This is a genomic window from Enterobacter cloacae complex sp. 2024EL-00214, assembly GCF_043945575.1.
GTDB lineage: Bacteria > Pseudomonadota > Gammaproteobacteria > Enterobacterales > Enterobacteriaceae > Enterobacter > Enterobacter cloacae_P.
The window spans coordinates 1-57,247 of record NZ_JBIMRC010000013.1; the positions used below are offsets into that span (position 1 = coordinate 1).

Annotated in this window: 52 protein-coding genes, 2 tRNA genes and 1 pseudogene (1 of these 55 cut by a window edge); 25 read left to right on the forward strand and 30 right to left on the reverse strand. The window is 53.6% G+C overall.

Annotated features, from left to right (window positions below):
- Positions 1-846: 846 nt before the first annotated feature.
- Positions 847-2,247, reverse strand: a complete 1,401-nt coding sequence (asnS, locus tag ACHHZ6_RS15045; RefSeq protein WP_182274402.1) for an asparagine--tRNA ligase — start codon at positions 2,245-2,247, stop codon at positions 847-849.
- 169 nt (positions 2,248-2,416) lie between these two features.
- Positions 2,417-3,619, reverse strand: coding sequence for a nicotinate phosphoribosyltransferase (pncB, locus tag ACHHZ6_RS15050; RefSeq protein ID WP_182919720.1), 1,203 nt, complete (start codon positions 3,617-3,619; stop codon positions 2,417-2,419).
- A 255-nt stretch (positions 3,620-3,874) separates the two neighbouring features.
- Between pncB and pepN the strand changes: the two genes are divergently transcribed.
- Positions 3,875-6,487: an aminopeptidase N gene (pepN, locus tag ACHHZ6_RS15055; protein WP_395122547.1), complete on the forward strand. Its 2,613-nt coding sequence runs from the start codon at positions 3,875-3,877 to the stop codon at positions 6,485-6,487.
- Positions 6,488-6,538: 51 nt separating this feature from the next.
- Here pepN and ssuB read toward each other — a convergent pair whose 3' ends face one another.
- From ssuB to ssuE, 5 genes are read right to left on the reverse strand one after another with little or no spacing between them, the layout of a single operon-like run.
- Complete coding sequence (ssuB, locus tag ACHHZ6_RS15060) at positions 6,539-7,309, reverse strand: aliphatic sulfonates ABC transporter ATP-binding protein (RefSeq protein WP_196391104.1); 771 nt, start codon at positions 7,307-7,309, stop codon at positions 6,539-6,541.
- Positions 7,306-8,097, reverse strand: a complete 792-nt coding sequence (gene ssuC, locus ACHHZ6_RS15065) for an aliphatic sulfonate ABC transporter permease SsuC (protein ID WP_395122549.1) — start codon at positions 8,095-8,097, stop codon at positions 7,306-7,308. Before ssuC ends, ssuB begins: the two co-directional genes overlap by 4 nt.
- A gap of 9 nt (positions 8,098-8,106) precedes the next feature.
- Entirely contained in the window at positions 8,107-9,252 is a 1,146-nt protein-coding gene (ssuD, locus tag ACHHZ6_RS15070) for an FMNH2-dependent alkanesulfonate monooxygenase (protein WP_395122551.1), read from the reverse strand.
- Positions 9,249-10,202 (reverse strand): sulfonate ABC transporter substrate-binding protein, encoded by a 954-nt coding sequence (locus ACHHZ6_RS15075; RefSeq protein WP_182274408.1) that lies wholly within the window; start codon positions 10,200-10,202, stop codon positions 9,249-9,251. The genes ssuD and ACHHZ6_RS15075 overlap by 4 nt, the downstream gene beginning before the upstream one ends.
- A complete protein-coding gene (gene ssuE / locus ACHHZ6_RS15080; protein ID WP_395122553.1) occupies positions 10,195-10,770 on the reverse strand; it encodes an NADPH-dependent FMN reductase in 576 nt (191 codons plus the stop codon). The genes ACHHZ6_RS15075 and ssuE overlap by 8 nt, the downstream gene beginning before the upstream one ends.
- 248 nt (positions 10,771-11,018) lie before the next feature.
- On the opposite strand from ssuE, the gene pyrD reads away from it, so the two are divergent.
- Together pyrD and zapC are read left to right on the forward strand one after the other, a co-directional pair.
- Positions 11,019-12,029 carry a quinone-dependent dihydroorotate dehydrogenase gene (gene pyrD, locus ACHHZ6_RS15085; RefSeq protein ID WP_182274410.1) on the forward strand — a complete coding sequence of 337 codons (1,011 nt, stop codon included), beginning with the start codon at positions 11,019-11,021 and terminating at the stop codon, positions 12,027-12,029.
- Positions 12,030-12,195: 166 nt separating this feature from the next.
- On the forward strand, positions 12,196-12,738 hold the full coding sequence (gene zapC / locus ACHHZ6_RS15090) for a cell division protein ZapC (RefSeq protein WP_182274411.1): 543 nt from the start codon (positions 12,196-12,198) through the stop codon (positions 12,736-12,738).
- Here the strand turns inward: zapC and ACHHZ6_RS15095 are convergent.
- Positions 12,735-13,844 (reverse strand): YcbX family protein, encoded by a 1,110-nt coding sequence (locus tag ACHHZ6_RS15095; protein WP_182274412.1) that lies wholly within the window; start codon positions 13,842-13,844, stop codon positions 12,735-12,737. The two genes, zapC and ACHHZ6_RS15095, sit on opposite strands and share 4 nt — an antisense overlap.
- Before the next feature lie 98 nt (positions 13,845-13,942).
- On the opposite strand from ACHHZ6_RS15095, the gene rlmKL reads away from it, so the two are divergent.
- The 6 genes from rlmKL to rmf all read left to right on the forward strand — a co-directional run bounded on the left by rlmKL (position 13,943) and on the right by rmf (position 21,868).
- Entirely contained in the window at positions 13,943-16,051 is a 2,109-nt protein-coding gene (gene rlmKL / locus ACHHZ6_RS15100; protein ID WP_182274413.1) for a bifunctional 23S rRNA (guanine(2069)-N(7))-methyltransferase RlmK/23S rRNA (guanine(2445)-N(2))-methyltransferase RlmL, read from the forward strand.
- A gap of 12 nt (positions 16,052-16,063) precedes the next feature.
- Entirely contained in the window at positions 16,064-17,971 is a 1,908-nt protein-coding gene (locus ACHHZ6_RS15105) for an ABC transporter ATP-binding protein (RefSeq protein WP_182274414.1), read from the forward strand.
- A gap of 13 nt (positions 17,972-17,984) precedes the next feature.
- Positions 17,985-19,238 carry a membrane integrity-associated transporter subunit PqiA gene (pqiA, locus tag ACHHZ6_RS15110; protein ID WP_196391107.1) on the forward strand — a complete coding sequence of 418 codons (1,254 nt, stop codon included), beginning with the start codon at positions 17,985-17,987 and terminating at the stop codon, positions 19,236-19,238.
- 4 nt (positions 19,239-19,242) lie between these two features.
- A complete protein-coding gene (gene pqiB / locus ACHHZ6_RS15115; protein ID WP_395122556.1) occupies positions 19,243-20,883 on the forward strand; it encodes an intermembrane transport protein PqiB in 1,641 nt (546 codons plus the stop codon).
- Positions 20,880-21,446 (forward strand): membrane integrity-associated transporter subunit PqiC, encoded by a 567-nt coding sequence (gene pqiC, locus ACHHZ6_RS15120; protein WP_182274416.1) that lies wholly within the window; start codon positions 20,880-20,882, stop codon positions 21,444-21,446. Before pqiB ends, pqiC begins: the two co-directional genes overlap by 4 nt.
- A 254-nt stretch (positions 21,447-21,700) precedes the next feature.
- The gene (rmf, locus tag ACHHZ6_RS15125; RefSeq protein ID WP_010429337.1) at positions 21,701-21,868 is read left to right on the forward strand and encodes a ribosome modulation factor; all 168 of its coding nucleotides are present in this window, start codon (positions 21,701-21,703) and stop codon (positions 21,866-21,868) included.
- Between the two features lie 71 nt (positions 21,869-21,939).
- On the opposite strand, the gene fabA is transcribed toward rmf, so the two are convergent.
- Together fabA and ACHHZ6_RS15135 are read right to left on the reverse strand one after the other, a co-directional pair.
- The gene (fabA, locus tag ACHHZ6_RS15130; protein ID WP_310827363.1) at positions 21,940-22,458 is read right to left on the reverse strand and encodes a bifunctional 3-hydroxydecanoyl-ACP dehydratase/trans-2-decenoyl-ACP isomerase; all 519 of its coding nucleotides are present in this window, start codon (positions 22,456-22,458) and stop codon (positions 21,940-21,942) included.
- A 68-nt stretch (positions 22,459-22,526) separates the two neighbouring features.
- A complete protein-coding gene (locus ACHHZ6_RS15135; RefSeq protein ID WP_182274418.1) occupies positions 22,527-24,287 on the reverse strand; it encodes a Lon protease family protein in 1,761 nt (586 codons plus the stop codon).
- Between the two features lie 185 nt (positions 24,288-24,472).
- Between ACHHZ6_RS15135 and matP the strand changes: the two genes are divergently transcribed.
- On the forward strand, positions 24,473-24,925 hold the full coding sequence (matP, locus tag ACHHZ6_RS15140; RefSeq protein WP_182274419.1) for a macrodomain Ter protein MatP: 453 nt from the start codon (positions 24,473-24,475) through the stop codon (positions 24,923-24,925).
- A gap of 64 nt (positions 24,926-24,989) precedes the next feature.
- Here matP and ompA read toward each other — a convergent pair whose 3' ends face one another.
- Entirely contained in the window at positions 24,990-26,045 is a 1,056-nt protein-coding gene (ompA, locus tag ACHHZ6_RS15145) for a porin OmpA (protein ID WP_182919728.1), read from the reverse strand.
- A gap of 355 nt (positions 26,046-26,400) precedes the next feature.
- A complete protein-coding gene (gene sulA / locus ACHHZ6_RS15150) occupies positions 26,401-26,910 on the reverse strand; it encodes an SOS-induced cell division inhibitor SulA (RefSeq protein ID WP_395122637.1) in 510 nt (169 codons plus the stop codon).
- A gap of 217 nt (positions 26,911-27,127) precedes the next feature.
- Between sulA and ACHHZ6_RS15155 the strand changes: the two genes are divergently transcribed.
- Complete coding sequence (locus tag ACHHZ6_RS15155) at positions 27,128-27,754, forward strand: TfoX/Sxy family DNA transformation protein (protein WP_182274421.1); 627 nt, start codon at positions 27,128-27,130, stop codon at positions 27,752-27,754.
- Here the strand turns inward: ACHHZ6_RS15155 and yccS are convergent.
- On the reverse strand, positions 27,711-29,873 hold the full coding sequence (gene yccS, locus ACHHZ6_RS15160) for a YccS family putative transporter (protein WP_395122559.1): 2,163 nt from the start codon (positions 29,871-29,873) through the stop codon (positions 27,711-27,713). The two genes, ACHHZ6_RS15155 and yccS, sit on opposite strands and share 44 nt — an antisense overlap.
- A gap of 19 nt (positions 29,874-29,892) precedes the next feature.
- Positions 29,893-30,339, reverse strand: coding sequence for a YccF domain-containing protein (locus ACHHZ6_RS15165; protein WP_182274423.1), 447 nt, complete (start codon positions 30,337-30,339; stop codon positions 29,893-29,895).
- Between the two features lie 123 nt (positions 30,340-30,462).
- Between ACHHZ6_RS15165 and helD the strand changes: the two genes are divergently transcribed.
- Positions 30,463-32,517, forward strand: a complete 2,055-nt coding sequence (gene helD, locus ACHHZ6_RS15170) for a DNA helicase IV (protein ID WP_196391111.1) — start codon at positions 30,463-30,465, stop codon at positions 32,515-32,517.
- Positions 32,518-32,576: 59 nt separating this feature from the next.
- Here helD and mgsA read toward each other — a convergent pair whose 3' ends face one another.
- A complete protein-coding gene (mgsA, locus tag ACHHZ6_RS15175; protein WP_182274425.1) occupies positions 32,577-33,035 on the reverse strand; it encodes a methylglyoxal synthase in 459 nt (152 codons plus the stop codon).
- A gap of 80 nt (positions 33,036-33,115) precedes the next feature.
- Positions 33,116-33,778: a DUF2057 family protein gene (locus tag ACHHZ6_RS15180; protein ID WP_182274426.1), complete on the reverse strand. Its 663-nt coding sequence runs from the start codon at positions 33,776-33,778 to the stop codon at positions 33,116-33,118.
- Positions 33,779-33,951: 173 nt separating this feature from the next.
- Here ACHHZ6_RS15180 and ACHHZ6_RS15185 point away from each other — a divergent pair, with 173 nt between their 5' ends.
- Complete coding sequence (locus ACHHZ6_RS15185) at positions 33,952-34,365, forward strand: CoA-binding protein (RefSeq protein WP_182274427.1); 414 nt, start codon at positions 33,952-33,954, stop codon at positions 34,363-34,365.
- A 37-nt stretch (positions 34,366-34,402) separates the two neighbouring features.
- Here the strand turns inward: ACHHZ6_RS15185 and hspQ are convergent, their stop codons facing one another.
- Together hspQ and rlmI are read right to left on the reverse strand one after the other, a co-directional pair.
- Positions 34,403-34,720: a heat shock protein HspQ gene (hspQ, locus tag ACHHZ6_RS15190; protein ID WP_006809336.1), complete on the reverse strand. Its 318-nt coding sequence runs from the start codon at positions 34,718-34,720 to the stop codon at positions 34,403-34,405.
- Positions 34,721-34,780: 60 nt separating this feature from the next.
- Positions 34,781-35,971: a 23S rRNA (cytosine(1962)-C(5))-methyltransferase RlmI gene (gene rlmI / locus ACHHZ6_RS15195; RefSeq protein WP_395122561.1), complete on the reverse strand. Its 1,191-nt coding sequence runs from the start codon at positions 35,969-35,971 to the stop codon at positions 34,781-34,783.
- Positions 35,972-36,145: 174 nt separating this feature from the next.
- On the opposite strand from rlmI, the gene ACHHZ6_RS15200 reads away from it, so the two are divergent.
- From ACHHZ6_RS15200 to yccX, 3 genes are all read left to right on the forward strand, one after another.
- Positions 36,146-36,703 (forward strand): kinase inhibitor, encoded by a 558-nt coding sequence (locus tag ACHHZ6_RS15200; RefSeq protein WP_182274429.1) that lies wholly within the window; start codon positions 36,146-36,148, stop codon positions 36,701-36,703.
- Between the two features lie 70 nt (positions 36,704-36,773).
- On the forward strand, positions 36,774-37,502 hold the full coding sequence (locus ACHHZ6_RS15205) for a helix-turn-helix transcriptional regulator (protein WP_395122563.1): 729 nt from the start codon (positions 36,774-36,776) through the stop codon (positions 37,500-37,502).
- 79 nt (positions 37,503-37,581) lie between these two features.
- On the forward strand, positions 37,582-37,872 hold the full coding sequence (yccX, locus tag ACHHZ6_RS15210) for an acylphosphatase (protein ID WP_395122564.1): 291 nt from the start codon (positions 37,582-37,584) through the stop codon (positions 37,870-37,872).
- On the opposite strand, the gene tusE is transcribed toward yccX, so the two are convergent.
- From tusE to ACHHZ6_RS15240, 6 genes are all read right to left on the reverse strand, one after another.
- Positions 37,869-38,198 (reverse strand): sulfurtransferase TusE, encoded by a 330-nt coding sequence (tusE, locus tag ACHHZ6_RS15215; protein ID WP_182274432.1) that lies wholly within the window; start codon positions 38,196-38,198, stop codon positions 37,869-37,871. The two genes, yccX and tusE, sit on opposite strands and share 4 nt — an antisense overlap.
- 68 nt (positions 38,199-38,266) lie before the next feature.
- Positions 38,267-38,818 (reverse strand): LuxR C-terminal-related transcriptional regulator, encoded by a 552-nt coding sequence (locus ACHHZ6_RS15220; RefSeq protein ID WP_182274433.1) that lies wholly within the window; start codon positions 38,816-38,818, stop codon positions 38,267-38,269.
- Positions 38,819-38,828: 10 nt separating this feature from the next.
- A complete protein-coding gene (locus tag ACHHZ6_RS15225) occupies positions 38,829-39,986 on the reverse strand; it encodes a CfaE/CblD family pilus tip adhesin (protein WP_182919731.1) in 1,158 nt (385 codons plus the stop codon).
- 1 nt (position 39,987) lies between these two features.
- Complete coding sequence (locus tag ACHHZ6_RS15230) at positions 39,988-42,705, reverse strand: TcfC E-set like domain-containing protein (protein WP_182274435.1); 2,718 nt, start codon at positions 42,703-42,705, stop codon at positions 39,988-39,990.
- Between the two features lie 73 nt (positions 42,706-42,778).
- Entirely contained in the window at positions 42,779-43,285 is a 507-nt protein-coding gene (locus ACHHZ6_RS15235) for a CS1 type fimbrial major subunit (protein WP_182274436.1), read from the reverse strand.
- A 77-nt stretch (positions 43,286-43,362) separates the two neighbouring features.
- A complete protein-coding gene (locus tag ACHHZ6_RS15240) occupies positions 43,363-44,106 on the reverse strand; it encodes a fimbrial protein (protein ID WP_182274437.1) in 744 nt (247 codons plus the stop codon).
- Positions 44,107-44,413: 307 nt separating this feature from the next.
- Here ACHHZ6_RS15240 and ACHHZ6_RS15245 point away from each other — a divergent pair, with 307 nt between their 5' ends.
- Both ACHHZ6_RS15245 and ACHHZ6_RS15250 read left to right on the forward strand, forming a co-directional pair.
- Positions 44,414-45,175 (forward strand): transcriptional regulator, encoded by a 762-nt coding sequence (locus tag ACHHZ6_RS15245; RefSeq protein ID WP_395122567.1) that lies wholly within the window; start codon positions 44,414-44,416, stop codon positions 45,173-45,175.
- Positions 45,175-45,651 (forward strand): hypothetical protein, encoded by a 477-nt coding sequence (locus ACHHZ6_RS15250; RefSeq protein ID WP_182274439.1) that lies wholly within the window; start codon positions 45,175-45,177, stop codon positions 45,649-45,651. Before ACHHZ6_RS15245 ends, ACHHZ6_RS15250 begins: the two co-directional genes overlap by 1 nt.
- 54 nt (positions 45,652-45,705) lie before the next feature.
- Here ACHHZ6_RS15250 and yccA read toward each other — a convergent pair whose 3' ends face one another.
- Complete coding sequence (yccA, locus tag ACHHZ6_RS15255; RefSeq protein WP_182274440.1) at positions 45,706-46,365, reverse strand: FtsH protease modulator YccA; 660 nt, start codon at positions 46,363-46,365, stop codon at positions 45,706-45,708.
- Between the two features lie 268 nt (positions 46,366-46,633).
- Here yccA and ACHHZ6_RS15260 point away from each other — a divergent pair, with 268 nt between their 5' ends.
- From ACHHZ6_RS15260 to ACHHZ6_RS15270, 3 genes are all read left to right on the forward strand, one after another.
- Positions 46,634-48,262, forward strand: coding sequence for an ABC transporter substrate-binding protein (locus ACHHZ6_RS15260; protein ID WP_182274441.1), 1,629 nt, complete (start codon positions 46,634-46,636; stop codon positions 48,260-48,262).
- Between the two features lie 143 nt (positions 48,263-48,405).
- A tRNA-Ser gene (locus ACHHZ6_RS15265) sits at positions 48,406-48,493 on the forward strand.
- Between the two features lie 132 nt (positions 48,494-48,625).
- A tRNA-Ser gene (locus tag ACHHZ6_RS15270) sits at positions 48,626-48,713 on the forward strand.
- A gap of 44 nt (positions 48,714-48,757) precedes the next feature.
- On the opposite strand, the gene ACHHZ6_RS15275 is transcribed toward ACHHZ6_RS15270, so the two are convergent.
- Genes ACHHZ6_RS15275 through hpxO form a run of 3 tightly spaced genes read right to left on the reverse strand, consistent with a single transcriptional unit; the run spans position 48,758 to position 51,943 of the window.
- Positions 48,758-49,723 (reverse strand): PDR/VanB family oxidoreductase, encoded by a 966-nt coding sequence (locus tag ACHHZ6_RS15275; RefSeq protein ID WP_395122570.1) that lies wholly within the window; start codon positions 49,721-49,723, stop codon positions 48,758-48,760.
- A gap of 13 nt (positions 49,724-49,736) precedes the next feature.
- Positions 49,737-50,771 carry a molybdenum cofactor-independent xanthine hydroxylase subunit HpxD gene (hpxD, locus tag ACHHZ6_RS15280; RefSeq protein WP_182274443.1) on the reverse strand — a complete coding sequence of 345 codons (1,035 nt, stop codon included), beginning with the start codon at positions 50,769-50,771 and terminating at the stop codon, positions 49,737-49,739.
- A 17-nt stretch (positions 50,772-50,788) separates the two neighbouring features.
- The gene (gene hpxO / locus ACHHZ6_RS15285) at positions 50,789-51,943 is read right to left on the reverse strand and encodes an FAD-dependent urate hydroxylase HpxO (protein ID WP_182919737.1); all 1,155 of its coding nucleotides are present in this window, start codon (positions 51,941-51,943) and stop codon (positions 50,789-50,791) included.
- A gap of 240 nt (positions 51,944-52,183) precedes the next feature.
- Between hpxO and uraD the strand changes: the two genes are divergently transcribed.
- The gene (gene uraD / locus ACHHZ6_RS15290; RefSeq protein ID WP_395122572.1) at positions 52,184-52,684 is read left to right on the forward strand and encodes a 2-oxo-4-hydroxy-4-carboxy-5-ureidoimidazoline decarboxylase; all 501 of its coding nucleotides are present in this window, start codon (positions 52,184-52,186) and stop codon (positions 52,682-52,684) included.
- A complete protein-coding gene (uraH, locus tag ACHHZ6_RS15295) occupies positions 52,681-53,004 on the forward strand; it encodes a hydroxyisourate hydrolase (protein WP_182919738.1) in 324 nt (107 codons plus the stop codon). Before uraD ends, uraH begins: the two co-directional genes overlap by 4 nt.
- On the opposite strand, the gene guaD is transcribed toward uraH, so the two are convergent.
- A complete protein-coding gene (guaD, locus tag ACHHZ6_RS15300) occupies positions 52,984-54,300 on the reverse strand; it encodes a guanine deaminase (protein ID WP_196391363.1) in 1,317 nt (438 codons plus the stop codon). The two genes, uraH and guaD, sit on opposite strands and share 21 nt — an antisense overlap.
- A 103-nt stretch (positions 54,301-54,403) precedes the next feature.
- Positions 54,404-55,900: an NCS1 family nucleobase:cation symporter-1 gene (locus ACHHZ6_RS15305; protein WP_182919739.1), complete on the reverse strand. Its 1,497-nt coding sequence runs from the start codon at positions 55,898-55,900 to the stop codon at positions 54,404-54,406.
- A gap of 144 nt (positions 55,901-56,044) precedes the next feature.
- Between ACHHZ6_RS15305 and ACHHZ6_RS15310 the strand changes: the two are divergent.
- Positions 56,045-56,761 (forward strand): annotated as a pseudogene (locus ACHHZ6_RS15310) (GntR family transcriptional regulator).
- A protein-coding gene (gene hpxA / locus ACHHZ6_RS15315) for an allantoin racemase (RefSeq protein ID WP_182274449.1) crosses the window boundary here: on the forward strand, positions 56,761-57,247 show its 5' portion. 257 nt of this gene lie beyond the right edge of the window; only the first 487 of its 744 coding nucleotides appear in the window; it begins with the start codon at positions 56,761-56,763; the stop codon falls past the right edge of the window. Before ACHHZ6_RS15310 ends, hpxA begins: the two are co-directional and overlap by 1 nt.

Genomic DNA, 57,247 nt, shown 5'->3' on the forward strand with positions numbered 1-57,247 from the left:
TTTACGGACTTCTTGTCCTAACAGGATCCCGGTCATCTCAAAATTGGCGTTAGTGTTAGACATATATTCAAGCCTATCTCTTATCTGGAGATACAGCTACTGTCTGGTGTTTCAGGGGGCTACATCAACCGTAGAAGTCCAGTTTGTTCGAGTTTTTGTTATAGATTTCTGCAGCGTTAGCTGCACCGGCTACCAGCAGGGCAGGGATAACCACTGCCAGAATATTGCGCTTCATCATTATTTATTACCCTCATTGGTTTTTTTATGACACTCGCCACTGCCGTCAATAAATTCTGTCAATAAATATTTCCGGAACTATTGATGAGAGTTTGGTGTCTTTATGTATCTGACAGGCATCTTTCCATTCATAGAACCGTTTCGCTAGCCTGAAAATGCTACAATTCTCAAGATTGAGTTACAAAAAGAAATTATGTGTAACCAAGTGTGTATTTTGAGGAACTTTGTGAACCATCTCAAATTTCAGAACTAGTTGGCTAATTAAACGACGTGTTTATTGCTATCTATATGAATTGCTTATATTTAATTTGGCTAAAGGCAATTCCTATAAACAGAGGCTAAACGACTCATTTTTTCTTATGATCTTATTCAGCCTTCTGGATGGCTATGAATTTGGTTGAATTTTGTGCTAAAGAATCAGAGATGGATTAACTGCAATAAGAGTGTGGTTTATTTTTTGTTCACAGATATTTCACGGAAACAAAACGTAACAGGTAGTGGTTATGACGGGGTTGTGGTTTAAAGATGCTGACTTTGAGCTGACGAAAATTGACAATGCAGAATAAAATAATGGCCAGTAGAAACTGGCCATTTTAAATTGCGCGGGGATTAGAAGGTCGCGCTGCGTGGCGTACGTGGGAACGGAATAACGTCACGGACGTTCTGAACACCAGTCACATAGGCAATCAGACGTTCGAAGCCCAGACCGAAACCAGAGTGTGGAACGGTGCCGTAGCGGCGCAGATCGCGGTACCACCAGTAGTCTTCTTTATTAAGACCCATTTCCGCCATACGTGCATCCAGCACATCCAGACGCTCTTCACGCTGTGAACCACCGATGATTTCACCAATGCCCGGAGCCAGTACGTCCATCGCGGCAACGGTTTTACCGTCTTCGTTAAGGCGCATATAGAAGGCTTTGATGTCTTTCGGGTAGTTTTTCACGACAACCGGCGCTTTGAAGTGCTTCTCTGCGAGATAGCGTTCATGCTCGGAAGCCAGGTCAACACCCCAGTAAACCGGGTTATCAAATTTCTCACCGCATTTTTCAAGGATTGCCACCGCGTCGGTGTAATCAACCTGCGCGAAGTCGGCAGAGACGAAACGTTCCAGACGAGCAACCGCATCGCTGTCTACGCGCTCAGCGAAGAATTTCATGTCATCAGCGCGTTCTTCAAGCACCGCTTTGAAGACATATTTCAGCATCGCTTCTGCCAGACCTGCCACGTCGTCCAGGTTGGCGAATGCCACTTCTGGCTCCAGCATCCAGAATTCCGCCAGGTGACGGCTGGTGTTAGAGTTTTCCGCACGGAACGTTGGGCCGAAGGTGTAGATCTTCGACAGCGCACAGGCATAGGTTTCGCCGTTGAGCTGGCCGGAGACCGTCAGGAAGGACTCTTTACCAAAGAAATCTTTGTCATAGTCCACTTTCCCTTCCGGTGTCCGCGGCAGGTTTTCCATATCCAGCGTAGAAACGCGGAACATTTCGCCAGCACCTTCGGTATCGGAGGCGGTGATCAGTGGGGTCGACACCCAGAAGTAGCCCTGCTCGTCGAAGAAGCGGTGCAGCGCTTGTGCCAGAGTATGGCGGACGCGAGCAACCGCACCAATCAGGTTGGTACGCGGACGCAGGTGCGCGACTTCACGCAGGTACTCGATACTGTGGCGTTTTGCCGCCATCGGGTAGGTGTCCGGATCTTCAACCCAGCCAGTCACTTCAATCGCAGATGCCTGAATTTCGAAACTCTGACCCTGACCAGGAGAGGCAACAACAACCCCGGTGACAATAACGGAGCAGCCCGTTGTCAGGTGCAGAACGTCATCATTGTAATTGGGCAGAGAATTATTAATGACGGCCTGTACAGGATCAAAGCAGGAACCGTCATAGACGGCGAGGAAGGAGATGCCAGCTTTAGAATCTCGACGAGTACGCACCCATCCGCGCACGGTGACTTCTTGGTCAACGGCGACACGGCCCTGGAGTACGTCGGCTACAGGCACAACGCTCATAATATTCTCTCTGTTAATAGTCGGAAAAAATAAACACTTGTCCGCCCTTACATGGGGGGGATATCTATGTTACCTGGCATCTGCCATCAGACAAGCAGATTTCGCAGTCAAAAGAGAAGAAATCGGAAATAAATAAGAGAAGGGGAGCCTGCAAGGCTCCCGAGGGGGATTAACTGGCTTTTTTTATCTGCGGTAAGTCGAAGGCTTTACGCAAAGCACGCACAAATGCTTTATCGTGGCAGATGGTTTTACCCGGGCTGTCGGAGAGCTTCGCGACAGGCTTGCCGTTACATTCCACCAGTTTTATCACGATGTTCAGAGGTTTCACCTGGGGGATGTCACAGGTCAAACGGGTACCAATCCCGAAACTCAGGTTCACTCTTGAGGCGAAATGACGATAGAGGTCGACCGCTTTTGCTAAATCGAGATTATCGGAGAAGACCAGCACTTTGCTCATCGGATCAATACCCAGTTTCTTGTAGTGGGCTATCGCTTTTTCACCCCATTCAACCGGGTCTCCGGAGTCATGGCGTAGACCCTGATAACGCTCAGCAAACTCAGGGCCAAAGTCCCGCAGGAAAGCATCCATCGTAATGCAGTCGGTGAGGGCAATTCCCAGCTGATTCGGGTACTCTTCCAGCCATGCGGCCAATGCAGCACGCTGGCTGTTAGCCAGATCGGGGCTGATTTGCTGATGGGCCTGGAACCATTCGTGTGCCTGGGTACCCATTGGCGTCAGGTTCAGGCGGCGGGCAAGATCGTAGTTACTGGTGCCAACGAACCAGGGCTCTTGCTGCAGACGTTCAACGATAGCCTGCTGAACGTCGCGCGAGAAGCGGCGGCGCGTGCCAAAGTCCATCAACCGGAACCGGGATATATCCAGCCCTTCGGTTAACTGCGAGAACTCAACCAGTTTATTCTCCAGCGAGGCGAGTGCCTGCTCAACGCCCATCTCCGGAGAGCGGTAGCGGTGAGCCAACTCACTGATCACCGCCAGAAGCGGCACTTCCCACATGATCACTTCACGCCACGGACCTTCAAGGCGAATATTCAGCTTACCGTTATCATTGGTGACGATGACCTGCTCCGGCTTATAGCGAAAATCGCGCAGCCAGTTCAGATAGTCAGCTTTAAAGAAAGGCAGGCCGGAAAGCCACTGATATTCGTCGTCCTGCAGCGTCAGGTGCTGCATAGCATCGACCTGTTCACGAATAGAGTCTGCGTAGATACCCAGCAAGTCGTCGCCCCGACAGCGAAATTCCGCCGCGACATGGACATGATAATAATGGTGGAAAACGGCTTGCTGCATATGCAGTTTATACGCGTCGGTATCCAGCAACGTATGCAGAACAGGAGAAGCGAATTGAGTCATAGGTGCGCAGTAGCATCCTCTCACAGGAGCGTTTAGTACAATAAACAACTCCGGAGTATACCTTGTTTAGTGATTTATTGAACCCCGATCACAACAAAAGCTGCCTTTATGGTCGAGGGCATTTTGTGCCCCATGTTATAAAAATGTAGCGAAAAAAGGTGCTTGCACCTGAAAAGATAAACATTCTGCATAGCGCGTTTTACACAACAGGAATATATTGAATCGTTACTCGACAAACGATGCATAAGGTTTTCTATGACACAACAGCCACAAGCCAAATACCGCCACGACTACCGTGCGCCGGATTACCTGATTAGCGATATCGATCTGACTTTTGACCTGGATGCCACAAAAACCGTTGTAACGGCGGTAAGCCAGGTGACGCGCCACAGCGCGACGGCCGTCCCGCTGCGTCTTGATGGTGAAGATCTGACGTTGGTTTCCCTGCACATTAATGATGAAGCGTGGTCTGACTATAAAGAAGAAGGCAACCAGCTGGTTATTAACAACTTGCCGGAACGCTTTACGCTGCGCATCGTGAATGAAATCAGCCCCGCCGCGAACACTGCGCTGGAAGGGCTTTACCAGTCCGGTGTGGCGCTGTGTACTCAGTGTGAAGCGGAAGGTTTCCGCCACATCACCTGGTATCTGGATCGTCCGGATGTGCTGGCGCGCTTTACCACCAAAATTATCGCTGATAAAACCCTCTATCCCTTCCTGCTCTCCAACGGTAACCGTGTAGGTGAAGGCGAGCTGGAAAATGGTCGTCACTGGGTACAGTGGCAGGATCCGTTCCCGAAACCGTGTTACCTGTTTGCGCTGGTGGCCGGTGATTTTGACGTGCTGCGCGATACCTTCAAGACCCGTTCCGGCCGCGATGTGGCGCTGGAGTTGTTTGTTGACCGTGGTAACCTCGACCGTGCGCCGTGGGCGATGACGTCGCTGATTAATTCCATGAAGTGGGACGAAGAGCGCTTTGGCCTCGAATACGATCTCGATATCTATATGATCGTCGCCGTCGACTTCTTCAACATGGGCGCGATGGAGAATAAAGGGCTTAACATCTTCAACTCCAAATATGTGCTGGCGCGTACCGATACCGCAACCGATAAAGATTATCTCGATATCGAACGTGTTATCGGCCATGAGTATTTCCATAACTGGACCGGTAACCGTGTGACCTGCCGCGACTGGTTCCAGTTGAGCCTGAAAGAGGGCTTAACCGTCTTCCGTGACCAGGAGTTCAGCTCCGATCTGGGGTCGCGTGCGGTGAACCGTATTAACAACGTCCGTACCATGCGTGGTCTGCAGTTTGCGGAAGATGCCAGCCCAATGGCACACCCGATCCGCCCGGATAAAGTCATCGAGATGAACAACTTCTACACCCTGACGGTGTATGAAAAAGGATCTGAAATTATCCGCATGATCCACACCCTGCTCGGCGAAGAGAATTTCCAGAAAGGGATCCAGCTCTATTTCGAGCGTCACGACGGCAGCGCAGCCACCTGTGACGACTTTGTGCAGGCGATGGAAGACGCGTCTAACGTCGATCTCTCTCACTTCCGCCGCTGGTACAGCCAGGCCGGTACGCCCGTTGTGACCGTCAAAGATGATTACAACCCGGAAACCGAGCATTACACCCTGACTATCAGCCAGCGCACGCCGCCAACGGCTGAGCAGGAAGAGAAACATCCGCTGCACATCCCGTTCAGCATTGAGCTGTACGATAACGAAGGTAAAGTGATCCCCCTGCAGAAGGGCGGTCATCCGGTACATCATGTACTGAACGTGACCCAGGCAGAGCAGACCTTTATCTTTGATAACGTCTACTTCCAGCCGGTGCCAGCGCTGCTGTGCGAATTCTCCGCACCGGTGAAACTGGAGTACAAGTGGAGTGATCAACAGCTGACGTTCCTGATGCGTCACGCGCGCAACGACTTCTCTCGCTGGGATGCGGCACAAAGTCTGCTGGCGACCTACATCAAGCTGAACGTGAACCGCCATCAACAGGGTCAGCCGCTGTCTCTGCCTGTGCATGTTGCTGACGCGTTCCGCGCTATTCTGCTGGATGAGAAGATTGACCCGGCGCTGGCGGCTGAAATTCTGACGTTGCCTTCTGCGAGCGAAATCGCTGAACTGTTCGAAATTATCGACCCGATTGCTATCGTGGCGGTGCGTGAAGCGTTGACCCGTACGCTGGCGACCGAGCTGGCAGACGAATTCCTGGCGATTTACAACGCCAACAAGCTGGATGAGTATCGCGTGGAACATGCTGATATCGGCAAACGTTCGCTGCGCAACACCTGCCTGCGCTATCTGGCCTTCGGTGAAGTGGAACTGGCAAACACGCTGGTGAGCAAGCAGTACCACGAAGCCGATAACATGACCGATGCCCTGGCGGCTCTGGCTGCAAGCGTTGCCGCTGAGTTGCCGTGCCGTGATGCGCTGATGCAGGAGTACGATGACAAATGGCACCAGGATGGTCTGGTAATGGACAAGTGGTTCATTCTGCAGTCTACCAGCCCGTCTGCCGATGTTCTGAGTACCGTACGCAGTCTGTTAAAGCACCGCTCCTTCACCATGAGCAACCCGAACCGCGTGCGTTCCCTGATTGGTGCGTTTGCCAGCAGCAACCCGGCAGCTTTCCACGCAGAAGATGGCAGCGGTTATCAGTTCATGGTAGAGATGCTGACCGAGCTGAACAGCCGTAACCCGCAGGTGGCGTCTCGTCTGATTGAGCCGCTGATCCGTCTGAAACGCTACGATGCGAAGCGTCAGGCGAAAATGCGTGCCGCGCTTGAGCAACTGAAAGGGCTGGAAAATCTGTCTGGCGATCTGTTTGAGAAGATCACCAAGGCACTGGCCTGATATAAAAGTTAACCCTCCCTCTCCCTGTGGGAGAGGGATGGGGTGAGGGCATCAGGCATTAGCTTTCACTCGCTGTAACTCAGTTTCTCCACGCTTCATCACTCTATCCAGCACTTCCGCTTCCAGCTCTGCCAGTCTTGCTGACCCCACGCGACGTGGGCGCGGAATATCGACAGTCAGATCCAGCCCAATTTTTCCCTCCTCTATCAGCAGTACGCGGTCGGCCATCGCCACGGCTTCGCTGACATCATGCGTCACCAGCAATACCGTAAATCCGTGCTCCTGCCATAAAGAGACAATCAAATCCTGCATGTCGATACGCGTCAGGGCATCCAGTGCACCAAGCGGTTCATCCAGCAGCAGCAGGCCAGGGCGATGAATCAGTGCCCGCGCCAGCGCCACGCGCTGTTTTTGTCCGCCTGATAATGCTGCGGGCCATTCACCCGCGCGATTTTCCAGCCCAACGGTGGTCAGCGCCTGCCTGGCCTCTTCCCGCCAGTTGCCTTTCAGACCCAGTCCGACGTTGTCGATAACCGTTTTCCACGGCAGCAGGCGTGCGTCCTGAAACATCATGCGGGTATCGTCCTGAATATTGGCCAGCGGCGTCGTGCCCGCCAGAATCGCCCCGCCGTTGGGAGTCTCCAGACCGGCCAGCAGGCGCAGCAAAGTGCTTTTTCCGCCGCCGCTACGACCGACAACGGCCACAAATTGCCCGGCGGGAATATGCAGATCCAGTGCATTAATAATGGTGTTTTCACCGTAGCGTTTAGTGACGCCATTCAACAGCAACGGTGTCCCCTGATTCAGTCGGGCAGTATTCATGCTCTGGCCTCCAGAGTGGTATAAGCCGGGTTCCAGCGCAGCCAGCTACGCTCCAGCCACTGGGCGCTGACGTCGGCGAGTTTGCCGAGCAGGGCATAAAGAATGATGGCGACCACCACCACGTCCGTTTGCAGGAACTCGCGGGCGTTCATCGCCAGATAACCAATACCGGAGTTGGCCGAGATAGTTTCAGCCACGATCAGCGTTAGCCACATCAGGCCGAGTGCGAAACGCACGCCAACCATAACAGAAGGCAGAGCACCCGGCAGGATCACATGAATAAAGAGGGCAAAACCGGATAAACCGTAGCTGCGCGCCATCTCCACCAGCCCGCGATCGATACTGCGGATCCCGTGCCAGGTATTGATATAAATGGGGAATAGCGTCCCCAGCGCCACAAGAAAAATCTTGGCGCTTTCATCAATGCCAAACCACAAAATGACCAGCGGGATCAATGCCAGATGTGGCACGTTACGCAGCATCTGAATGGAGGTGTCCAGTAACCGTTCTCCCCAGCGGGAAAGGCCGCTGATAAGGCCGAGGATCAGGCCGATACTTCCGCCAATTGAAAAGCCAATCACGGCACGCCACGAACTGATGGCCAGGTGCTGCCACAGCTCTCCGCTCATGCTCAGCGTCCAAAACGCTTCTACAACGCCCTCCGGAGAGGGCAGAATGCGGCTCGACAGCCAGCCGGTTGAGGAGGCCAGTTGCCATAGCACCACAATACCGACGGGTAAAAACCAGGGGGCAGCACGCAGCAGCCATTTTTGCGCGGTGGCAGACATAGGTGCTCCTTAGCTTTGTGCTGCTTTTCGCGGAATAAACTCGTTGGCGACCGCTTCGCCCTGAAGCTGGAGCGAACGAGGCTGCGGAATTTCCGGGATGGCGACATCCAGATGCGGGAACAACAGCTCGCCCACGTTGTACGCCTCTTCCAGATGCGGGTAACCAGAGAGAATAAAGCTGTCGATACCCAGCTCAGCGTACTCATTAATCCGCGCCGCGACGGTTGGGCCATCGCCCACCAGTGCGGTACCTGCACCGCCGCGAACCAGGCCCACACCTGCCCACAGATTGGGGCTGATTTCCAGATCCTCGCGCTTACCGTTATGCAATGACGCCATCCGGTGCTGCCCCACGGAATCGGTTTTGGCGAAGGCGGCCTGCGCCCTGGCAATGGTGTCATCATCCAGGTGCGAGATAAGCCGGTCGGCCGCCAGCCAGGCTTCTGCATTTGTTTCACGCACAATCACGTGCAGGCGAATACCAAAACGCACCTTGCGACCATGAGCTGCTGCTTTGGCGCGTACCTGAGCTATTTTTTCTTTAACCAGTTCAGGTGGTTCGCCCCAGGTCAAATAGAGATCAACCTGCTCAGCGGCCAGATCCTGCGCCACATCGGAAGAACCGCCAAAGTAGAGCGGCGGGCGCGGCTGTTGTACCGGCGGAAAGTAGAGTTTTGCATCGCGAACATGCACATGTTTACCTTCAAAGGTGACGGTTTCGCCTTCAAGCAGACGTCGCCAGACGCGGGTGAACTCGGCGGATGCTTCATAGCGTTCCGTGTGATCGAGGAACACACCGTCGCCCGCCAGCTCCTGGGGATCGCTTCCCGTGACCAGGTTAAACAGCGCCCGCCCGTTGGAGAGCCGGTCGAGCGTGGCGGCCTGACGTGCTGCCACGGTAGGGGAGACCACGCCAGGACGCAGCGCGACCAGGAATTTCAAACGCTGAGTCACCGGGATCATCGATGCAGCGACCAGCCAGGCATCCTCGCAGGAGCGTCCGGTGGGGATCAGCACGCCGGTAAAACCGATCCTGTCCGCTGCCTGGGCAATCTGTTGCAGATAAGCGTGATCAACCGGGCGGGAACCCTCTTCTGTGCCAAGATAGTGTCCATCACCGTGGGTGGGTAAAAACCAGAAAAGATTCAGACTCATAATTGGGTTCCTTCAGTGCCAGCGGGTTGCCAGATACGTTCGCGAATGTTCACCTGCTTTGGAACGAGGTGATTTTGATAAAAGAGATCGGCGGTTTGTTGCTGGAGTGCAGCAACATGTGCGTCCACAGGGCGGATAGTGGTGATGGGGCGGTGGTCAAGATAGCTGGCGATCACTGGCTCAGGTAATCCCATGCTTTTCGCCAGCAGAGTTATACTTTCCTGCCGCTGGCTTTGCGTCAGGGCATCGGCCTGCGTAAAGGTATCGAGGACGCCCTGGATAAAAGCACCATTCTTTTCTGCATACGGACGCGCGGCGAGGTAGAACGAGCCGGTCTGTTTCAGCGTGGTACCATCCTTTAACACCCGCACACCACCCTGCAGTAATGCGGCGGAATAGTACGGATCCCAGATAGCCCAGGCATCTACGTTACCTTGCTGGAATGCGGCGCGCGCATCGGCAGGTGTCAGATAGACGGGCTGAATGTCGGTGAACTTCAGCCCGGCTTCCTGCAGGGCGCGTAGCAGCAGGTTGTGCGAGCTGGAACCTTTCTGGAATGCCACTTTGTGGCCCTTGAGTTCCGCAACGTTCTTAATCGCGCTATTTTCAGGAACCAGTATCACTTCCGCTTTCGGTTTTGCAGGCTCAACACCCACGTAAACCAGATCGGCCCCGGCAGCCTGAGCAAAGATCGGCGGAATATCTCCGGTGCTGCCGAGGTCGATACTTCCGACGTTAAGCGCTTCGAGCATCTGCGGCCCTGCCGGGAACTCAACCCAGGAAAATGTTGTGCCCGGGAAGCGTTTTTCCAGAAGCTGATGATTTTTTGCCAGCACCATGCTGATGCTGCCTTTCTGGTAGCCGATGCGCAGACTTTCCGGTGCTGCATGAGCCAGCGACGAGAGGGCAATCAGACCTGCCAGCCCGATACGTGTCAGGGTGTTAAACATGTGCGACTCCTTGCGGCAGACCAAACGCAGGTGCCTGGATATCCCGGCGGTGCAGGGCATGCCAGAAGGTTTCCAGCGCACCATCGAGGCGGGTTTGTAGGTTCGGCGTAAAGTGAGGTTTGTGCTGGTAGTCGATAACCTGCGAGTCATCAGCGAAGACACCGTGCAGGATCTCCTGCGCTTTTAACGCGTTCAGTACCGGCTTCAGGGCGTAGTCCACCGCCAGCAAATGGGCAACTGTCCCGCCTGTTGCCAGCGGCAAAACCACCTTACCGTCCAGGGCGCGTTCAGGGAGCAGGTCGAGCAGGGTTTTCAGCACGCCGGAAAAAGAGGCTTTATAAATGGGCGTCGCCACGATTAACCCGTCAGCGTCTTTGAGCTGTTCTGTCAGGGTTTTGAGTGCCGGGCTGTCAAAGCGCGCGTAGAGCAGATCTTCGGGTTCGAAGTTATGCAGGTTCCAGTGGCACACTTCCACATCCAGGGCATTGAGCTTTTCGCGGGCATATTCCAGTAGTGCGCTGGAACGAGAAGGAAAGCGAGGACTTCCTGCCAGGGTAATGACGCGCATGATTGCTCCTTATAACTAATTGTTTGCTTTTATCTAACATTGATAACAATTTTCAGGAGTGTGACATTGCGTGGTTATTCCACTAAATGATTTATATGAAATTTAAATGCAGAAAATTGCATAAGAAGTGTACGCAGAGGTAAACGATTGCGTTTTCCGTTGATTTTTTGCCGCAGGTCAATTCCCTTTCCGGGCAGGATCGCACATAATCCCCTCCCGGTTTGCACACCGGGAATCCAGGAGAGTTCATGTACTACCCCTTCGTTCGTAAAGCCCTTTTCCAGCTCGATCCTGAGCGCGCTCATGAATTTACATTCCAGCAATTACGCCGTATTACCGGTACACCACTGGTTGCACTGGTGCGTCAACGCGTGCCGGAAAAACCTGTGCAATGCATGGGCCTGACCTTTAAGAATCCGCTGGGTCTGGCGGCTGGTCTGGACAAAAATGGCGAGTGTATTGATGCTCTGGGTGCAATGGGGTTCGGCTCCATTGAAATCGGTACTGTCACCCCACGCCCGCAACCGGGTAATGACAAGCCGCGTCTGTTCCGTCTGGTTGAAGCAGAGGGGCTGATCAACCGCATGGGCTTTAATAACCTCGGCGTTGATCACCTGGTTGAGAACGTCAAAAGATCCCATTTTGATGGCGTATTAGGCATCAATATTGGTAAAAATAAAGACACGCCGGTTGAGCATGGTAAAGATGACTACCTGATTTGTATGGAAAAAGTCTATGCCTATGCTGGTTATATTGCGGTGAATATTTCATCACCGAATACTCCGGGCCTGCGCACTTTGCAATATGGCGAAGCGCTGGACGATCTCTTGACCGCCATAAAAAATAAACAAAATGAGCTGCAGGCGATCCACCATAAATATGTTCCGGTCGCGGTTAAGATCGCCCCGGATCTTTCTGCTGAAGAATTGATCCAGGTTGCTGATAGTTTAGTCCGCCATAATATCGACGGTGTGATTGCGACCAATACGACACTCGATCGTTCTCTCGTTCAGGGAATGAAAAACTGCGACGAAGCGGGTGGGTTAAGTGGTCGTCCGGTACAATTAAAAAGCACAGAAATTATTCGTGCCTTGTCCGCCGAATTAAAAGGTCGTCTGCCGATTATTGGTGTGGGGGGGATCGACTCCGTGATTGCTGCCCGTGAGAAGATGGCGGCGGGTGCGTCACTGGTGCAAATCTATTCCGGCTTTATTTTTAAAGGGCCGCCTCTGATTAAAGAAATCGTTACTTACATCTAATCTTTTCTCCTAATCAGACAACCAGGGCTTTATTTCCAGCCCTGGTTGTTTTATATTCCGTCATTGTTGCTTATTTAGACATTATGGTCTTTTATTAAATGACGCTATAAATGAAGCAACAATCAGGACATTTTTAGAACAGGGTGTTTGGGGACGGGAGAGACACATGCGAATTAAACCTGACGATAACTGGCGCTGGTATTTTTGCGACGAGCATGATCGAATGATGCTCGATTTAGCCAATGGCATGTTGTTTCGTTCTCGTTTTGCACGCCGAATGTTAACTCCGGACGCTTTCTCACCGTCAGGCTTTTGCGTTGACGATGCTGCACTTTATTTCTCGTTTGAAGAAAAATGCCGGGATCTGGTGCTGTCCAAAGAACAGCGTGCTGAGCTGGTATTAAATGCGCTGGTAGCGATCCGTTTCCTGAAACCGCAAATGCCGAAAAGCTGGCATTTTCTGGCACATGGCATGAGCTGGACGCCAGCAACAGGCGATGCGGCCAGTGTGAGCCTGAGTGATACTGCAGAAGAGGTTAACCTGCTGGTGGTTGAGCCTGGCGAAAATGCCGCCCTCTGTTTGCTGGCACAGCCCGGCGTAACCATTGCCGGGCGAATGATGCAGCTTGGTGATGCGATTAAGGTGATGAACGACAGACTGAAGCCGCAGCTTCATGTGGATTCGTTCAGCCTCGAACAGGCTGTTTAAGCTTCCAGCTGCACCGACGTTCTCGGGATACAGCTGCAACATAAAATGGTACCGTCATCGCCAATGGCTGATTTTTTCAGCGCACTGACCTCGCCCTCGACCAGTTTGATCCGACAGCACCCGCAGATACCTGCCCGACAGGAGTAAGGTACGCGGATCCCCGCTTGCTCCAGTTGTTCAAGTAACACTTGCTGATTGTTGCCACGGATGACATTACCCTGCCAGTGAATATCCACCACAGACTCGGCTTCGCTTTCAACGTCGGTTGATTCTTCTTCATTGCCTGAGCCGTAAACCCTGGCGGACCCACGGGCGAGAATTTCCACTTCATCACCCACGCGGATCACGCCGCTTGAACGCGGGATGAGGTTCTGGCCGAAATCCACATCGCCATTATCCTGCGCGGTACGGAATGACTGCAGGGTTTTCAGCGGTTCACCGGAAGGGTGCTTTTGGCCTTTCTCCGGGCTTACCGTTGTAAAAATGCAGCGACTGCAGGGCTTCACGACGTCAAAAATCACGCTGCCGATGCGGATCACTTTCCAGGTGTCTTCCTCCCAGGCTTCCGTACCGGTCACCACCAGGTTTGGTCGAAACTGCTCCATCTGGACACTGGCGTTGCAGCGGCTTTGCAAATCACGCAGCGAGGCTTCGTTGGTCAGCAGGAAAGGGAAGCCATCAGCGAATGAGAGCGGGACCGCATCGTGGCGCTTCACGCGCCGTGTCAGCTCCGGACCCACCCAGCGTAGCTGGACATCACGGGAGAAAAACCCGCTTAGCCAACGGTTAATCTCATCGGGTGCGATACGCGCGGTGAAATGGTTACCCCACACTTCCGTTGGCGCATCGACAGGTGCAAAATCAGCAAAGCGAATCACCACACTTTCACCATCCGGCGCGGTCAGGTGCAAACCGTCATGCAGTGGGGAAGGGGTAAAACGCACCATTTGTGGGAACTGGCGCGCCGTAATGAACGTGCCGTCAGGCTCGGTGACCATAAAAATACGATCGAAGGCAAATCCGCTCATGTCGGCCAGCGCGTGAGATACGCCGATACCGCGCATGGATTTCACTGGATGGATAAAAAGCCTGGATAACGTCGCCACTGCACAGTCCCTCGAATGAAAATAAGCCTTCAACTTTATGACATACACGCCATATTAGCTATAATGCGCGACAATTTTCTTAGAGTAAAAGTGACGATATGAATTCTCTGTTTGCCAGTACGGCCCGTGGGCTGGAAGAGCTGTTAAAAACTGAACTGGAAACCCTGGGTGCGCAAGAGTGTCAGGTGGTTCAGGGTGGTGTCCATTTTGAGGGCGACACGCGGCTTATTTACCAGAGCCTGATGTGGAGCCGTCTGGCGTCGCGCATCATGCTGCCGATGAAAGAGTGCAAGGTCTATAGCGATCTTGACCTCTACACCGGCGTACAGATGATCGACTGGACAGAGATCTTCACCCCGAATGCCACCTTTGCCGTGCATTTCAACGGAGTGAACGATGAGATCCGCAACAGCCAGTACGGTGCGCTGCGCGTGAAAGATGCCATCGTTGACTGCTTCACGCGTAAAAATAAGGAACGTCCGAACGTCGATCGCGAAAACCCGGATCTGCGTATTAACGTGTGGCTTAACGGTGATACTGCCAGTATTTCCCTGGATCTGAGCGGGGCAGGCTTGCACCTGCGTGGCTACCGCGATCGCACCGGTATGGCACCTATCAAAGAAACCCTGGCCGCCGCCATTGTGATGCGCTCCGGCTGGCAGCCGGGTACGCCGTTGCTCGACCCGATGTGTGGTTCCGGTACGCTGCTGATTGAAGCGGCGATGCTGGCAACCGATCGTGCGCCAGGGTTACACCGTGGCCACTGGGGCTTTGGTGGCTGGGCACAGCACGATGAAGCTATCTGGCAAGAGGTCAAAGCCGAAGCACAGACCCGCGCGCGTAAAGGTCTGGCGGAGTACACCTCCCATTTCTACGGCTCTGACAGCGACCCTCGCGTTATTGAACGTGCGCGCAGCAACGCCCGTCGTGCCGGGATTGGTGAGCTTGTTACCTTTGAAGTGAAAGACGTCGCGAACTTAACCAATCCGCTGCCAAAAGGGCCTTACGGTACGGTTATCAGCAACCCGCCGTACGGCGAGCGTCTCGATAGCGAACCGGCGCTGATTGCCCTGCACAGCCTGCTGGGCCGAAATATGAAAGACTATTTTGGCGGCTGGAATCTGTCCCTGTTCAGCGCCTCGCCAGAGCTGTTGAGCTGCCTGCAATTGCGTGCCGATCGCCAGTTTAAAGCGAAAAACGGCCCGCTGGACTGTGTGCAGAAGAACTACCATCTGGCAGAAAAAGCGGCAGACAGTAAACCATCTGGCGTGGCGGAAGATTACGCCAACCGCCTGCGCAAGAATCTGAAGAAATTTGAAAAATGGGCGAAGCAGGAAGGTATTGAATGCTATCGCCTGTATGACGCCGATCTGCCGGAGTACAACGTGGCGGTTGATCGTTACGGCGATTGGGTTGTGGTGCAGGAGTATGCGCCGCCAAAAACTATCGATGCGCAAAAAGCGCGTCAGCGTATGCTGGACGTGATTGCCGCAACCATCGCAGTGCTGGGTATCGCGCCGAACAAACTGGTGCTGAAAACCCGTGAGCGTCAGAAAGGGAAAAACCAGTACCAGAAGATGGGCGAAAAGGGCGATTTCATCGAAGTGGGCGAATATAACGCACGCCTGTGGGTGAACCTGACCGATTATCTCGATACCGGCCTGTTCCTTGACCACCGTATCGCCCGTCGTATGTTGGGCCAGATGAGCAAAGGCAAAGACTTCCTGAACCTGTTCTCTTATACCGGCAGCGCCAGCGTGCATGCAGGACTGGGCGGCGCACGCAGCACCACCACGGTGGATATGTCCCGTACCTATCTGGAGTGGGCAGAGCGTAACCTGCGCCTTAATGGCCTGACTGGCCGTCAGCATCGTCTGATGCAGGCCGACGTGCTGGGCTGGTTGCGTGATACTGATGAACAGTTCGACCTGATCTTCATCGATCCGCCAACGTTCTCTAACTCCAAGCGCATGGAAGATAGCTTTGACGTTCAACGCGATCACCTGCGCCTGATGACAGACCTGAAACGCCTGCTGCGTAAAGGCGGCACTATTATGTTCTCGAACAACAAACGCGGCTTCCGTATGGATCACGACGGCCTGGCGGCGCTGGGACTGAAAGCACAAGAAATCAGCCAAAAAACGCTGTCTCAGGACTTCGCCCGTAACCGTCAGATCCATAACTGCTGGTTGATTACCGCGGCCTGAAAGGAAAAATAAATGTCTTTAATTAGTATGCACGGTGCATGGCTCTCTTTCAGCGATTCACCGCTTCTTGATAATGCGGAACTGCATATCGAAGATAACGAGCGTGTCTGTCTGGTCGGTCGTAATGGCGCAGGCAAATCCACGCTGATGAAAATTCTTAATCGCGAACAGGGTCTGGATGACGGACGTATTGTTTACGAGCAGGATCTTATTGTTTCCCGCCTGCAACAGGATCCACCGCGTCATGTGACTGGCAGCGTTTACGATTTCGTGGCCGAAGGTATTTCTGAACAGGCTGAATACCTGAAGCGTTATCACGAGATTTCACATCTGGTGATGACCGATCCAAGCGACAAGAACCTCAACGAACTGGCGAAAGTCCAGGAGATGCTGGATCACCACGGCTTGTGGCAGCTGGAAAACCGCATTAACGAGGTACTGGCACAGCTTGGTCTTGAAGCGGATATGGAGCTGTCGTCGCTGTCAGGCGGCTGGCTGCGTAAAGCGGCGCTGGGGCGTGCGTTGGTCAGCGGGCCGAAAGTGCTGCTGCTGGACGAACCCACGAACCACCTGGATATTGAAGCGATTGACTGGCTGGAAAGCTTCCTGAAAACCTTCAGCGGCACCATCATCTTTATCTCGCACGACCGTTCGTTTATTCGCAATATGGCGACGCGCATTGTCGATCTCGATCGCGGCAAGCTGGTCACCTATCCGGGCGATTACGACACCTACCTGCTGGAAAAAGAAGAAAACCTGCGTGTTGAAGAGCTGCAAAATGCGGAGTTTGACCGCAAGCTGGCGCAGGAAGAGGTGTGGATCCGTCAGGGTATCAAAGCCCGCCGTACCCGTAACGAAGGTCGCGTTCGCGCCCTGAAAGCCATGCGTCGTGAACGCAGCGAGCGTCGCGAAGTGATGGGCAGTGCCAAAATGCAGGTCGAAGAGGCATCCCGTTCCGGTAAAATTGTCTTTGAAATGGAAAACGTCAATTATCAGGTTGACGGCAAAGTGCTGGTGAAAGACTTCTCCGCCCAGGTACAGCGTGGGGACAAAATTGCCCTTATCGGTCCGAACGGTTGCGGTAAAACCACGCTTCTGAAGCTGATGCTGGGGCAACTGCAGGCCGACAGTGGCCGAATTCACTGCGGTACGAAGCTTGAAGTGGCCTATTTCGACCAGCACCGTGCAGAACTGGATCCGGACAGAACGGTGATGGATAACCTGGCCGAAGGTAAGCAAGAGGTCATGGTTAACGGTAAGCCGCGCCACGTGTTGGGTTACCTGCAGGATTTCCTGTTCCACCCTAAACGCGCGATGACACCTGTGCGTGCGCTGTCCGGCGGTGAGCGAAATCGTCTTCTGTTGGCGCGTCTGTTCCTGAAGCCAAGCAACCTGTTGATCCTCGATGAACCGACGAACGACCTGGATGTCGAAACGCTGGAATTACTGGAAGAACTGATTGACGGCTATCAGGGAACCGTGATGCTGGTTAGCCACGATCGTCAGTTTGTTGATAACACCGTGACCGAATGCTGGATCTTCGAAGGTGAAGGCCGAATTGGACAGTATGTAGGCGGTTATCACGATGCAAAAGGGCAGCAGTCGCAATCTCTGGCGCAAAAACAGGCAAAATCCAGAAATGTACCTGAACCTGCTGTCGCAAAAGCAGAAACTGTTAAAAAATCTCCTGCTAAAATGAGCTATAACCTGCAGCGCGAACTGGAAGGGTTGCCACAACGCCTTGAAGAGCTGGAAGCCTCCGTTGAAGCGTTGCAAACCCAGGTCGCAGATGCGTCATTCTTTACGCAGCCACACGACTATACTCAGAAAGTATTGGCTGAACTCTCCCAGGCCGAGCAGGCGCTGGAAGAAGCATTTGAGCGCTGGGAGTACCTTGAGTCTCTGAAAAACGGCGCATAACCAGGGATAAAATATGTGTGACCAGCACCACGCCGACAGGCATATATTATGCTCGCAATGCGATATGCTCGTGGCGTTGCCAGAGCTTGGTCACGGACATAAAGCACTGTGTCCACGCTGCGGCGCAACGTTGACAACCGAGTGGGACGCGCCACGGCAGCGTCCCACTGCTTATGCTCTGGCAGCATTGTTTATGCTGTTGCTCTCCAATCTCTTCCCCTTCATTTATATGAAGGTGGGAGGGATCACCAGCCAGGTGGATTTACTCGAAATCCCGGGCGTGATGTTCTCAGAAGATTACGCCAGTCTTGGCACCTTTTTCCTGCTCTTCGTACAGATTGTCCCGGCGTTTTGTCTGGTGGTGATCCTGCTTCTGGTCAACCGTGTCCGGATGCCATCTTCCCTTAAGATTAAACTTGCACGGATCCTGTTCCAGTTAAAAAGCTGGGGGATGGCCGAGATTTTTCTGGCCGGTATTCTGGTCAGCTTCGTGAAGCTGATGGCTTACGGTGACGTTGGGATTGGCAGTAGCTTTATTCCCTGGTGCCTGTACTGCGTACTGCAGTTACGCGCTTTCCAGTGCGTTGACCGGCGCTGGGCGTGGGACGATATTGCACCAGCTCCCACGCTGGCGCAGACGGTGAAAGTGGGTGTGCCAGGTATCCGTCAGGGGCTTCGTTCTTGCCCGTGCTGCACCGCTGTGCTGCCGGCTGATCTGGACGTGTGTCCGCGCTGCGAAACGAAAGGTCATGTGCGCCGTAAAAATAGCCTGCAGTGGACAATGGCGCTGCTGGTGACGTCCATTATGCTTTATCTGCCCGCCAATATTTTGCCGATTATGATAACTGATTTGCTCGGCGACAAAATGCCCTCGACGATCCTGGCCGGGGTGATATTGCTGTGGGGGGAAGGGTCTTATCCTGTCGCCGGCGTTATCTTCATCGCCAGTATTATGGTGCCAACCTTGAAAATGATCGCGATTGCGTGGCTCTGCTGGGATGCAAAAGGGCACGGAAAACGCGACAGCGAACGAATGCACCTGATCTATGAAGTGGTCGAGTTTGTCGGACGCTGGTCAATGATTGACGTGTTTGTTATTGCCGTTCTCTCTGCACTGGTGCGGATGGGCGGATTGATGAGTATTTATCCGGCGATGGGGGCATCAATGTTTGCACTGGTCGTGATTATGACCATGTTTGCGGCCATGACCTTCGACCCTCGTTTATCGTGGGATCGTGAGCCTGAATCAAGCCATGAGGAAGAGTAAGAGCATGGAAAATAAGAGTGGAGAGGCGAAAGTGCAGAAGGTCAAGAACTGGTCACCGGTGTGGATTTTCCCCATCGTGACTGCGCTGATCGGTGCATGGATCCTGTTTTATCATTACAGCCATCAGGGACCGGAAGTGACGCTTATTACCACCAATGCTGAGGGGATTGAGGGCGGTAAAACGACCATCAAGAGCCGTAGTGTGGATGTGGGTGTCGTTGAAAGCGCAATCCTGACCGACGATTTAACGCATGTTGAAATCAAGGCGCGGTTGAATGCGGGTATGGAAAAACTCCTGCACAGTGATTCGGTTTTCTGGGTGGTTAAGCCGCAGGTCGGGCGAGAAGGGATCAGCGGCTTAGGTACGCTGTTGTCTGGTGCCTATATTGAACTGCAGCCGGGCTCTAAAGGGAACGCGCCGGGGAAATACCAGCTTCTCGATTCTCCACCACTTGCACCGCCTGATGCGAAAGGTATCCGCGTGATCCTCGACAGCAAAAAAGCGGGCCAGTTAGCGGCGGGTGATCCGGTGCTGTTCCGCGGTTATCGCGTCGGTTCGGTTGAGAAAAGTACCTTTGACCCGCAGAAAAGAGCTATCAGCTATCAGCTGTTCATCAATGCACCCAACGATCGGCTGGTCACCAGCAATGTTCGTTTCTGGAAAGACAGCGGTATCGCAGTGGATCTAACCTCCGCTGGCATGCGTGTTGAAATGGGGTCGCTGACAACGCTGTTTGGTGGTGGGGTGAGTTTTGACGTACCCGAAGGCCTGGAACTGGGGCAGCCGGTTGCTGAGAATACGGCCTTCCGACTCTTTGACGATCAAAAAAGCATTCAGGATGCGCTATACACCGATCACGTTGATTTCCTGATGTTCTTCAAAGATTCCGTACGTGGTCTGCAACCAGGTGCACCGGTTGAGTTCCGCGGAATTCGTCTGGGTACGGTGGGACAAGTCCCCTTCTTCATACCGGGACTTCAGCAGATGCTGGATGATGATTACCGCATTCCGGTTCTGATTCGCATTGAGCCTGAGCGTCTGGTTAATCAGATTGGTGAAAATCAGGATATTGGTACGCATATCTCCCAACTGATGGAACGCGGTCTGCGCGGGTCGCTGAAGACTGGCAACCTGGTGACCGGTGCGCTGTATGTGGATATGGACTTCTATCCTAAAGCACCTGCGATGACGGGTATCCGCGAATTTGGTGGTTACAAGATCATTCCAACGGTCAGCAGCGGTCTGGCGCAGATACAGCAGCGTCTGATGGAAACACTGGATAAGATTAACAATCTGCCATTGAATCCGATGATTGAAGCGGCAACAAACTCACTGAGCGAAAGTCAGGCGACGATGCGCCGTCTGCAAACCACGCTGGATAACATCAACAAGATCACTGCAAGCCAGTCCATGCAGCAGCTGCCGCAGGATATGCAGAAAACGCTGCGTGAACTTAACCGCAGTATGCAGGGCTTCCAGCCGGGTTCGGCGGCATACAACAAGATGGTGGCAGATATGCAACGTCTTGATCAGGTCTTGCGTGAACTGCAGCCCGTTCTGAAAACGCTTAACGAGAAGAGCAACGCACTGGTGTTTGAAGCGAAAGATAAAAAGGATCCTGAGCCGAAGAGGGCAAAAGAATGAATAAGTGGCTATTGATTGTTGGCGCTCTGCTTTTGACGGCGTGCAGTTCGGGTGTAGAGAACAAGAGCTACTATCAGTTGCCTCTTGCTACGCAGAACGGGGGGCAAAGCACGGCCAGCCAGGGAAACCGTCTGCTGTGGGTTGAACAGGTTGCGGTACCGGATTATCTGGCGGGTAACGGTGTGGTCTACCAGACCAGCGATGTACAGTATGTCATTGCCTCAAATAACCTGTGGGCAAGCCCGCTGGATCAACAGCTACGTAATACGCTGGTGGCGAATCTGGGTAGCCAGCTGCCTGGCTGGGTGGTTGCTTCACAGCCGCTCGGTACTGACCAGGATACGCTGAATGTGACCGTTACCGGCTTCCACGGTCGCTATGACGGCAACGTTGTGGTCAGCGGTGAGTGGCTGCTGAACCATCAGGGACAGCTGATTAAACGTCCTTTCCATCTTGAAATGAAGCAGCAAAAAGATGGTTACGATGAAATGGTCAAGGTTCTGGCACAGGGCTGGGCGCAAGAGTCGACCAGCATTGCCCGAGAAATTTCCCGGCTTCCATAAGTAAAATTCATCGACAAAAGCCGCTGTCAGGGGTTCTCTGATTGCGGCTTTTTTTTCGTTTTGCCTTCAGATTGTTACTTGTGCCATGTCACATTTTTTGTACAAATGATCTTCCGTATAGCTCACAAATATGACACCAGTATGAATTTTCAACATTGACGCTGGGGCGGATTCAGGGTATTCGTTATCTGTGGTTGCACACTTTGCAATCACTGTTTTCTTTCCACCAGACAAAAGAATGAGGGAAACGAGGCATGAAGAGACAGAAACGAGATCGCCTGGAAAGGGCTCATCAACGTGGTTATCAGGCTGGCATCGCCGGACGTTCTAAAGAAATGTGTCCCTATCAGACTTTGAATCAAAGGTCTCAATGGTTAGGGGGCTGGCGAGAAGCCATCGGAGACAGGGCAGTACTTGCTTGATAGCGTCTCTTTAAAAAAAGAAACCTCCGCAGTGCGGAGGTTTCGCCTTTCTGAAGCGGCTAACGCGCTAATCAGAAAGCAGAGGTGTCCTGGAACAGACCCACTTTCAGGTCGTTCGCAGTGTAAATCAGACGACCGTCTACCAGCACTTCACCATCCGCCAGGCCCATAATCAGACGACGGTTAACAACGCGCTTGAAGTGGATACGGTAGGTGACTTTCTTCGCTGAAGGCAGAACCTGACCCGTGAATTTCACTTCGCCTACGCCCAGTGCGCGGCCTTTGCCTTCACCACCGAGCCAGCCCAGGTAGAAACCAACCAGCTGCCACATGGCATCGAGGCCCAGACAGCCAGGCATTACCGGATCGCCAATAAAGTGGCAACCGAAGAACCACAGGTCCGGGTTGATATCGAGTTCTGCTTCTACGTAACCCTTATCGAAGTTGCCGCCGGTTTCGGTCATTTTCACGACACGATCCATCATCAGCATGTTCGGGGCCGGTAACTGTGGGCCTTTCGCGCCAAACAGTTCACCGCGACCAGAGGCAAGAAGGTCTTCTTTTGTATAGGATTCGCGTTTATCTACCATGTTCTCAGTAAGCCTTATTTTAGTGAAGGACGCAGGATAGCTAACACGTGTACGCTGAACAAGTCCGATCAGTTCGGACTAAACCAACTCAACCAGCGTAACGGCCACGGATAACGGTGACGAGCATCCTGCTGTGTTGCCTGTGCAATGCGCTCCTGGATAGTCTGCATCAGGGTAGTTTGCCCTTCGCCATCCCATACCAGGTTTGTCAGTAAGGGTAGTGCATCCTCAATACCTTCAATGGCCCAGAGGGTGAATTGTTCCTGTTCTACCGCATCCAGAAGCGCCTGGCTGAGGCTTAAATGGCGCGCGTTAGGGGCCGGAATAATGACACCTTGCTTACCGTTTAGTCCGCGCTGCTGGCAAATAGAGAAGAAACCTTCAATTTTCTCGTTCAGGCCACCAACAGGCTGAGCACGGCCAAACTGATCGACTGAGCCGGTAATCGCGATGTTCTGGTTGATCGGCACTTCCGCCAGAGCGCTAATTAAGGCGCACAGCTCTGCCATAGAGGCGCTATCACCGTCAACCTCACTGTAAGACTGTTCAAACGTCAGCGAGGCGGAGAAGGGGATTTGCTGCTCAAGCTGAAGCTCTGACATCAGGAACGCCTGCATGATCATCATGCCTTTGGCGTGAATGTTTCCACCCAGCTCGGCTTTACGCTCGATGTCAGTGAACTCGCCGTCACCGATATGCACAACGCAGCTGATACGGGAAGGTTCACCGAACGCGCGCGGGTGTCCCGGAAACTCAATCACCGACAGGGCGTTGATCTGCCCGATGCGTTCGCCTTCGGTCTCTACCAGAATTTGCTCCAGCAGAATTTCATCCTGCATGCGGTCAGCAAGATAACCTTCGCGCCACTCGCGCTGGGCAAGCATCTGAGTGAGCTGTTCCCCGGTGAATGACCCTTCACCACTAATAACCCCCACTTCACGTAGCTGTTTGCCGATCCAGAGTGGGCAGAGTGGCAGTGTCTCCTGGTCACCGGTATAGCGAACCGCTTCACGGATTAAACCCGGCCAGGCATCAGCTGCAGGGGTTGGCAATGCAAAACGTTCTGCAACGGCCATTACCCACTGGCACCACTGCGCCATATCATCAGCGTCAGCTATCTGGATGTTGTCTTCATACTCGCTGTAAACCGCCTGCTCAGCCAGTTCTGGCTCCATCTCCTGGAAATCAGCCAGAGACTCGCGATCGCCCGTCAGCACGACGGTAAGCGACAGCGGCATGGACGGAATGGAAACCGGCAGAGGACGAGACTCATCATAGCCAACCCAGTCAAAACGCTGCTGGTTAACGATGGTTTTCAGACGCATCCACAATAACGGCTGGGAAAGCAGGGTGCGCAGGGAAATGATTAATACGCCACCATTTGCGCGGTGTACCAGCCCCGGTTGCAGCGATAACTCACCGTTAAACTGGCGAAGGCAACCAAAAAGTTGCTCAGCTTCGACCCAGTTGGCGGTAACCACTTCACCCTCAACAGCAAAACGGCCATCGGCCTGTTTTGCCGGTTCGAAAGCGATATCATGCCCCGAGATGTGATATTGGCCGCCAAAGGCAGAGTGTGTTTCCGGCCGCAACTGACGCATGGCATCCCCCAGAAGCGTCAAATACTCCGCTTCTTCCGGGGCTTTGAGCAGCATGAAGGGAGACGTTGCCCACGGGCTTAACACCTGCTCCAGCGCATAATGCAAACGCGGTTGCGTATCGCTAAGTATGAATTCGTGCTCTTTTGCGAGATCTGGCTGTGCAAACAGTTCCTGATAACTCTCGGTATCCGGAACAAGGTCACGCCATGCAAGTTTCGTAATGGTCAAAGTTGATGTTTTTTAGTCAGATGTAAAACCGTGGAGTATACCGTAGCGGTTGGAACTACCCAAGCAGGATTGGCTTTTTCGAAAGGTGGATCCGCGGCATTCATTCACAGGATATGATTTCTTTTCAGCAGATTGCTAAAAAACTGATATTCTGAACAGAGTTACGTGGTAACACTGAGATCGCAATGAAATATCAACAACTGGAAAATCTCGAAAGCGGCTGGAAATGGAAGTACCTGGTCAAAAAGCACCGTGAAGGGGAGCTGATCACCTGCTACATCGAAGCCAGCGCAGCGCAAGACGCCGTGGATATTTTGCTGACCCTCGAAAATGAACCGGTACAGGTGAACGGCTGGATAGCGAAACACATCAATCCGGCACTGTTAAACCGGATGAAGCAAACTATCCGTGCGCGTCGAAAACGGCATTTCAATGCTGAGCACCAGCACACCCGCAAAAAATCAATCGACCTGGAATTCATTGTCTGGCAGCGCCTGGCGGGGCTTGCACAAAGGCGTGGAAAAACATTGTCGGAAACGGTAGTACAGCTAATTGAAGATGCCGAGCATAAAGAGAAGTATGCCAGCCAAATGTCGACGCTGAAGAGTGATCTTCAGGCTCTGCTCGGCAAAAAGTAACTTTTTGCGTTTCTTCTGGCAATAAAAAACCCCGCATTGCGGGGTTTTTTTATAAGACGATAACTTATGCCGCTGGCTGAGCTACAACGTCTTTGATGCCTTTAACTTCGATCTCTACGCGACGATCTGGAGCCAGGCAGTCGATCAGTGCAGCGCGAGCTTTCACGTTGTCACAGGTGTTGCCAGTAACTGGGTGAGATTCGCCCATACCACGTGGGGAGATCTTGTTAGCTGGGATACCTTTAGAGATCAGGTAATCAACAACAGACTGAGCACGTTTCTCAGACAGTTTCTGGTTGTAAGCGTCAGAACCGATACGGTCGGTGAAGCCCAGAACCACTACAGAACCGTCTTTAGGATCCAGGTTGCTCAGCTGGGAGTACAGCTGATTCAGTGCCTGCTGACCTTCTGGTTTCAGGGTCGCTTTGTTGAAGTTGAACAGAACGTCAGACTTCAGAGTGAAGTGCTTAGTCTGTACTTCTGGAGCTGGAGCCGGCGCTGGAGCAACAACTGGTGCTGCTTCTTCCTGCTGGCCGAAACGGTAGGAAACACCTACGCTCAGCATGCCGTTGTCAGGACGAACACCAACGGTGTTAGCGTCGCCGATGTTGTTAACCCACTGGTATTCCAGACGGGTAGCGATGTCACGGGTAACAGCCCACTCAACACCACCAGCGAATACTGGGGAAACACCTGTGTCGTGATCGCTGCCGATTTCGCTGTTGCTGGAGTCAGCGCGCCATACCATGCCGCCCAGACGGGTGTACACGTCCAGATCGTCAGTTACTGGGTAACCCAGTTTAGCGGTCAGCTGTACGCCCTGTGCTTTGAAAGCGCCGTTTACGGTGTCGCCTTTGTATGGCATACGACCTAACCAGTCGTAACCCATTTCAAAACCAACATACGGGTTAACCTGATAGCCACCGAACGCACCTGCACCAAGCTGGCTCTCGTGAGTCGGGCCATCGTTGTTCAGTTTGCTGTTGTACCAGCCAGTATCATGGAACTGAGACCAGCCCAGTTTACCACCTGCATACCAGGTATTATCTTTCGGAGCGGCCTGCGCTACGGTAGCGAAGCCAGCCAGTGCCACTGCAATCGCGATAGCTGTCTTTTTCATTTTTTGCGCCTCGTTATCATCCAAAATTCGCCATGTAAATCTCATTCGAGAAATCACGGTTAAATCCTTCACCGGGGGGCGTGGTCAAATATAAATCTACCGATATCTTCGGTTTAGGCCGAGCACCCCTGGCGATGTAAAGTCTACAACGTCGCTGAAAACTTACAAGTGTGAAGTCCGTCAGGCATATGAAAAAAAAAGTTCCGTGTAGTCATTATTTAACATTTTTTGAACGGATATTGTGCAATAAAATTAAGGAGAACCGCACCAGACAAGCCTTTCCGCAGATTTAGCTTCTGGAACTAAATCCTCATTCGGGTGTCGAAAAAAATTCCAGGAAAACTCTTAAATTTACTCAATGATACAAATTTGAGTGAATTTTTAGCCCGGAAAGTTGTCCTCTGCGGTGAGAATCTGGTCGAACCGGACGCATGATAAACCCGATCGCATTCCCTTCTTTTGCCGCTTCAGTCAGTCGGAAATGTTCCTCTTCCGTCAATTCGTCTGATAACCACCCAATCACGACGCTGTAATTCCCGGTGCGTAATGCACGGATCATCGACTCAACCGTATCACAAGGGGAGAGTTGATTAATTTGCATGACCTTCGCCAACGGCAGGCCAGCGGACTGAACCCATTCCCGGCTCAGTTTTTGTTGCGGCGTCAGCCAGAGCTGCCAGCGTGATTGCTGGCCAAGTTGTTGTAATAACGGCAGTAACAACAGTTGAGTCAACAAAGGCTGGTCTTCACGATAAACCACTTCACTGATAAGCCCTGTCGAAACGCGCCCGACGGAATTCTGCGCGACATTGCCTGCGGTAGAAGAAAGAGATGTTGAGCGATTTGCGTAGCCTGAAGTGTACATATTCATTCCAGCCCTGTGGTTACTGTATGAATATACAGTAACCCCTGTATGCATAAAGATCAACCTCATTTTCGGAAAGCGACTCGCAAAATTCATTCATTCTTGGCGTGTCCGGAAAAATCATCTTGCTCAACGGCAATAAGTTGCCTATTTTTCTGCTAACGGATCCGCTAGTAAGAAATTTCGTTGTTATTTTATGATTTTTAAGGGAAATATCATGAAAAAGATATCTTATGATCGGATTTATAGATCGCAGGAATACCTCTCCCCATTAGGTGAAATTCATCATCGTGCACTTTTCGGTGGGTATACCCTTGCCGTGGATGATGCCGTCTTCGCGATGGTTTCAGAGGGTGAGCTTTACCTTCGGGCCTGTGAACAAAGTGCTAAGTACTGTGTAAAACACACCTCTTCTTTTTTGACGTTAATGAAACGGGGGCGTCCGGTGCTTCTCAACTATTATCGTGTCGATGACGGACTCTGGCAGGACAGAGAACGGCTGCTTCAGCTTTCCTCTTTTGCACTCGATGCGGCAAGAAAAGAGCGCTCCCAGCGTCACCAGCGCCACCGTCTTAAGGATCTGCCAAACCTGACGTTCCAGCTTGAAGTTCTGCTCTTCGAAGCCGGTATTACAAATGAGGAAACGCTACGAGCGTTGGGAGCCAGAGCCAGCTGGCTGAAGATCCGGATGAAAAACAAAGATCTGAGTGTGAAAGTCCTGTTTGCGCTTGAAGGAGCGATCACCGGTATGCATGAGGCGGCGCTCCCGGCGGTCATTCGCCGGGAGCTGACGGAGTGGTTTAATGCGTTGCCTGAGCCACAGGAGAATCACTCCTCCAGGTAGCGATTTGCTGTTGCAGTCGGCAAATTTCAGGCAGCAGGGCAATAAGCAGGCCAATCTGCTGAAGAACCAGCGGTGCTTTGCTGTCGCTACCCGGGTCAAGATGCGCAATGCGTTGAGACAGTTCATCCAGCGCCTGTTGAACCCGTGGTTCATCGGCAGGTAGATGATGAAGTGCATCATCTACATAGCAGACGGCATCATCCAGCAGGGCGAGAATACCCGGGTTTGTCAGTTTCTCGCGGTGAGCGCCCAGCGTAGAAATGTAGCTGGTAAAAGTATGGTTCAGGCAGAGCATGCGGAATGCCGTTTCGCGAATTTCTGCCGTGGCGTGAGGTTCCGTTGACATGTTAGAGACCACCGAGGCGAGTTCAGCATCGCTGTTATGCGCATCGCGGCGGGCGATACGGTAAGCCAGTCGGTTATCGCGCCCCTGGTGGTATTGCTCAAGGATGGCATCGAGGTAGCGGCAGTTTGCATTCATCGCCCTGTCTGACACGCGCGGTAAATTACGAAAACGCCAGTCAGGCCAAATAAAGCTGACCGCCGCCCAGGCGATAGCACAGCCAATCAGCGTATCGAGCACGCGGGGCAGGGCAACTTCAAACCCTTCACCCAACAGGTTAAAGCACAGTAATACCAGCAGCGTGATGAACATGGTGGCATGGGCGTACTGCACATTACGAAAGGCGAAGAACAGCACACCGGTGATCACTATCAGGATAAGCTGCCCCTCAACGGAAGGCACGAACCACAGCACCGGCAGCCCGATAGCGACACCCACCAGCGTACCAATAATACGCAGCGCAAGACGGTGTCGGGTGGCATTATAGTTTGGCTGGCAAACAAACAGACTGGTGAGCAGGATCCAGTAACCGTGCTGTAACCCGGTTATCTGGATAAACGCATACCCCACGCACAGCACCAGCGACATCCTCACCGCATGGCGAAAGAGTGCTGATTCCGGCGTAAAGTTGCGGCTCAGCCGTAACCACATGTCACTAAAGCTGTGAACGCTGTCATCAGCAAGCTGATTTTCCGCATCATTACCCGCCAGGGCCATCGCCTGCTCGGACTCAATGGTTGCCAGCTGGGCATCAATTGCCCGTAGGTTATTGAGTAGAAAACCCAGTGCTTTGATATGTTCTGGCGAGGTTCCGCTGGCCTGTACGCGATCGATTGCTGCATCAAGATGGTTAAACGCACGTTCAAAACGGGGGTCATGCTGATAGGGGGTACGCAGCAAAATGGAGCGCGCCAGCTGTTGGCAGGCCTGAGACTGCATGGACAGTAAGCGCTGGAAGCGGAACATCACGTCACTGTAGCGGAACTTCTCGCGCAGGGCGGCATACTGAACGTGTGAGGAACTGGCACGTTCATGAATATCCTGGGCGGCAAAGTAGTAGTGTAGCGTTCTTCGTGTGCCGCGCTGGCCGCGATCGCCGCGCAGGCGGGTAAGCAATGAGGCTTTGGTCTGGTTTAAGGTGGCAACCAGTTGGCCGTTTGCCAGCGCCAGATCGTAAAGCGGTGCCTGGCTTTCCTCTTCAATATCCGGGTCAAACAGCCTGGATTTTAGTTCGAGGTAGTGGGCCAACTGCTCATAGCTGCGGGCGAGGTTATCCTGCAGAGCGCGAACCGGAAAGATGAGATGCCCGGTTAACGTCAGCAGGTTATACCAGATAGCACCCAGCAACAGCAGAATAGGTTGCTGGTACCACTGCTCGTAAAGTGAAACACCCAGCATCGTGTAAATGGCAATCAGCAAGGCACCAAACGCGATAGTGGCATAGCGCTGCCCAAGACCGCCAAGCAAAATAAACCCACTGGTTGAAAGCGTAAGGCCTAAGGCAAACAGCCAGGGCCACGGAAACAGCAGTTCAACGGAGGCGGAGGCAATGAAGAAACAAACAAGGGTGATAACCAGGTTACGCAGACGCCCGGCCAGCCGGTCGTCAAGGTCTGCCAGCGCTCCCGCCACGACCCCCAGCGTGAGTGGAATGGTGAGCTTAACGTCATCCAGCCACCACGGCAGCGCAACGGTGCCACAAAGTGCGATAAAAATCCTGACGTTGTAAAGCCAGGTGCTGTTCCAGGTGTAACGGCGAAGCAGTGGGCTTAGCATGAGCGCGGCCAGTCCTTATTTACTGAAAACGACGACGCGCATTCGCTTCACGCGCTGCCTGTGCCACTTCTACCGGAACGACTCTGCGCCCGACGGGCCACAGGGCAATGGCGGCGATCTTAAAGTTCGCGATCCCCACCGGAATACCAATAATTGTCACGCACTGTGCAATACCCGCAAAAATATGCATCAGGCATAACCACCAGCCGAAGAAAACCAGCCACAAAACGTTCAGCACGGTGCCGCCCGTGTTCATCAGCGCGTTTTTCCCCTCCGGGTTCAGTTCGTCTACGTGGACAGCCTCATTCCCATAAGGAATAAATGAGAGTTTGGTGATTTCCCAGCAGGAGCGGGTCAGCGGGAGTGTAAAAATAAATACGATGCTTACCAGCGTGGCAAAAAGCCAGGAAAGGGTGGTGGCAAAACCGCCCAGCACAAAATTCAAAACATTCAGAACGGTACGCATAAACCCTCAGTTCCTTTCGATATGATTAACGCCCACTGATTGTAACGTTTTTTTAGGCTGGAGCACCTTAAAACTGGCAGTTAAACTGTCAGGTAAATTATCTCTTCGTGGATTTAGCTGGACATGGAACTGAAAGCAACTTCATTAGGCAAACGCCTGGCGCAACACCCATATGACAAGGTGGTCCTCCTGAATGCGGGAGTGAAAGTCTCCGGTGAACGCCACGAATATCTCATTCCGTTTAACCAGCTTCTGGCGATCCATTGCAAACGCGGGCTGGTGTGGGGGGAGCTGGAGTTTGTTTTGCCTGCCGATAAAGTCGTGCGCCTCCACGGCACCGAGTGGGCAGAAACCCAGCGCTTCCACCATCATCTGAATACGCTCTGGCAGCAGTGGAGCCATGACATGAGCGTTATTGCAGCCCAGGTGCTGCAGCAGGTTCTGGACGACATTGCACAGAGTAACGAGCAACAAAAGTGGCTGACCCGCCAGCAAACTGCCGGATTGCAGCAAAAGATCAGGCAGGCGCTCACGGCGCTGCCGTTACCTGTGACGCGTCTTAATGAGTTTGAAAACTGCCGTGACGCCTGGCAACAGTGTCAGGCCTGGTTGAGCGATATTGATAAAAGCCGGCTGGCGCATAACCAGGCGTGGACTAACGCCATGCTCAGCCAGTATGCCGATTTCTTCAGCACCATCGAATCGTCGCCGCTCAATCCCGCGCAGGCGCGTGCCGTGGTGAATGGCGAACAATCGTTGTTGGTACTGGCAGGAGCCGGGAGCGGCAAAACGTCGGTGCTGGTGGCACGTGCGGGTTGGCTTTTGACAACCGGTGAAGCCGTTGCCGATCAGATTTTACTCCTGGCATTTGGCCGCAAGGCGGCGCAGGAGATGGACGAACGTATTCAGGAACGTCTGCACACGCAGGATATCACCGCCAGAACGTTCCATGCCCTTGCGCTGCATATTATCCAGCAGGGCAGCAAAAAAGTACCGTCCATCAGCAAACTGGAAAATGACACCCAGGCGCGCCAGGCGTTATTTATTAAAACGTGGCGGCAGCAGTGCAGTGAAAAAAAGGCGCAGGCAAAGGGGTGGCGTCAGTGGCTGGAGGAGGAACTGCTCTGGGATGTCCCGGAGGGCAGCTTCTGGCAGGATGAAAAACTGGCACGCCGACTGGGCTCGCGCCTCGAACGCTGGGTGAGCCTGATGCGTATGCACGGCGGCTCTCAGGCGGAGATGATTGAAAGCGCACCGGAGGCGATCCGCGCCGTGTTTTCAAAGCGCGTCAAATTAATGGCACCGTTGCTGAAAGCCTGGAAAACGGCGTTAAAAGACGAAAATGCCGTCGATTTCTCTGGTTTGATTCACCAGGCCATTATTATTCTGGAAAAAGGGCGCTTTGTGAGTCCGTGGAAACATATCCTTGTGGATGAATTCCAGGACATCTCTCCGCAACGTGCTGCACTACTGGCGGCGTTACGGGCGCAAAATAAGCATACGTCGCTGTTTGCCGTGGGCGATGACTGGCAGGCTATCTATCGCTTCAGCGGCGCACAGCTCTCACTTACGACGGCATTCCACCACTATTTTGGTGAAGGCGATCGCAGCGATCTGGACACGACCTACCGTTTCAATTCCCGAATTGGTGAAATTGCCAACCGCTTTATTCAGCAAAACCCCCACCAGTTGGCCAAGCCGCTTAATAGCCTCACGCCAGGGGATAAAAAAGCAGTCACCCTGCTGGCAGACGACCAGCTGGAGTCGCTTCTGGACAAACTCAGCGGCTATGCAAAGCCTGATGAACGTATTCTGGTGCTGGCGCGTTATCACCATCTTAAACCGGCCGCGCTGGAAAAAGCCGCCACCCGCTGGCCGAAGCTGAAGCTCGATTTTATGACCATCCACGCCAGCAAAGGACAGCAGGCCGATTATGTGATTGTGGCAGGGCTAAAAGAGGGCAGCGACGGTTTTCCGGCCCCGGCCCGCGAATCGGTAATGGAGCAGGCGTTACTGCCAGCACCGGAAGATTTCCCGGATGCGGAGGAGCGCCGTCTTCTGTATGTAGCGCTAACCCGCGCACGTCATCGCGTGTGGCTGCTGTTCAGTAAAGATGAGCCATCAACGTTTGTTGATATTCTGAAGAGTATTGATGTGCCGCTGGCGAGGAAGCCGTAAGGCAAAAGGGCGGGTTTTTGTAGGCCGGGCAAGGCGAAACCGTCACCCGGCAATACCGTTTACTTCAATCTTTCAGCCAGATAGCGCGGATAATCCGGGATCAGGATCTCAACCGGTGAGTTGAACTGCGGCGACTCAATGATGAAATCTGCCGTGGACAGGTTTGTCGCCACCGGAATATTCCACACCGTGGCAAGACGCAGCAGCGCCTTTACATCCGGGTCGTGCGGAACCGCATTCAGCGGATCCCAGAAGAAAATCAGAACATCAATTTTTCCTTCCGAAATCTGTGCGCCAACTTGTTGATCGCCACCCATTGGGCCGCTCAGCATGGCATTGACTTCCAGACCCGTTTCGCGGTGAATCAGGTTACCGGTGGTGCCTGTTGCCGAAAGGACGTGCTTTTCCAGCAATGGCTGATGGCGGCGAACCCAGTTGAGCAGCATTTGTTTACAGTGATCGTGCGCAACCAGGGCAATGTGTTTGCGTTCCGGGAGCGTGCGTGTTGTCAGTTCCATAATCTCGTCCGTCGGGTTAACTGGCTACACGATGACGGGAACCGCCTTTTGCTGCAAGAGGGAGGAGAAAAAAATGTGGCTTACGACGAAGGCTGTTGCTTCGCCCACTGTAAAAAGCGGGCCCGCGTATCGGGGTCGGCCTGCTGGAACCAGAATTTTAAACGTTGCTCCGTAAGCGTCTGGGACTGAGGAGGAATAACATCCAGCTCCGATACCCCGGATAACAATGTACTGTCGTCTGCCATCATGGTTGCAAACTGGGGAAGAGAAGCGCGTTTACCAGCTTTGTTATAAATTTCCGTATCGGCTTCGTAATTTGTGTCCTTCGGTGATTTCGTTAACGCCAGAATATCCAGCTTGACCGGGATCGGCATCGAATCCCCATCCAGCAACTCAATGCGCGGTGAGGAATCAAAGGCCGCAGACTCTTTTTCGGTTTCAAGGCGCGGCAGGTTAAAATTAACCTGGCTGATTCGCTGGGTGTTAAAGCTGACAATCAGCGGTGGGGAGATGTACGTACTCTGTTCATGATTAGTAAGGCGGATCGTTTTTTCTACCCGAAATACCACCTGATGTGGCCCGTTATCAAGTTCGATGCTGTCTGCACCGCGCAGTAATGAACTGGAAACTTTTTTACCGTCCAGCACCAGCAGATCAATGTCGGTAGAAAGCCGCAGCGTGGTTGCAAAGACGCAAACCGGCATTACTAACGCAATCACAGCAGAGGCAATACCGATTTTCATAGGGTGCTCCTGTTGAAATTACTTTCATCGTAATAATGTATCTAAATTTTTCGATAATCATGTTTACTAACATATAGACATATTCCACCGTTTTGCCCTCATACATCTGTGTGGGATGGATGGTTGAGATGTCCGGTTTGACGTACACTTTGAAAAAAGCCAGGAGAAAGACCATGAAAGAGAACGATATTGCCGGGATTTTGACGTCTACGCGCACAATTGCGCTGGTGGGGGCGAGTGATAAACCCGATCGTCCAAGCTATCGGGTGATGAAATACCTTCTCGATCAGGGCTACCATGTTATCCCTGTTTCGCCGAAAGTTGCCGGTAAAACGCTGCTGGGCCAGCCGGGATATGCCACGCTAAATGACATACCGGAAAAAGTGGATATGGTGGATGTTTTCCGTAATTCCGAGGCTGCATGGGGCGTTGCCCAGGAGGCCATTGCCATTGGTGCAAAAACGCTGTGGATGCAACTGGGTGTCATTAACGAGCAGGCCGCGGTGCTGGCGCGTGAGGCTGGGCTGGCGGTGGTGATGGACCGATGCCCGGCGATTGAGATCCCCCGACTGGGGCTGGCAAAATAACAATAAAAAAAGCCCGTGACCGGGCTTTTTTATACGCTTAGTTCCGCAGGCGAGGAGCCTGTAGCTGTTTACGGATAGTCTGAGCAAGTTCGTCCATCGTGGGTTGTTCCGGATGCTCATCCTGCAGTTCACCGCTCAGCTGCGCTTCGGCAAGATAGGTATGGACGGGTTGTCCATCATCGCCTTCCATGACCACATGGTACCAGGGCGCGGCGCGAAGCTCTGCGTCAACCGCCAGCTCATCCGCTGACGGTTCATCAAGGGAATACTCCGGGTCGATATCCACGACCACACCCAAATATCCAAGCAAGGTGTGGCGGACCTGTTGGCCGATACCGAATTTGCTGGCAATCATAGTCACCTCCCGGGAAACATTACTTACACACTATGTGTGGGCAATATTTCTCTTTTCAAGTTACATGACGCGACAGGCAAACCCTTTCAGATACAGCCCTTCCGGGTAGGTAGCGATCACCGGATGATCGGCGGCCTGACGGAACTGCTCTATAAATTGTACATCACGACCAGCATCTATTGCGGCATCGGCGATGATTTTCTGAAATAAATCTGTGGTCATCAGGCCAGAGCAGGAGAAGGTGAGCAACACGCCGCCCGGGTTCAGCAGCTGGATAGCCAGCATGTTGATGTCTTTATATCCTCGGCACGCGCCCATCAGCTGGCTTTTGTTTTCCACAAATTTTGGTGGATCCATAACGATAACGTCGAATTTCTCTCCCTGATCGCGGTATTTGCGCAGCAGTTTGAAAACGTCATCGCGAATAAATTCAGCTTTGCTGAGATCCAGCTTGTTCAGCTCAACGTTCTGTTTCGCCACATCCAGTGCTTCCTGCGACGTATCCACGCTGACCACCTGACGGCAACCGCCCATCAGGGCCGATACCGCAAAACCGCCGGTGTAGGAGAAGCAGTTCAGCACGCGTTTGTCGGCAACGTACTGGCGGGTCGCCAGGCGGCTGTCGCGCTGATCGAGGTAATAGCCCGTTTTATGGCCACCCTGAATATCGACCAACAGCTTCATGCCGTGTTCTTCGATAGGCAGCAGGGCTGGCGGCATTTCGCCCGTCACTGGGCCCTGAGTCAGCTCCATTCCCTCTTTTTTACGCACGGCCACGTCACTGCGGTCGTAAATAGCGCATTCCGGGAACAGCGATTGCAGGGCGCTAATCAGCGCGGCACGCTGGTATTCTGCACCTGCGCTCAGGAGTTGCAGCACCAGGAAGTTGCCAAAGCGGTCAATGGTCACGCCAGGCAAGCCGTCGGACTCACCGGCAATCAGGCGATAGCTGTCCAGACCGTCACGTTTTGCCAGCCATTCACGCCACTGCTGAGCTTGCTGCAGGCGGCGGACAAAGAAGTCGATGTCAATGGTTTCATCTTTATCGAACGTCCAGACGCGAGCGCGGATCTGGGACGCAGGTGAGTATGCGCCACGCGCTAACCATTTCCCCTGATGGTCAACGATATCGATGGTTTCACCGAGGCTGGCTTTGCCTTCCATACGGGCAACCGCGCCGGAGAAGACCCAGGGATGGCGGCGCAGTAATGACTTCTCACGCCCTTTGGCTAACACTAAACGTACACTCATAATTTGCTATTCTGTCGATTCCAATGAAATGGCGCGTAGATTAGCACAGAAGGTAAGACGCAATCATCTGCGGATACCTGTGAGCGTTTCGGCACAAAATAAAATCGCTTAGGCACACTACAAAATCGCAACGGGCTTTACATTGTTGCTTCCCGCTCACCAAAGGAAACACAAATGAAAAAGCGCGTTGCAATAGCAGTAAGTGCCCTGACCATTATGAGTGTTAATGTTTCAGCCGCATCATCTTTCAGCATCAGTAGCCGGGATATTCCCGGCGGCCATCAATTAACGCAACATCAGGTTTTTGAGGGATTTGGCTGTCATGGAGGCAACGAATCTCCGCAACTTGAATGGAAAAATCCGCCATCAGGTACGAAAAGTTTTGCTATTACGGTATTTGATCCGGATGCGCCAACCGGAAGCGGTTGGTGGCACTGGACAGTGGTCAATATTCCGGTGCAAACGCTGAATCTTCCTGCGGGGGCAGGGAACCAGAATAACGAGAAATTACCTGCCGGGGCTGTGCAGGGACGGAATGATTTCGGTTATTCTGGATTTGGGGGGGCATGTCCACCTGAAGGAGACAAACCTCACCGTTACCAGTTTACCGTCTGGGCCCTGGATGCGGATAAACTCCCTGTTGATAAAAATGCCAGTGGTGCATTGGTCGGCTTTATGCTTAACAGCCACGCCCTGGAAAAAGCACAATTAACCGCAACATACGGAAGATAAAGGTGGCACGGTGCAGGACTTTCATTTTCAACACAAACATTTGACCGCTGGTGAGGTGAGTGCCAGAAAAATGCATCGTCTGCATCATGTAAAACTATTTTATCCGGCTATCTGCCATATTACGCATGGAAGCAAGGTCATTATTCAGGACGAGAGCCGCAACGTTGCAACGTCCGATGAATTAATCATTATTCCGGCAAATACGCCAATGGAGATTATTAATCAGCCTGCGCAGGGATTATTTCATTCAGACCTGTTGATGTTGTCACCCGAGATCATCGCGGAATTTAAAACGCGTCATCTGAAATCCTGGCCGCGTACAACGCTAAACTCTTTATGTGCGCCGCTGAGCGAAGGGTTGGCCTTTATGTGGGATACCTTGCTGCACGCTGTGCGCCATGATTTACCGGAAGAGTTGCAAAAACATCAGGCTTTCGGCCTCTTGCTGGCGTTAATGCATGATGGCGTCGCAGGACCGCTTCTCATTGAGCGAAATGTTAACCTGACAGAGCAGGTGCGGCAGTTCATCATGCTGTCTCCCGGCAGGTCATGGACCGCACAGGATGTCGCCAGCCGCCTGGCATTAAGCGTGCCGACGTTACGCAGGCGATTACGCGAGGAATCGCAAAGTTTTCGGCAAATCGTGGAGGAGGTTCGGATGTCCGTAGCACTGTCGCAGTTGCAGTCTACCCGATTGCCCATCGGTGAAATCGCAATACAATGCGGGTATCTTTCCAGCTCCCGTTTTACTGCTCGTTTCCGACAGCATTACGGCTGTTTACCCAAAACGTTGCGTTAATAATGTCCGCACGTGGCTTGTGAGAGAGTAACGGTTGAGTACTAAGCTTACTTAAGCTATCAGATTTGAGGTACTTATAATGGAAAAAGATCCTTGTCATTGTGTCAGATGTTGGGTTCACGGCAACGTCCAGGGCGTCGGTTTCCGCTACAGCACGCAGCGTGAGGCGGTTCAGCTTGGGCTCTCGGGGTACGCTCGTAATATGGATGACGGCAGCGTGGAGGTGGTCGCCTGTGGTGAAGCGGAGCAGCTTGAGAAGCTGGTGGCGTGGCTGAAAGCGGGCGGGCCGCGTAGCGCACGGGTTGATAAGGTGTTAACCGAACCGTATCAACCCGGCAGGGAATACGTCAACTTTGGTATTCGCTATTAAATGCATTTCACCGGTTTTGGCAGGCCGGCGATTTTGGTCGCCTGTTTTGCCGGGCCTTTTGGGAACAAACGATACAGGTAGCGGCTGTTGCCTTTCTCTTCACCAAATTTGTTCGCCATCGCCTTGACCAGCATGCGGATAGCCGGAGAGGTGTTGAATTCAAGATAGAATTCACGAACGAAACGCACCACTTCCCAGTGTTCAGGGGAAAGGGTAATGCCTTCGTTTTCCGCAATTTTCTCCGCCAGCGGTTCGCTCCACTGGCTGCTCTCTTTCAGATAACCGTCGTTATCCGTCTCAATTTCCTGACCTGCAAAAATGAACATAATCTTCTGTCGTGTGAAAATAATCGGCAGCAGTGTAGCAAAAAAGCGCCGTGAGCATAAACCGCGACCTACAGGAGCAGCTGCAGCAGGTTGTTGGCATTGAGTTTCTTCAGGGCATTGCATTTATGCGTTGAAACCTGTTTTTCGGACATGTGCGTCACGATGGCAATATGGCGCACGGTCAGCCCGGTGAGCATTAAATCAAGCACGTTGAATTCGATACCGGTCAGGCAGCAGTCAAGGCTGCGGACGCGGCGAGGTTCTTTTGCCAGCAAATATGCTGCATCCGCAACGGAGATCCGGTCATCAATGATGTAAATCACTAACGTGCTGAAGCGTTTGCGCAGATGCGTGGCTAGCGCCCAGCCTTTTTCGTTACAGACCAGATAAAGACTGCCTTGCCAGCGAACAGCTTCCAGCCGGAGCAAAATATTAATCAACGCCTGATGTGTTCCCGCAACGGAAAAACGACAGCGAATAACCAGAACACGTCTGTTTAGCAGTCCAGGCTGCCATTGCACGGAGTCGCTTTGCACCTGTCGTGGAACGCCCCGGCGCAGCAGCGCATAGCGCAGTCCTTCGGCATAAAATCGGTTATTGTCGAGAATGGCGTAACTCACGGTGACCTCATTATAACGTACTGGGTGTATAGATAACGCGCAGCGTGCCGGTGTAGTCGCCCGCATTTTTGCTGCTGGCGGCAAATGAAGGCGTTTTCAATATGATAGGCGCGGGGATGCAAAGCACGCTTTCGCGACCGCCGGGCAGCACAACCTGACGCAGATACTGCGGATCGTTCGTGCCTTGCCACACCAGCGTTTTGCCGTTTGCAATGGTTTCTGTTGCGCCGGTGATCGGATTGGTCACAAGAACCTGATAATCAAGACGATCGCGCGGATCGGTCTGGCTTCCCCCCCGGCGTCGGATTGAAAATGCCCCTTCGGTTCGCCCTGTTGCAGTGAGCCCATCGTCCTCAAACCGCAGGTATGCGCGGGTGCTGGCGCTGTTATTGCCGTCATACAGACACATGTCCACTGTGCTTTCACCCTGGATCTCACTCCCGCCGGGCCGCCCCGGAAAGTTGGTCAGGTTGAGGTTAACAATGGGCGTCGAGTGCGGAAATGCAGGCAGATAAATCTGCTGATTGCCCGGATCGACCACCTCGATACGCACCGTCGCCTGCCAGCTGGCGAGGGTTAGATAGCCTGGACATCCGACATCCACGTCATTAAAGTTCCCGCCGCAGTTGCCACCTCCCCACTGACGCAGGTTCTGCTTCAGCGTGGCGGTCCAGATGCCAGGCAGGGTGAGCTTATCCAGTTCGCTTCTCACGATGTAATAATCAAAGTAGGGCTCCCTGTTCCATGCGGCGATATCGCCCGTTCCCCCCGTGACAAAGCTGGCAAAGGTAAAGACTTTACTGTTGATAAACATGTAGTGTTCGCCGTACACCTTGATATCCACTGTTTTTTTGGTGAGCGCATGCGTAAATCGCAGCGTAATGGGATAAGGGGCGGCCGGGTTCGCCGAGAACCATACCGGGGCGGTCATACAGGCACCGTTTGTGGGGTCGGTGCGGGATAAGCAGGTCAGGGTATTGCGGCCCCATTTTTGCGGATCGGCGGTGTCGTAGCCGCTCGGCTCATGTACCCAGATGTCAAAACGTGCAGGCGGCGACGAGCGATCGTAGCTTATCTCTGCGCTGGTGTTTCTTCCTGCAGGGGCACCCGCCAGCGTCTGGCCGGTCCACAGGCTTAAGAACAGTAAAATAAAGAGGCACTTATTCACATCATTTCCCTTTGGTAAAGTTCTCTGCGTTCATTGCGGTTGGGCCAGTCGGCACCGAACGTCCGGCGAGCATCAGCTGCGCCTGTTGCTGGACGGCATCCGGCAGGGCAGAGAAGGTTAATTCCCGACAGGGGATGGATCCGACATAACGCACCACGTCGCGCATACTTTTCACGTTCAGCTCGCACTGATAAAACTGCTGCTGACGCACCAGGTAAAGGTTATGCAGCAGAGCATCGCTGTGGGCGCTAAACCCACCGTTGCCGAGATCGCTCCAGCCGTTCACATTCAGCGGCACGCCGCCTATAAACGGAGAATGACGCTCGTCGGTGAGTTGGCCGAGCCAGGTGTAGCTCGCGGTCGTTTGAACGTCCCGACGGAGTATTTTGCCCGGCACCATAAAGAGTGTTCGGCTGCCTGACCCCTGGGTGATTTCACTGCTGACGCCCTGGGAGACATTCAGCGATTCGTTAATTGTCAGCGTGGTCTGCTGATATCCCGGCACCGCGAAGAGGGCGCGGCTGTTTGCCGGAATATCCGCGCTACCGCTGTTATCCAGCGACACGGCGACGCGAGGATCCTGTGAATCTTCGGGCGTGGCGACCCGCACGGCGATGGCAGACGCAGGGCGTCCGTCGCTCCAGCGGCCAAGCCACAGGCCTGAACGCGACAGGGCGAGGGTGGAGTTGTAATTACCGCTGCTGCTCAGCGTATGTCGTTGATCCTGACGATCCCAGGCGTCGCTCATCGTCAGGCTCCCGTTGCCGTATCGTCCACCCTGGCGCGTATAGGCTGAGGTGTTGAGCGAATCTCCGTTAATGCCCGAGGCGCTCAGACCATACTCATTCTCGCCGCGTGCGTCGGTATACCAGTTATGCGCCACGTTATAGCTCAGCTGATTTTTTTCCCGCTGCTGGTGCTGCCAGGTTGCGCCCAGAGAGGTATAGCTTGAGGCATCGCCCTGACGGTTATGCGCCAGCGAAACACTCACGCTCAGGTAGCCGCCTGTATCCTTGCCTTCGCGGGAGTCATCCTGGCGCATGAACAGGTTAATGCTGCTGTTGATGTTCAGGCTGCGGGCGCTAAACGCATTGCTCAGACCAGCCTGCCAGGCCCGCGTGCGGGAGCGGGCCATATAGACAGACTCCCACGGCAAACCGGCGTCGTGGCGATCGTCATTATCCGGCAGCTCCCGGCGTGAAACGTGACGTCCTTCATTGCGGTTATCCGAATACCCAAGGCTGGCATACCAGGCACCGACAGGGGCGGAGAGCATCACCGAGAGGCTGCGATAACAGCCGTTTACCGCGTCGAATCCTGTGCTGCGGGTATTACAATTGTCCGCCGATAACGCATTGCGATAGACGCTCAGTGAAAATCCGTCGTTGTAGCTGATTTGCTGAATATTGCCGCGCTGACCTTCGCTGCCGTAGAGGCCGCTAAACCGGGTGCTCAATACACCGTCAATGGGGCCGGTATTGAAGCCACGGCTCCAGTCCAGGGCGTTTTCAATAAAGCGCTGCTTTTTCATCATTGTTGCGCCACTGGTCAGTGCCAGCGTCGGTGTGACGGGCAGGCGTACACCCGCCTGTGCAACTGCGCGGCGTTGTTCGTGTGAGTCGTTATTGTCCGTTTCTCCCGCTTGCATGAACCACTCGACGCGGTCAAATGGCGTAATACCCGTTCGGGTAAACGGAACCTGTTCGGTGCGCGTCAGCCGGTTATTTTCATAGACTGACAGCGTCACGGTATAACTCCCGTCCGGGAACGAGCGGGTATCCAGGTTTTGCGCCCCGGCATTGAGATAAAAACTGGCCAGCAGCTCATTGCCCCGGCGTGCGTCGATGCGGGCATCATGAGAAAGCAGAACGGTGATCGGCGTTCCCTTCGACTGCTGAACCGGATTGATCCATGCTCTCGTTGAGCCCGTGCGCAGGCCGCGAATTTTCCCCAGTGGAAGCTGGCTGAGCGTGATATTTCCCCCGGCATTGCTGAACAGGTCACGGGTATCCATCGCGCCGAACTGCACATAATATTGACGCAGTAAATCCTGACGGAACCAGGCGTTATTGACGGTCATTTCCTGCTGTTGCTCGTGGCGTGAACGTTGACCCAGCCAGGTCCAGTCCAGATTCAGGTAGCCATCCTGGGTAACGGCCAGTGCGCCATTGCCCTGAACCGTTGCCGACTGGTAATCCCGGTCGGCGACAAAATTGATATTTTGCTGATGAATCAACGCATTTTCTGTACCCTGCGTGGGCTGATACCACTGGTTTTCCGCTGTCGGTTTAGGCAGGAATTTCTTGTCCAAAAACAGGCTGATACGGGCATTGTTTTCGTCATAAATAATGGCCGCGTGTTGAGTGTCAATATAATCGCATCCCGTTGCTGAGCTGTTGCTGCTGCAGGCCAGGTTGCCGTTACGGGCAAGCGGAACGGCCAGTGCGGCAGAGACAGTGGCAATCAGGGAAGGGTTGTCATTAAACTGGCGCTTGATGGCCGCGACTACGGTTTCTGGCGCGATGAAGCTCACCGTTTCAAGATTGATATCCGTTTCAAAAAGGCCAAGCGACTCGCCGTATAGGTTGACTTCTGTCCAAAGGCGCTGTGTTTTCGCGAGGTCTTCAAACCCTGCCGGAACGGCCATCTCAGCGCAGGCGAGTTGGATAGATGCGGGTAACAAAGCAACTAAGAGGAGAGTATTTCTGTGAAACGCCATGAACAAGCCTCGACATCATCCTGACGTCAGAGGGTGAGTACCCTCTGACGTTATTCTTTTAGGTGCTGTGGTGTTACGCACCGCCTTCCGTGGTCGTCGCCTGAGTCAGCATCAGGCTGACAACACCGCTGTACTGGCCGGTTTTCAGAATGCCTTTGGTGGTCTGGGAAATCGTCAGAGGCAGCACCGCAGAACCGTTTTCAATGCTGCCCGGGAACAGTTCGGCACCGGTAAATTCGGCATCAGCGGTGGTCAGGGTTTTCTCGCCCAGCTTCACGGTCATCGGTACGGCCTGATCACCTTCCGTATTGGTCAACCGTGCAGCGCTTACCAGACGTACTTTGACGTTACTGGTGGCGGAGTTTGACCAGACCTTGGTATTCACGCGGTAGCTTTCCAGACCGCGGCCCGGTAGATACTGCATATCGATGCTGGCTGGCAGCGGCGTATTATCGGCCTGGGTCAGGTCCAGCTGTGAATCGACGCTGGCGTTGACGGTAATATCTTTTTGGATCGCCAGAACGCTAACGGACGTGGTCATCGCGGCAGCAATCATCAGAGGTTTAATAAATTTACGCATTGATATCTCCATATTTACAAATGAGCACCTTGGCTCTTTAAACAAACCACACGTGGTTTTTTTACAGTGATGTCGTGTTATTGCACGACGGGTAAGTCAGCTTCTTCAGTTGTTTTTTTCACCCAATTGAAGTAGCGGAATTTATATTTCTGGCCTTTAACCTGTGTGAGCGTTTTTAATTTCCGCTCGGTATCCGGGTAAATCGTGGCGTCTTCTTTCACCCATTTACAGGATTCATCTGTATGACAAATACCAATTTCCCTGAGCGGCACGCGCAGAGTACCGTTGTTCTTTAACGTCCCCCGTGTTGGGGAGATTGACAGCGAAACCACGCTTTTTTCCGGAGCGAGGTGCACGAGCGCTCCCCAAATCACGTTGACTCCTAATTTTGCCGTCGCACCAGATTCTTCAGAATGGCCTGCAATAATGCTGTCAGGTTGTTTTACACCCTCAAAATAGACCCGCCAGGTACTCTCCTTTGCCGGAGGCGTAAGGGAGACCAGACGAACCACGCGCATTGCGCCTGCAGACAGGGCGAATTTTTCGGGCGTGACCACTACGCCGCCTTCTTTCCACGATGCCACGTCAATCTCTTTTTCCTGGGGGGTGCCGGGATTAAGAATTTTCTTTTGCCTCACCCGAATGAACTGAATATCATCCGTTTTCGATGCCACTTTTATTTGCGCCGCACCGGAACTGTCCACGTTAAGTTCCATGGGATACACGCTCATATTGGCCATTGTCATTTCGGAGAAAAATGACAGTGACAGCGCGGCGACATAAAAAGCACTTGTCCTATTCACACTATTTTTTTGTTTCACTTTCAGTCTGCCTGCTCCGGGTTCATTCACGGCGTGTTAACACCAGGATGCCGTCAGCATTCGTATCGCTTCAGGGCAGGGAAACTTTAACCAGAACAGCAGGTTGTGAAAATTTGTATTGGTTAACTCTTTATATACAGTTTTTTATCCTGATTTTCTGGATTTAGTGTTGTATAGTTAAGCGAAAATACCGTGACCCAGGATGGGGAGAAAATTCCTTCTGATGAAAAAGTAAGCAGTTCAGGAGGCGGTTTTCTTGTCGATGTTCAGGGATTAAAAAGCATGCGGTAACAACCGAGAATAAAAGATGTTTTTTATATGCAATAATTCGTTGTTATTTGATCCTGAAGCACGTGCAATAAGTATTGTTGGGCAACCCGAGTCTGTATTAACGCTTTCGACGCCAGCCGTTCGTCTTTTACAGGAATTTATTCGATGTAAAGGGCGAGACCTGAGCCGGGAAGAATTGATTACACGCGTATGGGCGGAGTATGGCTTTACCCCGTCGGGAAATAATCTAAATAAAGCGGTAAGCGAATTACGTAAAAGCTTCCACGCGCTGGGCGATGATCACGAGTTTATCGTGACCGTGCCCCGGTATGGCTTCCGCTTTGACGCCGACGTTATTTCCCATCCCGTAGAGAGTGCTTTAGCTGAGGCTCCGCGACCAACACTTCAGCCATTAGTGGAACGGCCATCGAGATATCAGCGCTTATCCAAAAGGTGGTGGCTGGTTCTGGCTGTATTAACCACATCAGTAGTAGGGGGAAGCCTGTTTTTCAGTCGACAGCTTGAGATAACTGTACCCGCGACGCTAAAACCCGTTAAGGAAAAAATAGCCGGTTGCCGCCTCTGGCTTATTAACGATCAAGGACGACCGCTGGTGCTATCCAAAATGGCCGAGCTGCTGAAGAAAAATAACGTCGCGTGCGACCGCGAGGAGTACAACATTTATTATTTCAGCGCCCGTTTTTCACTTGCCACTGCCGATGAGGTATTTATTGGCTCCTGCCCGGTCAGTGAAACCAGCCTGTGTAAAACTATTCGCTACAAAAGCGGGGCAGAATAATGAAAATCAAACTTTTGTTCGGACTGGGGGGAGCAATAGTCGGGGGGGCGCTTGCGTTCTTTATCTATACGGGTGGAGCGTATAAACGCGATGCCCTGGCCTGCAGCACTGAGTTTAACTTTACGCGCAATGAAGGCAAGGCAAATGAAGTGAAGGTCAATACCATTGCCCAGTTCTATTTTCATCGCAACGGTACCGGTTTGACTACGTACAAAGGTGCTGCAAAGACTGAAGGTCGGGACTTGATCATTGACAGGGACGTAGATTTTACGTGGAAGCGGAGGGACGATGATAAGGTTATTGTCCTGAGCTACACCAAAACCTGGCGTCGACACAATGACAATACCCCCGATGCTCAGTGGGGGAGCTTTGCCTCTCCGACCGCACGCTATTATCTTACGATCTCAGAGCTATCGCCCTCGGTGTGGCTGATTCAGGACCGGCATTACCCCACCTATATTTGCCGGGGTAATTAAGGCATAAAAAAAGGAGAATGCCAGCGGCATTCTCCTTTTTCTTGTTCGTCCTGGTTAATCCCGGCTGGCGAAGCCCAGGATACTCAGCAGGCTGACGAAGATGTTGTACAGCGACACATACAGGCTCACGGTTGCGCGGATGTAATTCGTCTCGCCGCCGCGAATGATGTTGCTGGTTTCCATCAGGATTGCGCCAGATGAAATCAGGATAAACACGGCGCTAATTGCCAGGTGCAGCGCGGGCAATTGCAGGAAGATGTTCGCCACCATACCTACCAGCACAACCACGATACCCGCCATCAGCATCCCACCGAGGAAGGACATGTCCTTGCGGGTGGTCAGCACGTAGGCCGAGCAGCAGAAGAACACCAGTGCGGTACCGCCCAGCGCCATGCCGATAAGATCGCCCATTCCGGCAGACAGGTATGCGTTCAGCATTGGCCCCAGGATGTAGCCCAGGAAGCCTGTGAAGGCGAACGCAGACAAAATGCCCACCGGTTTGTCGGCGGTTTTGTAGGTCAGGAACATCAGACCGTACATCCCCACCAGGGTCAGGATCAGGCCCGGAGACGGCAGCATCAGCACGGTGCTCGCCGTGGCGGTGATTGCAGAAAACGCCAGCGTCAGGCTGAGCATGAAATAGGTATTGCGCAGCACCTTATGGGTACTGAGTAGCGATGTGCGGTCGCGTGAAGATGTAATGATACGATCCATGAGTCACTCTCTATGACAGATGTAATTAACGGCAAGCATAGGAAATGGTACGCCAGTCTCAAAGTGGTTTTACCCATCTTTACTCAGTCTGATAGCGCCAGAGCTGGTTGTTTCTTCTATATAAATTCGGTTTAGCAGAATGAACAGTGGTTTGACGTATTTATTCAGATCAACCTCTTATAGGTTACTGAAAAATATTGCGTTATTGCTCTATGAACGCTAAGAGTTATTTCCGGATCGTCAAAAAACAGACAATAAGGCGAAGGAAATGAAACCACAAGCACGCACCCACTTTACACTCTCTTTGTTAACCGCAGCCATTCTGTGCGCCAGCACGGCGGCCTGGGCGGCTAACGTGCCAGCAGGAACTGTGCTGGCAGAGAAACAGGAGCTGGTCAGGAATAATGGTAACGAACCGGCGTCACTCGACCCGCATAAAGTCGAAAGCGACGTCGAATTCAATATTATCAGCGATTTATTCGACGGGTTAGTCAGCGTCTCCCGGGACGGTGAAATCCAGCCACAGCTGGCAGAAAAATGGGAGAACAAGGACAACACCGTCTGGACGTTCCATCTGCGTCCGGGCATCACCTGGAGCGACGGTACCGCCATCACCGCACAGGATGTGGTATGGAGCTGGCAGCGCCTGGTTGACCCTAAAACGGCGTCTCCGTATGCCAGTTATCCCGGCAACATGCACATCGTCAATGGAACCGATATTGCCCAGGGTAAAAAAGCCCCAGACACGCTGGGTGTAAAAGCCATTAATGACACCACGCTGGAAGTGACGCTGACGCAGCCTAACGCGGCTTTCCTGGCGATGCTGGCGCACCCGTCGCTGGTGCCGGTGGATAAAGTGCTGATTAGCCGCTTTGGCGAAAAGTGGACCAAGCCAGAGCATATTGTCACCAGCGGTGCGTATAAGCTGTCGCAGTGGGTGGTGAATGAACGCATTGTGGCCGAGCGTAATCCACGCTACTGGGATAACACCCATACGGTCATCAATAAGGTGACGTACCTGCCAATCACCTCTGAAGCGTCAGACGTTAACCGCTACAAAGCGGGTGAAATTGATATTGCTTACACGGTGCCGATCAACCAGTTCGCCCAGCTCAGGAAAACGCTGGGCAGTGAGCTGGATGTTTCTCCGCAACTGGCCACTTACTATTACGAGTTCAACACCACCCGGCCGCCGTTTAACGATGTCCGCGTGCGTAAAGCGCTGAACATGGCGCTGGATAAAGACATCATTGCCGGGAAAGTCTTAGGGCAGGGGCAGCGCCCGGCATGGCTTATCAGCCAGCCGGATATTGGTGGCGTCAAGCTACAAGCCCCGGATTACGCCAGCTGGCCGATGGATAAACGCATCGCGGAGGCGAAAAAACTGCTGGCTGAAGCCGGTTTTAACGCCAGCCATCCGCTGAGCTTTAATCTGCTCTACAACACCTCCGAATCGCATCAGCGTATTGCGATAGCCGCCAGCTCGATGTGGAAGAAAAACCTCGGCGTGGAAGCGAAGCTGCAAAACCAGGAGTGGAAAACCATGCTGGATACGATGCACACCCATGATTTTGATGCGGTGCGCTATGCATGGATTGCTGATTATGATGATGCCGCCACCTTCCTGAACAACTTCCGCACTGGCGACAGCGAAAACACCAGTCAGTACAGTAACCCGGACTATGACCAGGCGTTGCTTAACGCTGCGAAAGCGAAAACGCCGGAAGCGCGCGGTAAATTCTACCAGCAGGCAGAAGATCTGTTGGGGCGTGATGTCCCGGCGATCCCGGTCTACCACTATGTCCGTACGCACCTGGTGAAGCCGTGGGTAGGGGGATTCGCGCCAGATAAACTGGGTTACTACTTCACCAGAGATATGTACATCAAAAAGCACTAAGCCGTCAGGTGGACTTTGTGCTGATAAAATGGCCAATGCGTTGTCTATTCAACCGATTAAACGCGTTTTGGCTATTTTTAAAGCGAACGAATGCAAACCCACTTTACAGCGTGCAGTGAGGTGTTTATAGTTCGCCTCACTTAGGAAGCGTGGCCGAGCGGTTGAAGGCACCGGTCTTGAAAACCGGCGACCCGAAAGGGTTCTAGAGTTCGAATCTCTACGCTTCCGCCAAATTCGAAAACCCTGCGATAGCAATATTGCAGGGTTTTTTGCTTTTATACGGCGTGTAAACGCAAGAGCGTAAAATTAGAAAAATTCCTGCTTTACAAGGCGCTAATAGATGTTTATAGTGCGCCTCACTTTGGAAGCGTGGCCGAGCGGTTGAAGGCACCGGTCTTGAAAACCGGCGACCCGAAAGGGTTCTAGAGTTCGAATCTCTACGCTTCCGCCAAATTCGAAAACCCTGTGATAGCAATATCGCAGGGTTTTTTCGTTTTACAGCCCAATCACCAGCTCTCCCGAATGACTCCGCGAACAGCACAGTGCCACCTGCTGATCCACTGCACCTTTCTCCGCTTCCGACTGCACGGTATCCCGGTGATCCACCACGCCATCGATAACGGGCGTCAGGCACGCGCCGCAGATCCCCATTTCACAGGACAGCGGTACCGCCACGCCATTTTCCAGCAGCACCTGGGCGATAGTTTTATCTGCAGGCACTGACCAGCGTTCTCCCGTTGACGCCAGGGTGACCGTGAACACGTTGTGGGTTTCACCGCCAGCGGGGGGCGCAACGGGCTGGAATGCCTCACTGTGAACGTGCGTTTCTGCCCAACCGTTAGCCGTGGCAACCTCGCGTACCTTTGCCATAAATTCCGCGGGTCCGCAGGTGTACACATGTAATCCCGCATGTGGTGCAGACAGATCCTGTGCAAGATGCGTGCGAGGGCTTTCTCCCTCGCAGGAGGCGTGAACAGCACACTCACCATAGTGAAATAAACGCGATAGCTCGCGGATAAACGCTGCACTTTCACGACTTTTGACGTAATAGTGCAGCGTGAAGGGGGTTCCTGAAGCCTCAAGCTGAAGCGCCATCGCATACAACGGCGTAATACCAATCCCCGCGGCCAGCAGTAAAACGCGCTCCGCCTGATGAAGCGGAAACACATTGCGAGGAGAAGAGATCAACAGCCGTTGTCCGGGGCGCAGCGTCTCGTGGATATAGCGCGATCCGCCGCGTGACGCAGTTTCTCGCCCCACGCAAATGAGGTAGCCCTCGCCCCCGCAGGGTCCGGTCAGCGAATACTGGCGGACAATTCCGCAGGGCAGGTGGACATCAATGTGCGCCCCGGGTTGCCAGTCAGGCAGCGCTTCACCGTTTTCTGCCACCAGCCTGACAGCGAGGCTCTTATTGCCCTGACGCCATAACCCGTCAACGATAACGCTCAACATGTCACCCATCTCACCCCCTCCGTCATACCAGGAAAAACGCGCCAAAACCCATTTTTTTCAGCCCACGGCGGTAGGCAATGGAGCTTTTATCTGCAGGAATGTGAGCTTCAAGGGAGAGATCCAGCGGCAGCCTTTCCGGGCGCTGAGATTCCACCATCAGGCGGTCTTCTTCAAAGATGCGCAGGTTGAAGGCATGCACATCTTCCACGGGGATATGCAGGTCAACGTTGCGCGCAATGGGGGCAAACATACGGGTGACGCGTGATGATACGGGCGATGCGGCATTCATGATCACCAGACGGGATCCACCCGGAAAGTGGATAGTCAGCGTCGCGGTAAACGGCAGATGCATTTCAAAATGACGCAACCACTGGAAGCCTTCCGGCGCTTGCGTATCCGAATTCGCCGGATAATTGCTTACTGAACTCCAGTAGTCGGCGACAAAGCCAAATGCTGTTTCCTGTGGCTGATATGTCGGTACCTGCTGGTTATCCGGGTCGGCAAAGGTGTCGGTGTGGATCCACGCGAAATGAGCGACATCCAGAAAGCCTTCGACCTGACGGCCAGCAAAGCCGTTAACTTCAAACGCCGGGCAGTTGATCTGCTGAAAACCATCGTCATTCCAGTGCGGCATTGTGGGCAGCGGCGCAGGGTTATCCGGGTCAAACGCCAGGCAGGTCCAGATCAACCCAAAACGTTCCTCCACGGCATAGTTAATCAGATTGAGCTTCGCCGGAACGGGCTGATCGGGGCTGGACGGAATACGGTTGCAGCGACCATCCTCACCAAAGCGCAAGCCATGATAGGGGCAGATAATCCCGTGTTCATCGTGAAATCCCAGCGTCAACGGTACACCACGGTGCGGGCAGACGTCACGGGCGACCACGACCTGATCGTTAATCCGGTAGATGACCAGCGGTTCATCCAGCAGGGTTGCCTTGACCGGTGCAGCGCCGATGTCGCATGCCCGGGCAACCGGATGCCAGCATTGTGCCAGACGCAGCCAGTCCTCTGGCTCAAACGTGCAATGGGCAGGTGGAGTCGGTTGTATTTTCATGGTTATCCCTCTTACGTTCAGCCTAATGGCCCGCCCTGAATGGTGTCGCACAGACCGTTGATAATGCGTTCTCCGGTCTCTTCTCTCAGCTCCTGATACCAGGCCTGAGTTAGCGCCATATCTTTACCGTGCGTGATGTCGCAGCGTTTGCGGGCCTTCAGCACCAGGTCACGCACCCGCTCGCGGCGCAGCGCTTCGTACTGTCGCAGCGCCAGCTCAATGTTGTGGGTTCCACGCACGCAATCCCCCAGTACCACGGCATCTTCCAGCGCTGCACAGCCTCCCTGGCCGATATCCGGCGTGGTGCTGTGTCCGGCATCTCCCAGGAGTGCCACCTTGCCGCGAACCAGGCTGTTGAAGGGATCGATATCGTGAATTTCGATGCGGTTAGTGGTTTCTGGATCAAGTGCTTCGATAAGTTTCTGCACCGGGGCTGCCCAGCCGCGGAAGTAGCCAGTGAGATCGGCACGCAGGGTGTTGCGATCCTCCGCCAGACCGACAGGGAGCGGGACATCAAAAAAGAAATAGAAGCGTCCGCCAGAGACGGGCATCAGCGAGACGCGCTTGCCTTCTCCGACAAAGGTAGTCCACTGGTGGGCCGGGGCAATCTCTTCATCAATCTTCACCAGCCCATTCCAGTTGACATAACCGGCGTAGCGGCGCTCAGGGGTGTACCCCAGCACATAGGGACGTACTGCAGAATGGCTGCCGTCGGCGGCAATCAGAAAATCCCCTGTGGCTGTGCTGCCATCGGTGAAAGTGACGGTGACACCAGCATCATCTTCAACGACGTGTTCGACACGCTTAGCGAACTGAACGGCGTCGCGCCCCCAGAAGTTAAGCATCTCGCGCTGCAGCTCAGCACGTGATACGGGGCAGGGGCGTCCTCCGGTACGTTCGACCAGCGGGGTAAGGCTAAAGCGGGTCAGGGTATCGCCGCGCCGGTGATCTTTGTAGGCCATAAAACGCATTGGCCCGCCGTAGATCTCCATCATGTCGCCCATACCGAGGTGCTGCATGCATTTCACCCCATTTGGCCAGATGGAGATGGCCGCACCAACGGGCTTGATCTCTTTCACTGCCTCAAACACGGTACAGTCAATTCCGGCGTTCTTTAACGCCACGGCAGCGCTCAGACCACCTATTCCCGCACCAATGACGATCGCTTTCATGCTTCTCTCCTTTTGCAGGGGGTGATGAGAATGAGCAATTTGCGTACCAGGCTGCAGAGTGGGGAAAAGGGCGTTGTGACAGGCCATTATGCACTATTAAGGTGCGTTATCGCGGTGAGTGTGCTTTTTTATGAATCAATAATTTCCGGTTCTGATATTCGGAATCGACAGTTTCACATCTGCGGCAAGGGTGGCGTGTTTTGTGCAATGCTTAAGGACGATGATTGAAACGGAGCCGCCATGATCACACTGCACATTTTTAACCAACTGAGCCACGAAGAGGCTCGCGCGCGGTTACTCCCCTGCGTGGCAATTCCCGGCTGGGCTGAGGCGCTCGTGTGCGGACGTCCTTATCCCAGTCGGGGCGCATTGTTCCGCGCGGCCCATGCATGCGCGCAAACCTGGGATGAGAACGCGCTAACGCTAGCCCTTCGTGCTCATCCGCGTATCGGTGAGAAACCCGCAGGTGTACAGGCCGAGGCGGCGTTTTCGCGCCAGGAGCAGGGAGCCGTCAATGACCGCGATGCGCTGCTTGCCCAGGCGCTGCGGGAAGGCAATGCGCGCTATGAGGCCCGCTTTGGCCGCGTCTTTTTGATCCGCGCGAAAGGCCGTAGCGGGGAGGATATTTTGCAGGCGCTGGATGCGCGGCTGAAGAACAGCGATGCGCAGGAGGTGCAGGCTGCACTGGCGCAGTTGCGGGAAATTACGTTACTACGGCTGGAAGGAGTGGTTAGCGAATGAGTACGCTAAGTACGCATATTCTCGATATTTCGACGGGTACCCCTGCGCAGGGCGTTACGGTTCATCTTGAACGGGAAGGGGCGTTAGTCGCCACTGGCGTGACCAACGGCAATGGCCGCATTACGGAGTTTGTCCCGCTTCTGACTGCGGGGCGTTACCGGCTGGTGGCGGAGCTGGGAGCCTGGTTTGCCCAAACCGGACGCGATACGCTCTATCCCTGCGCGCAGATTGATTTTGTGATTGGGGAGACGGCAGACGAACACTTTCATCTGCCGTTTGTGATTGCACCTGGCGGGTGGTCAACCTACCGCGGCAGTTGACCACACTCGCTCGCCGTTGACCCAGGTTTCGCTGATATTGCGTTCGTCACCCAGGGTCATCAGCACAAACAGTTGCTCGTAGACATCCTTACAGCGTCCGTTACGCAGGCGCTGTAGTGGTGTGACGGCCGGGTCAATAACGATAAAATCGGCCTCTTTGCCCGGATCAAAGTTGCCAATCTTATCGTCCAGCCGCAGGGCGTGAGCGCCTCCCAGTGTGGCATGGTAAAACGCTTCGCTGGCGCGCAGGCGGTAGCTCTGCAACTGACCTACCTTATAGGCTTCTCCCAGCGTACGCAGCATGCTGAAGGTGGTTCCTGCCCCCACGTCAGTCCCGATACCCATTCGAACCTTGTGTTGCCAGCATTCGGGTAAGCGAAACAGCCCGCTGCCAAGAAACAGGTTGGAGGTAGGGCAAAAGGCCACTGCCGAACCCGTGTCATGCAGACACTCCCACTCGCTGTGGTGCAGGTGAATACCGTGGGCAAACACGCAGCGCTCACCGGTCAGGCCGTAGTGGTGATACACATCCAGATAACGCTCGTGTTCTGGCCAGAGATCGCTCACCCAGGCCACTTCGTTAGGGTTTTCGCTCAGGTGGGTCTGCATCCAGGTGTCCGGGAACTCCTCCCTGAGCAGGCTGACTGCCGCGAGCAGTTCCGGTGATGAGGTTGGGGCAAAGCGGGGCGTAATGGCATAACCCAGCCGTCCCCGGTGGTGCCAGCGCTGGATCAGCTCCCGCGTTTGCCGGTAGCTCTGTCTGGCCGTTTCCGTCAGATAGTCAGGCGTGTTCCGGTCCATCATTACCTTTCCGGCAATAAGACGCATATTGAGGCGCAGTGCCTCGGTAAACAGCGCATCGACGGATTCAGGATGCAGCGTGCAAAACACCAGCGCAGTGGTTGTACCGTGGCTCACCAGTTGGTTCACGAAAAATTCCGCTATCTCTTTCGCGTAGCTCTCATCGGCAAACTGGCTCTCCACCGGGAAGGTGTAGGTGGTCAGCCATTCCAGCAATTGCTCACCAAACGCGCCGATCATCTCCGTTTGTGGGTAATGGACGTGGGTATCGACAAAACCGGGCAGCAGCAGCTTGCCACGCAGGTCGGTATAGCCTTTGTGGGGATCAAGGTATTGTTCCCCCTCCTGCCAGGTCATCTGTGCCAGAATTTTACCGCTCTGAATAAACAGCAGCCCGTCGACAAGGTGGCGCGTGTGATGGGCGATAGCATCTGCGTTGTCGCAGACCTGGGTAATATCAAAAAATGCACCGCGGATCGCCGTCTGGTAATTCATCATGGTTCCTGCCTTATTGTTTGCGTAGCGGGGTCATGAGAATGAGCAAAAACGGTGCCAGCCTGAGGACGGCCGCAGTAAAACTGTGGCCGGTGGGGAAGGGTTACTCTTTCTGCGTTGCCACGCGGGAGGTAAACTGCGGATCGGCGGCCTCTTCACGATCTTCACGTGCCAGCCAGCGGTAGGTCACGCCACCGAGGAAGACGCCGATAAACCAGCTAAAGTTCGCCACTTCATGCAGGGCCGGGATAAAGCCGATCACCAGTCCTGCGACAACAGACGGTACCAGTGCGCCGATGGCTTTCGGGTTAAACCCGTTGCGATACCAGTATTTGCCTTCTGGCGTGTCATCGAACAAATCGTTTACGGAAACCTTCCCGCGCTTAATCAGGTAGAAATCCGCAATCAGGATACCAAACAGCGGGCCGATAAACGCGCCGAGCACATCCAGGGTGTAGTGGATAAGCTCTGGTGAGTTGAACAGGTTCCACGGGGTTAACAGGATAGATCCCACGGCGGCAATCATTCCTCCGGTGCGGAAGCTGATCTTCTGCGGTGAGCAGTTAGAGAAATCGAACGCCGGAGAGACAAAGTTCGCCACGATGTTGATCCCGATGGTGGCGGTGATCATGGTCAGCAGACCTACAGCGACGGCCAGATCGTTACCCACGCGGCTGACGGTTTCAATCGGGTCGGTGATCATGCGGCCAAACAGCGACTGCGTACCGGAAACAATCACCACGGTCACGATGGAGAACAGCAGGAAGTTAAACGGCAAGCCCCAGCGGTTACCGCGACGGATTTCACCCATGCTTTTCCCATAGCGGGAGAAGTCGCCAAAGTTGAGCAGCGGCCCGGAGAAGTAGGAGACGACCAGCGCCGTGGCGGTGATCATTTGCCAGGTTTGCTCACCGGTGCTCAGGGATTTGCTGGCAAGGGTAAAGGAGATCCCGTCGAATCCGGTCTTGTATACAATCCATCCCGCCAGTGCCAGCATCACCACGTACACCGCCGGGCCGGCGATATCAATAAAGCGCTTGATGGCGCTCATACCGTGCCAGAAGACCATCGCCTGCAACACCCACATAATGGCAAAGCAGATCCAGCCAAGATGTGACAGGCCCAGGAACGACGCTGTGGTAAGGCCAGAAAGTGACGGCCAGAACTTCAGCACCACCAGCATCAGGGCGTTGGCAGCCAGCCAGGTCTGAATACCGTACCACGCGAAAGCAATAAGCCCGCGGATCACCGCCGGGATGTTCGCCCCGAAGACGCCAAACGCCTGACGGCTGATCACCGCATAGGGCACGCCCGCCATCTGGCTCGGTTTGGCCACCAGGTTAGCGCACAGCTGCACAATGCAAATCCCCACCAGCAGGCAAAGCAACACCTGCCAGCTTGCCAGCCCGAGCGTAAAGAAGCTCGCGGCAACGACATAACCTCCCATGCTGTGGACGTCCGACATCCAGAAAGAAAAGATGTTGTACCAGCTCCAGTTCTGGTCACGCGTTGGTGCCAGATCCTCATTGCAAAGCCGTGGGCTGTAAACCGCACTGGAATCAGCGGCCTTACCTTGCTGCGCGTTTTGTGTATTTGGCATGAAACCTGCTCCTGTGAATGAAAACCCGTTGAGTGGGAGTGCGAACGGTGTTGCAGGATCCAGGCCAAAATAATAAATGTTGTATGCAATATTTAATTTTTATGTATACGATTTGCGGATGAAAAGTAAAAAATGGAGTGGTTAATGAACAACGTAAAAAGTCTGCACGCCGCGCCAGACCTGCATGACAAAGACGAATCCATCTTTCAGGCGCTGATGACCGCGATTGTCGAACATCAGCTGCTGCCGGGAAGTTAATTGCCGGAAGAAGCACTGTCCGGGGTGTTTGGCGTGAGCCGCACGGGTATTCGCAAGGTGCTGCAACGGCTCGCCGCTGTGCAAATGGTCACCTTAACGCCCAAACGTGGTGCACATGTTGCCAGCCCGACGGTAGAAGAGGCGCAGCACATCTTTCGCACGCGCGCTTTGCTGGAAGTGGCTAACCTGCCGGACGTGATGGTGCATTGTCAGCCGCCGCATCTGGCCGCACTGGACGCCATCATTCGTCAGGAGCAGCAGGCGCATGAGGCTTACGACGGTCCGGCGGCGATCCGCCACTCCGCCAATTTCCATATCCAGCTGCAGGCCATTTCCGGCAACCAGGTGCTGACTGAGATGGTCACCAGCCTGAGTCAGCGCTCGTCGCTGGTGATTGCCACGTGGGGTGCGCCGTGGCGTCAGGGTTGTCGCTGCAACGACCATGAACAGCTTGTGGAACTGCTGCGCCAGAAAGCGCTCCAGCCGCTCAGTGATGCCTTAATGCACCATTTTGAACATATCGTCGCCAGCCTCTGTTTTGAACGGGCGGGCGAGTGTCTTCCCGATTTTGCCCGGCTGTTTGCCGGCCACAAGGAGTCGTAATGTCGTCTGTCTGTATACAAGTCATCAACCCCAACACCAGCCCCGGAATGACGGAAACCATCGGCGCGGCAGCCCGTGCGGTGGCTGCACCGGGAACGGAGATCCTCGCCGTGTGCCCGGGGGAAGGTGTGCCCTCTATCGAAGGCCACTTCGATGAAGCTATTGCTGCCGTGGGCGTCCTCGAACAGATCAAAAAAGGCAGGCAGCAGGGTGTGGACGGTCACGTTATCGCCTGCTTTGGCGATCCGGGTTTGCTGGCGGCGCGTGAGCTGGCGCAAGGGCCGGTCATCGGTATCGCTGAAGCGGCCATGCATATGGCGACGATGGTGGCGACACGTTTTTCTGTTGTGACCACACTGCCGCGCACGCTGATTATCGCCCGCCATCTGCTGCATCAGTATGGTTTTCAGAACCACTGTGCTGCCCTGCACGCCATTGATCTCCCGGTGCTGGCACTGGAAGACGGTAGCGGTCTGGCGCAAGAGA

Coding starts and splice junctions, on each gene's coding strand:
- asnS (WP_182274402.1), bottom strand. CDS start 2,247: ATGAGCGTTGTGCCTGTAGCCGACGTACTCCAGGGCCGTGTCGCCGTT.
- pncB (WP_182919720.1), bottom strand. CDS start 3,619: ATGACTCAATTCGCTTCTCCTGTTCTGCATACGTTGCTGGATACCGAC.
- pepN (WP_395122547.1), top strand. CDS start 3,875: ATGACACAACAGCCACAAGCCAAATACCGCCACGACTACCGTGCGCCG.
- ssuB (WP_196391104.1), bottom strand. CDS start 7,309: ATGAATACTGCCCGACTGAATCAGGGGACACCGTTGCTGTTGAATGGC.
- ssuC (WP_395122549.1), bottom strand. CDS start 8,097: ATGTCTGCCACCGCGCAAAAATGGCTGCTGCGTGCTGCCCCCTGGTTT.
- ssuD (WP_395122551.1), bottom strand. CDS start 9,252: ATGAGTCTGAATCTTTTCTGGTTTTTACCCACCCACGGTGATGGACAC.
- ACHHZ6_RS15075 (WP_182274408.1), bottom strand. CDS start 10,202: ATGTTTAACACCCTGACACGTATCGGGCTGGCAGGTCTGATTGCCCTC.
- ssuE (WP_395122553.1), bottom strand. CDS start 10,770: ATGCGCGTCATTACCCTGGCAGGAAGTCCTCGCTTTCCTTCTCGTTCC.
- pyrD (WP_182274410.1), top strand. CDS start 11,019: ATGTACTACCCCTTCGTTCGTAAAGCCCTTTTCCAGCTCGATCCTGAG.
- zapC (WP_182274411.1), top strand. CDS start 12,196: ATGCGAATTAAACCTGACGATAACTGGCGCTGGTATTTTTGCGACGAG.
- rlmKL (WP_182274413.1), top strand. CDS start 13,943: ATGAATTCTCTGTTTGCCAGTACGGCCCGTGGGCTGGAAGAGCTGTTA.
- ACHHZ6_RS15105 (WP_182274414.1), top strand. CDS start 16,064: ATGTCTTTAATTAGTATGCACGGTGCATGGCTCTCTTTCAGCGATTCA.
- pqiA (WP_196391107.1), top strand. CDS start 17,985: ATGTGTGACCAGCACCACGCCGACAGGCATATATTATGCTCGCAATGC.
- pqiB (WP_395122556.1), top strand. CDS start 19,243: ATGGAAAATAAGAGTGGAGAGGCGAAAGTGCAGAAGGTCAAGAACTGG.
- pqiC (WP_182274416.1), top strand. CDS start 20,880: ATGAATAAGTGGCTATTGATTGTTGGCGCTCTGCTTTTGACGGCGTGC.
- rmf (WP_010429337.1), top strand. CDS start 21,701: ATGAAGAGACAGAAACGAGATCGCCTGGAAAGGGCTCATCAACGTGGT.
- fabA (WP_310827363.1), bottom strand. CDS start 22,458: ATGGTAGATAAACGCGAATCCTATACAAAAGAAGACCTTCTTGCCTCT.
- matP (WP_182274419.1), top strand. CDS start 24,473: ATGAAATATCAACAACTGGAAAATCTCGAAAGCGGCTGGAAATGGAAG.
- ompA (WP_182919728.1), bottom strand. CDS start 26,045: ATGAAAAAGACAGCTATCGCGATTGCAGTGGCACTGGCTGGCTTCGCT.
- sulA (WP_395122637.1), bottom strand. CDS start 26,910: ATGTACACTTCAGGCTACGCAAATCGCTCAACATCTCTTTCTTCTACC.
- ACHHZ6_RS15155 (WP_182274421.1), top strand. CDS start 27,128: ATGAAAAAGATATCTTATGATCGGATTTATAGATCGCAGGAATACCTC.
- yccS (WP_395122559.1), bottom strand. CDS start 29,873: ATGCTAAGCCCACTGCTTCGCCGTTACACCTGGAACAGCACCTGGCTT.
- ACHHZ6_RS15165 (WP_182274423.1), bottom strand. CDS start 30,339: ATGCGTACCGTTCTGAATGTTTTGAATTTTGTGCTGGGCGGTTTTGCC.
- helD (WP_196391111.1), top strand. CDS start 30,463: ATGGAACTGAAAGCAACTTCATTAGGCAAACGCCTGGCGCAACACCCA.
- mgsA (WP_182274425.1), bottom strand. CDS start 33,035: ATGGAACTGACAACACGCACGCTCCCGGAACGCAAACACATTGCCCTG.
- ACHHZ6_RS15180 (WP_182274426.1), bottom strand. CDS start 33,778: ATGAAAATCGGTATTGCCTCTGCTGTGATTGCGTTAGTAATGCCGGTT.
- ACHHZ6_RS15185 (WP_182274427.1), top strand. CDS start 33,952: ATGAAAGAGAACGATATTGCCGGGATTTTGACGTCTACGCGCACAATT.
- hspQ (WP_006809336.1), bottom strand. CDS start 34,720: ATGATTGCCAGCAAATTCGGTATCGGCCAACAGGTCCGCCACACCTTG.
- rlmI (WP_395122561.1), bottom strand. CDS start 35,971: ATGAGTGTACGTTTAGTGTTAGCCAAAGGGCGTGAGAAGTCATTACTG.
- ACHHZ6_RS15200 (WP_182274429.1), top strand. CDS start 36,146: ATGAAAAAGCGCGTTGCAATAGCAGTAAGTGCCCTGACCATTATGAGT.
- ACHHZ6_RS15205 (WP_395122563.1), top strand. CDS start 36,774: ATGCATCGTCTGCATCATGTAAAACTATTTTATCCGGCTATCTGCCAT.
- yccX (WP_395122564.1), top strand. CDS start 37,582: ATGGAAAAAGATCCTTGTCATTGTGTCAGATGTTGGGTTCACGGCAAC.
- tusE (WP_182274432.1), bottom strand. CDS start 38,198: ATGTTCATTTTTGCAGGTCAGGAAATTGAGACGGATAACGACGGTTAT.
- ACHHZ6_RS15230 (WP_182274435.1), bottom strand. CDS start 42,705: ATGGCGTTTCACAGAAATACTCTCCTCTTAGTTGCTTTGTTACCCGCA.
- ACHHZ6_RS15235 (WP_182274436.1), bottom strand. CDS start 43,285: ATGCGTAAATTTATTAAACCTCTGATGATTGCTGCCGCGATGACCACG.
- ACHHZ6_RS15245 (WP_395122567.1), top strand. CDS start 44,414: ATGTTTTTTATATGCAATAATTCGTTGTTATTTGATCCTGAAGCACGT.
- ACHHZ6_RS15250 (WP_182274439.1), top strand. CDS start 45,175: ATGAAAATCAAACTTTTGTTCGGACTGGGGGGAGCAATAGTCGGGGGG.
- yccA (WP_182274440.1), bottom strand. CDS start 46,365: ATGGATCGTATCATTACATCTTCACGCGACCGCACATCGCTACTCAGT.
- ACHHZ6_RS15260 (WP_182274441.1), top strand. CDS start 46,634: ATGAAACCACAAGCACGCACCCACTTTACACTCTCTTTGTTAACCGCA.
- ACHHZ6_RS15275 (WP_395122570.1), bottom strand. CDS start 49,723: ATGGGTGACATGTTGAGCGTTATCGTTGACGGGTTATGGCGTCAGGGC.
- hpxD (WP_182274443.1), bottom strand. CDS start 50,771: ATGAAAATACAACCGACTCCACCTGCCCATTGCACGTTTGAGCCAGAG.
- hpxO (WP_182919737.1), bottom strand. CDS start 51,943: ATGAAAGCGATCGTCATTGGTGCGGGAATAGGTGGTCTGAGCGCTGCC.
- uraD (WP_395122572.1), top strand. CDS start 52,184: ATGATCACACTGCACATTTTTAACCAACTGAGCCACGAAGAGGCTCGC.
- uraH (WP_182919738.1), top strand. CDS start 52,681: ATGAGTACGCTAAGTACGCATATTCTCGATATTTCGACGGGTACCCCT.
- guaD (WP_196391363.1), bottom strand. CDS start 54,300: ATGAATTACCAGACGGCGATCCGCGGTGCATTTTTTGATATTACCCAG.
- ACHHZ6_RS15305 (WP_182919739.1), bottom strand. CDS start 55,900: ATGCCAAATACACAAAACGCGCAGCAAGGTAAGGCCGCTGATTCCAGT.